The sequence below is a fragment of the Nocardia sp. CA-151230 genome, from assembly GCF_050942175.1.
In the GTDB taxonomy this organism is placed as follows: Bacteria; Actinomycetota; Actinomycetes; order Mycobacteriales; family Mycobacteriaceae; genus Nocardia.
On sequence record NZ_CP192061.1, the window covers coordinates 3,978,953 to 4,036,623 of the forward strand.

Consider the following 57,671-nt stretch of genomic DNA (forward strand, 5'->3'; position numbering starts at 1 on the left):
GCCGTACGCGCCATCCGTTCGCGATGTTCACCATGACCGTGTCGAGGTTGTCGTAGCTCGAACATCCTGGATCGATATCGGTGAGCAGATCGATGGCGGCGGCCAGGCGGGTGGCACGCCACAACTTCACCGCTGCCCACTCGAGTTCCCTTGTGGCATTTGTGTTTCCGCCGGCTGTCAGCTGTCGCAGCAGGTCGAAGCGACCCTGGCTGGACAGCCAGCCGGACACATTGGCGGACCGGTCCCGCTCAGGCAGCCGTTGCAGATGCGAAATGGCTTCTTCCACCCGCCCCTGCCCGGCGAGCAATCGAGCCAGCCGCCTGCTAGCGCTCGGATTTCCGCCCTCGGCCAGGACACGCATCTGGCCGATGGCCTCGTCGATTCGACCTTGGCGTACCAGCCAATCCGCTAGCGCCCGGCGGGCATACCGATCTCCATTGACCGCACGCGCTTCCACCTCGCCAACCTGGCCTGCCCGAACCAGACCGGCAGCCAACTGCCGACACCCTTGCGGGTCCCCAGCATCGGCCAGCCGTCGCAATTCCTCGAGATGGCCCGCCCTCGCCAGTCGGATAGCTGTCTGACGCAGACAAGGGACTGGGCCCGGCATAGGCGCCGACGAGTTCGAAACTGAAGAGTCCACCTCGAAGTCCTAGCATCCAACCTCGAATTCATCCTGCGCGCGTTCGTGAATGGGTTAGACCACGACGCTCACAACCGCCGAGGCGAGCTCGTAGACGTCGGGGTCGAGGCATAACAACAGCCCTCAGTCGCAAACGTTCTGTACTGCTGCTTCCCGCGCTGACCGAACCGGCAGCGTGACGCGGCGGAAGATCAACGGGCGGTGCCGATCCGAGCTCGGCCTGACGCACTGAAACACCGAGGTGCGAACCATTGTGCAAGGCGACATCGTCACGGACCGACGGTGGATGCGATCGCCTCAGTGACTGCCGCGATCGCGGGTGTCCCGGCACCGGGGAGCCGGGCCACGAGAACGCGGCGGATTTCGGGTGGCGCTCCCTGGACTCGCAAACCGATCACAGCGGGTGGGAAAACCGGCGACATACTTTCCGGAACTGTGGTCACACCGAGACCATTTGCGACCAGGTGCAGTTTCGTCAGCCAGTCGCGGGCACTGTGGACGATGCGCGCTCGCCCCGGCAAACCTGGCCAGACACCGAGCAGCGGCTCCGTGCTCGAGGACGGGGTCGCGATCCAGGACGCGTCGACGAGTTCGTCGACATGCACTGACGTGCGGCCGGCGAAAGTGCCGGTGGCCGAGGCCGCTACAAGAAGTTCGGTGTCCTGGACCGCGGTGATGTGCAGGCGTGGCGACTCGCCATCCGGTAGCCGGTGCGGTGGACGCGAGGACAGTACGGCGAGATCGATCGAGCCGGTGCGCAACGCACGAGTCAAGCTGGGCGTGGTTCCTTCGCGGGTGGTGACTCTGACCTGCGGCGCTGCCGCGGCGAGCCGAGCGAGCGCGACGGGCAGGATCACCGGTCCGGCGCTCTGGAACAACCCCAGCCGCACCACCTTTGTGCGGGGAGCCTCGCCGTGGAGGTCACGTTCTGCCGCGTCGACCGACTCCAGAATCGTTCGGGCATAGCGCAACAGTGTCAGTCCGGGCTGGGTGAGCTGTACTCCGTCGGGCCGCCGTTCGAACAGGGTGGCGCCTGCACTGCGTTCGAGGGCGACCGCCTGGCGCGAGACCGCCGACTGCGTGTAACCCAGCCGTTCGGCGGCCGCGGTGAAGCTGCCCGATTCGGCGATCTGGCAGAGCACCCGAAGATTCGCGCTCGACACGTCCATGCTGACTACGCATACCAGAGATGCCAGATCATCGCTTCCCGCATGGCCTCGTCCTGCCTAGCGTGATGGAAACGAAAACAGAAGGGCATTCCATGCGCGCAGCGACACTGACCGAGTTCGGTTCACCCCTCACGGTGCACGACGCGCCCGATCCGGAAACCGGCAGCGGTGAGGTACTGGTCGAGGTCCTGGCGACCTGTGTGCTTCCGTACGCGGCCGAGGTGTTCAGCGGCGAACGGCACTATCCACTCGAACCACCCGTCGTGCCGGGAGTCGGCGGCATCGGCCGAATAGTGCGCGTTGGTCCGGACGCCACCAAGCTGCGTGTGGGGGACCTGGTCTGGTGCGACTCGACGGTGCGAGCCCGTGACGACGCCCTGACACCGGACATTGCGATGCAGGGGTGGAGTTCTCGCGGTGCGGGCGGTGCACAACTGGCCCGATACCTGCACGACGGATCCTTCGCCGAGCTCATGCGGGTACCGACCGAGAACGTGTATCCGCTACCCGCGAGCGCGGCGGCCGATCCCGCGCGGTGGTCGGCTTTGGCCGTGTACGCCGTTCCCTACGGTGGCCTGCTGGCAGGCAGGCTCGAGGCCGGCGAGACGGTGTTGATCAGCGGGGCGACCGGCAATTTCGGCAGCAGCGCGGTAGCCGTCGCGCTCGCCATGGGCGCCGGGCAGGTGGTGGCCCCGGGACGCAACCGAGCCGTGCTCGACCTGCTCGCTGATCGGTTCGGCCCGCGGGTGAGCCCGGTCGAACTCACTGGACACGAGGAGACCGACCGTGCTGCGATGAGCTCGGCCGCCGACGGCCCGATCGACATCGTCCTCGATCTTCTACCGCCCCACGCGCCCAGCTCGACCGCACGAGCGGCGGCCATGACAGTGCGCGAATACGGGCGGGTCGTGCTGATGGGAGGCGTCGGCATGCTCGGCGGCGCCGACCTTGCCCTGCCCTACCCATGGATCATGCGCAACTCGGTGACCATCCGAGGACAGTGGCTGGGCCCACGGACGGCGAACGTGGGCATGATCCGGCTCATCGCCTCCGGTGCCCTCGACCTCACCCCCGAACACATCACCCGATTCGACCTCGACCAGGTCAATGATGCGGTCACGCACGCCGCAGCTCACGGCGGCCCCTTCGACCGCACCATCCTCACACCAAGCACCTGAAACCTTGCAGGCACCGCGCGACTCGGATGCAACCACCGAACAAACGCACGGAAATGCTGCATACCGCGCTGACCGATTCGGCCAGCGCGGGGCAGTCCGGATGGTGTGGGCGGCCGTCGGTTACGTGAGCCTGGTATCAGCGAAGACCACCATCGCGTCGTGGTAGTAGGTGGCCAGTCCCGCAGCGATCCGATCGAAACTTGCGGTGGCGGTGGGGTCGTCGAGGTAGGTCTGGGCAAGTTGCTTGAACATTTGCGCGTCCGGGTTCCAGGTGGCACTGACGAGTCGGTATGCGGCGTCGATTTCGGACTGCACGGCCGCATCGCTGACAGGCGTTCTCGATGCCATCAGCTCAGCCATGCGGATCATCGCCGCGGTCGTTTCCTTCTGCATTCGCGCGATCTCCTCGGCCGACAGCGAGTCGGTGTACGCCTTCGAGCGCTCGAACACCTCCGCCTGATCGGGCCAGCGTTTCAGCGCGTCCGCTTCGTACCGGCTCGGGTCGAATCCCTCGAAAAGGTTTTCCGGCCTGTTGATCTGGGGCATGCCCGTTGTTCCTTCCTGTGCCTGGAGTTCCTCGATGGTGCGCGCGACGGTGTGCACCACTCGATCGAGGCGGTCACGCTCACGCAGCAATCTCGCGTGGTGTTCCCGCAGCGCGACCAAACGATCGGTCTGCCGGTCGAGAATCGCTGCGATCTCGTCGAGCCCGAGATCCAGTTCCCGCAGCACCAGGATCTGCTGCAGGCGCAACAGTTGCGCCTGCTCGTAGAAGCGGTAGCCGTTGGTGCGGACGCCCGCCGGCGGCAGCAGGCCGATCTCGTCGTAGTGCCGAAGGGTCCGTGTTGTCACCCCGGACATTCGGGCAACTTCGGCAATCGACCAGGACACGACCCACTCCTCACCGCACCGGGACCCTGCCGGTCCATCCGGCATCTCGACGCTAAACATTCACCCAACGTGAACCTCAAGACCGCAACCAGCACGATCGGTACCACGGTTTCATCGTGGTCGCCGGATCGGCCCGCAGTTTCAGCTAGCCAATCGCCTTCAGCACATCCGCTATTGCCGCATGCCGCGCTGACTGAACCGGCCAGCGCGGGGTAGACAAAGATCAACTGACCGTGCCGATCCGAGGCGGCGGAACGTCCGCCATTGCCGAGTTGAGGGTGTTCCTTGATCGATCAGCTATCCGCGCTGCAGCGCAACTCTGTTCAGTGGCAGACACGTCGAGGATCCGACAGGGCTAGTTCCAATCCCGGGCGTCAAGCTCGCGCCCGGAGCTGGCGCCGCCGATCTCCTCGATGCCGCCGCCTACCGGAAACTCGTCGACTGACATCCATTCACGAAGGGCCGCTTCGGTTCTCGGCGCTCGTTGCCTAGGCCTTCGGCCGAGCCCTGCTCGGGTAGCCGCGACTGCGGACCTGACCGAGCGGACCGGTTCGATTGCGGGACTGCGACGTCGTGATCGAACCGGTGTCGGTCACATACCCGCGGAGCCGCTGAAGAGCGGAAGCAGGATCGAGGCGGAGCCGGATGTGGAGCCGGAGTCCAGGGAGCTGGCGATGAGGCTGCACGCGGATGCGACCGCGGATCCCGGCGACAATGAGAGATTCGGATAGCTCGACGGGTTCGGCGGGCAGATGCCCACCTTGACCGAGCGCGTGGAGGTGCCTTGGGTAACCGTGACCGTGTACGCGCCGACGGCGGGCGGGGTCCAGGTGATTTGCGCGAACCCGTTGAGCCCGTCCGAACTTGTGTACGGGGTGCCCTGGCCGACGACAGTGCCGTTGACCGACAAGGTCACCGGGCTGAGCCTGTCAGCCCCACTGGTCGTGATCGACACCTGGCAGGGCACCGAGGGTGTGCCGCACCCGACGGCGAAGGAGTCGATGGTGGCACCGGCGGACGGCGCCAGCAGCAATGGCAGGGCGAGTGCCGGTATGCAGAGTAGCCCGGCGGCAGCGACCCGGGATGAGTTGATCATGGCGGGATCGTATGCGGAATAGTGACATTTCACATGCGAAGTGCTGCCCATGATTCCGGGGGCCAGCATCGGCCGGCTACCCCGAAGCCGAAGTGGGTCAAGAGAAGTCGGCCAGGATGGAGAGCGGGAACGAGATCGGGAACGGGTCCGGGCCGCGAGGACATCAGATTCCTCGAGCAAGATGGGCTCGCCGTGGGCGATGCCGTTCAAGCGGCGGATCTGGATGCGCGGACGGGGGTCGAAATCGATCAGCCAATACTGCTCGATTCCGGTTGGCGCATACTCGATCACCGTGCGGCCGCGGTCTTCAACCAGCACGTCATACCGCTTCCGCACTATCCTGCCGCATACCGCGCTGACCGGAGCGGCCGGCGCGGGGCGGCGGTGGCCGGAACCTGGCGGGGTACAGAACGTCCGCTAGCCGAATGGTGCTCATCCACTGAATCTGCCGACTACGGCGGAAGCTGTTCCGATCGTCGGCTGTGGGGGTGGTCTCGTCACGCTGGCGTCTACGTTGTAGGCTTAGTCTACAACGTAGACGGGTGTGTTGGAGGTGTGTATGACACAGGGCCGGTCAGTGCATGCGGTCCAGTCGAATGGCGCTCGGTTGTATGTGGAGTCGAGGGGGTCGGGCCCGGAGCTGGTGCTGGTATCCGGGGGTGGCGGCGACGCGGCAATGTACGAGCATGTGGTTCCGTTGTTGGCCGACCACTTCACGGTGATCACCTTCGATCGGCGCGGCAATTCGCGTAGCGAATTCACCGAACCGGATGCCGACATCGCGATAGAGACGCAGGCCGAGGACGTCGTAGCGATTCTCGATGCCTACCGGATCGACCGGGCGTTGGTATTCGGCAACAGCAGCGGCGCGATCATCACCGTGGAACTGATCGCCCACCACGGCGAACGGGTGCGGGCGGCGATCGCACACGAACCGCCACTGGTGCAATTACTGGCGGCGAGTGATCCGGCGCGGCAGGAGATCATGCGTATCCATCAACTGGCCGTCGACAGCAGTCCGATGCGCGGGTTCGCGGCGTTCGGGGCAATGACCGCACCGAATCTACCTGCGGCGCTGCGGTCACGGGCCGGGCAGGCGGCGCTGGCTGCAGCAAGTTCCGCGGCGCTGGCCGTCGCGCCCGTCCTGCGTGCGGTCACCGGTAGGCCACCGTCGCCGATGATGCGGATGCTCGGCAACACCGATCTGCTGATGCGGCGGGAACTACCCGACTTCTTCGACTACCAGCCCGATCTTGCCGCGCTGCGAACGACTTCGGCGCCATGGCTCCCGGCCGTCGGCCACGCCAGCGTCGGCCGCCCATACTTCGTCGCCGCCGAGGCGCTCGCCACCGCGCTCGAAACCCACTGTGTCGAGTTCCCCGGCGGGCACACCGCCTATCAGACCCATCCCGGCGAGTTCGCGCAGCAGTTGGTGCAAACCTTCGCGGAGCTGACCCGATGACCGGCAAACGTGCCCCGCAGCGGACAGCGCGGGCCATGTTGAATCGCGATTACATTGCGGCGGTGGCCTTGTCGGTGCTCGACGAGACCGGCCTGGACGGTTTCTCGATGCGCAAACTGGCGACGGCGCTCGGCGCGGATCCGATGGCCGCCTACCGTCACGTCACCGATCAGCAGGACTTGTTCGATGCCGTCGCGGTCCGGTTGTTCGCCGAGATGGACCTCGAAACTCTTGGATGGCAGTCCGATTGGCGTGACCTGATGTCCGGCTACGCCGACCGGCTGCGCAAGACACTCCACGATCATCCGCACGCGGTACCGGTGTTCGCCACCCGCCCGGTCCGCGACACTGCCGCGATCGAGATCGGCGACCAAATGATCGCCCAACTGTGCGCGGCCGGATTCACCCCGGTGCTCGCCTTACAGCTGGCACGTTGCGTGCGCGAATACACCATAGGCCACGTCCTGGGCTGGGCGGCGGCGGTGACCGGGCGCAGTCGTAAGCCCGCACCCGATTCTCCCGACTACACCCCGCTCGCCGCCGCCGCGGACGCCACCGCCGACACCGACCACTTCGACATCGGCCTGGCCGCCATGCTCGACGGCTTCGCCCAGCGCCTGGGATCAGCACCCACAGAGATTTAGCCCACTTTTGTTGTGCTAGAAGGAGATTGCGAAGCGGCCAGTCTTGTTCGCCCGTCGCTGCGATGCCGTCCACGCCGTGACGGAAATCAAACAGCCCCAACGAAACCGGCTTCGCAAACCACGGCCCACGCCTTCGCAAACCACCGCAAGATCAGCCCACCGACCCGTGGAACCATCCTGCAGATGGCACCTACAGGAATGTAGGCGAGTCATTTGGCGAACTTCACGACAACGCACGGTAATGCCGCATACCGCGCTGACCGAACCGGCCATCGCGGGCCGGCTGGCGCCGTCCGGTCCGATGCGCCTGTGGAATCCCCACGGGCGCATCTTGTTTCAGTACTCACGCGGTGCGCCGAGCAGTAACCCGATGGTCAGCAGCGGGAAGATCATCAGTGGCCACGACCCGACCACGGTGGGTTGTAGACCTTCGTGGAAAGCGCCGCTGGGGATCGAGGCGACCGTTGCCGGAAGCAGCTGTGCCATCAGCGCCAGAATCGATCCCGTAATCACCAGTATTCGGCCGATGCGCAGGCGGAACAGCAGCAGAAAGACACCGCCGCCCAGGACCAGGGTCACCGCGCCGAGTGCGAGCGACATCAACTCGAAGGTGGTCTCGGCGCTGGAACCCAAGTAGTTGTCGTTCAGATCCCTTGGTTCCAGTGCATTCGCCAGCACTATCAGCGTTTGCGCGCCCCACGCGAGGAATCCGGCCGCGGCCAGCCACAAGGCGATCCATCGGCGCAATTCGCGCGTCGCGTGCCAGACCCCGTCCCGGTTTTGCGAATCCGGCTCACTCATGTGCGGCCTCGTGTGCGCCCGTCGTAGCTGCCGCCGCATCCGTGGTGTTTTCGAGCAGCAGCAGAATCGTCAGCAGCGGGAAGATCATCAGCGGCCGGTCGAACGCCAGGCTGGACGGCGGCTGGTAGAAGAAGGCGTCGATGGGGATCGCGGCCAGGGTAATGGAAAGAGCCTGGCCCAGCAGTACCAGTGCGCAGGCGGCGATCATCGTGAATCGGCCCATGCGCGAGCGGCGGGCCGGCAACACCACTCCGACAGTCAGCAGGATCGCCACCAGCGCGAAGGCGAGAGCCGCGAGTCGTAGCACTTCGTCGGCAGTCATCGAGCCGAGATAGGGCAGTCCGACGAACTTCGATTCCATCGAGCTCGCCCACGCGCCGAATGCCTCACCGGCCCAGGCGAAAACCCCGGCTGTCGCCAGGGCGATCGCGATCCTGCGCCGGATCTCCCGGGTCGCTGCCCAGCGCTCCGTCACGAACACCCCTCCCGTATCGGCCGTCCTCGTCGGCCACGGATACGAGGGTATCGGGGGAATTCGCAGAGTTACGGGAGCGATTGTGGAGATCTCGTGCGGGTCACACGTCGGGTATGCCGTACTCAGGTTGTGAATTCAGTTCCGGCTCACTGCGTCACGTGCACGGCGATGGTGCCGTCGGTGCGCGCCTCGACGCGGATCCCGGTCGGCACGTATGAGCCGTTGTCTCCGTTCATCGCTCGTGCTTCAGTTCGACGCACGGGAACTCCGACCGGTTCCACGCTCGATCCATCGATTCGTCCGCAGCGCGCCCGATAACCGTCCACGCCAGCCAACAGGACCGGCACTCAAAAGCCCTGGTCGCCTTTCGAATCAAACGGGATCAACAGACACCGAAAACGGGCAATACGGATCAGGGTCTCGTTCGCATCGAGAAGATCAGGGGTTCGATTCCCCTTTAGCTCCACAAGCCCCCATTGGGCGAGCACTCGACCACATAGCCCCGCAGCTCGTCGATCCGGCAGGGCTTGCGTCCTCATCTCCACCTCTGGAAAGACCACTGAGGGTCACCGACCGGGAAGCAAGTTTGGGTCCAGTTTCGTCCTGGCGTCGAGCACCTCGATCCCAATGATGCGTCCCTCTGCATCGAGATCGAGGTTGACCATGCCTGCCACGACGATCGGATCAACCGGAACTGTCCTGGCTACGCCGCCGGCCGGGATCTCGTGGGTCAGGTAGATGTACGCCGCGTTGGCTTCGGGGTCGTATGTGACTCTAGGAGCGATCATGCTGACATCCTGCGTCACAGCCATGGTCCCTGCGCACCCATCTGCTGCATACCGCGCTGACCGAACCGGCCAGCGCGGGGCGCCGGCGGCCGAAACCTGGTGCGGTGCAGAACGTCCGCTACTGCCGATTTCCGTGTGATGGGCCTGCTCGTGCACAAGCCCATGCTGGACGGCAGTTCTCGCTAATTTCATTGTGATAGTGCGATTAGGCCCACTGGCGAGACGAGCCCGCCAGCACGAACGACGCACCATGATGCCGCTCCGTTGATCTGTGACTGGGCGTCGAGGGGCCCCGCGAGAAACGTGAGCGGTACCGAGACAAGGTGAAGTCCTGTTTCCGGGCGTGATCGCCTGGTTTGAGGTCACTGTCATCGGCGCCGTCGGCAGTCAGCGTCGTTGCTGTTCTGCGACAACTGCCCAGTCGTCCGCCCCGTGACCGTCGGCGATGGCCTGGTCGAAGACAGCCCGCAGCAGCTGGCCGATCGGGAGCGGGATGTCGTGGTCGGTAGCTGCGTCGAGCGTGAGGTGGAGGTCCTTGCGGCCCAGGACTGTGGTGAATCCGGCTGGCTGGTAGCGCCGTTCGGCGATCATCGACCCGTAGCCTGCGTAGACGACTCCGGGGAAGAGCGTGGAGGTCAGCAGTTCGAGGAACTGTCCAGAGTCGACACCGGCGCTCTCTGCGAGGCTGACAGCCTCGCCCAGTGACTGGATTGCGCAGGCGATCAGATAGTTCCCGAGGATCTTCACCAGGTTGGCCTGCTCCGGATGATCGCCGAGTCGCCATGTCCGCGAGCCGATCACGTCGAAGAACGGCTGCACGCGATCGATCAGCCCGTCCTCACCGGCCGCGAGGATATTGAGTGCCCCGGCTTCGGCGACCGGAACACGGCCGAAAACCGGTGCCGCGACATACCCGACACCGGACTCTGCGTGTGCAGCGCCGACCCGGCGAGCCAGCCCGGCACTCACCGTGGCGACGTTGACGTGAACAGTCCCGGCCGGGATCTGGGAGAGGACCCCGGAGTCGATGAACGTCTCGGCGACGGCCCGGTCATCGGACAGGACCGAGAAGACCACCGGTGAGTGCATGGCCTCTGCGACCGAGGCGGCACGACGGGCGCCCGCTGCGACGAGTTGCTCCGCGTGTGCGTCGGAGCGGTTCCACACCACAACGTCGTGGCCAGCCTTCACGAGGTTGTGTGCGATGGGTCTGCCCATCGCTCCCAGACCGATGACCGCGATGCTGCTCATGCAGAGCACACTCCCTTCAATGAACCGTCTAAGGCGGTTCAAGAATGCCATGGAGTTACGATCACGTCGAACCGTCCAAGACGGTTCGAGGGACGTTGTTGCTCACCGCGGAGGTTGGAAGTGGCCGAGGATGTACGACGTGTGTTCCGGATGGACAACGAGGTCCTGGCGTTCCGATTCACTGCCACCGTCAGCGACAGAGCCGCCATGGAGCCGAGAGAGCGGCTGACAAGCTCCGCACGCCTGAAGATGTGGCTACAGGCCACAGGGCTCGACGTCACCAACGTGTCGCTGGCCGATCTGGAGGACGCCATCGGACTGCGTGAGTCGATCTACCGCATCGGTTCGGCGATCGCCGCAGGTGAACAGCCAGATGCAGAGAACGTCCGCGCCCTCAACGCGGTCGCTGCCGCTGGGCACGCGAAGGCTGCACTGGAACACGAACGCGCGGAATGGCAATTGACGGACACGACCCCTGTCGGTGACGCGCTCGGCGTCCTGGCCACCGATGCGATCCGCATCTTCGGGGGCCCCGATCGCTGCCGCATCAAGAACTGCGAAGGCCCCGGATGTGCGGGGCTCTATCTCGACACAAGCCGTGGAACCAACCGCCGTTGGTGCTCCATGAACACCTGCGGCAACAAGGTCAAGAAGTCACGGCTCGCCGCGAACTGACCCGGACGCACCCTGTCGAACGCACTCTATTGCCGCTGATCGCGCTGACCGAACCCGTCGGCGTGATCGCTTACGGGATGCAGTCGAAGCCGTTGACGTAGGCCGGAGCATTCGCGATGTTGCCGGAAATGGTGACGAGCTCGATGGGTTCGCCGTCGAGGCCAGTGATCGCTGGAGGTTGCTTTCCGCAGTTGTAAGTGATCGGTGTCGGGCTGCGTTGGGTGATCTGCCAGGGACCTCTCATCGTGTTGTCCGGTCCGACAGTGCCCTCAGTAGGTTGGCAGTTGCCTCGGCCGGTGATCACGACGGTGTCTCCGTCCTTGTATCCCAGCGGTGGCACGACGATGGCCTCATCGCATACGTACGTGGGGACGTGAGCGGGTCCGGGGTGGCTGTCGTCGGCTGGCGCGGTCGCGGTGGTGGTTGGTGCGCCAAACATGGCTGCGGTCGTGGTGGATATCGGGGCTGCTATCGGTGAGGTGCTGGGATGCGTCGAGCAGCCGGTGAGCGCGACCGCGAGTAGGCCGAGGGCGAGGTAGGCGGGTTTGGTCACGAGGTGGTCCCCTGTCGTTGAGTGCGAATGCCGGGCGATGCTAATCGAGTCCGTTACGACATCCCATGTCTGTCAGAAGGATTGCGGGTTCGGTGACCGATTCCGATTGTCCAGCTCTGCCGCCACGCCGATCACGGTTCATTTCGGTACCTGCCAGCCCTTGCCGGCACAAGCTTTGGCTGGCAGTAGCGTCCGCTCTATGCCGCATACCGCGCTGACCGAACCGGCCAGCGCGGTCCTGCGGAAGATCGAGGGCCCCCAGGCGACTCGGGCTGTTCCATTCTGGTGTATCGACGGCCCCCCAGGCGACTCGGGCTGTTCCATTCTGGTGTGCCGACAAGGTTCTCGTCCGCCCCGCGGTGGACGGCACCCTGCGGGTGCTGCGCGCGGCCGCCGGAAGCGGCGTCGAACGGGTCGTCGTCACCTCTTCGGGTCGCAGAAATAGACCGAGACGCCGGTTGCGAAGGGTGAACGCGGCGTGTTCGGCAATCTCGTAGCCTTGGCCCCGGTCAGAGTGCGGCACACCTAGATACCAGTGCGGGGCGCTACCGAGTCAGTCGACGACCGCGGTTGCAGCACTGACTAGCTGGTGGATCTACGTCGAAAGGCCGAGACTGGTTACTGCCTGTCCGCGCCATTGCGACCACACGGGTCGCCCCACCTCGGATCCGCCAGATCGGGCGACGTGCGTGAGTCTCGCCTATCGACACGAAGGAGGCTGGAAATGGATCACTCAGACTTGGACCCGACCTTCTATCGGAGCGCAGCGGAGGCGGCTGCCGCGCCACCGGAAAGGCTCGCCTACGTTGCTGCGTTCGACCGGGCGGCACAGCAGCCGGATGCGCTGTCGGTAGTCGATGTGGATCCGGGCTCGGCCACCTACGGCAGGGTGGTGGGCTGGACCGAGGTGCCCCACCTGGGCAACGAGCTGCACCATTTCGGCTGGAACGTCTGCAGCAGCGCGCTGAAGCACGAGGGCCACCGCATCGACGGGCTGGCTCGGCGCTACCTGATCGTGCCGGGTCTGCGCTCGTCGCACCTGTACGTGTTCGACACCCAGCCCGACCCATGTCGGCCCACCCTTTCCAAGATCGTGAACAGCTCCGAGCTCGCGGCCAAGGCCGGCTACTCCCGCCCGCACACGCTGCACTGCGGGCCGGACGGTGTTTTCATGACCTGCCTCGGTGGGGCAGACGGATCGGACGGGCCGGGCGGGATCGCGCTGCTCGATCACGGCACGTTCGATGTGTTGCGGCAATGGGAGACCGACCGCGGGCCGCAATACCTCGCGTACGACGCCTGGTGGCATCTCAACCAGAACACCCTGATCAGCAGCGAGTGGGGCACTCCGTCCATGATCGAGGACGGGTTGCAGCCAGAGTTGCTGCTGGCCAACAAGTACGGCCACGCGATCCACTTCTGGGACCTCACCGCCGGTCGGCACCAGCAGCGGGTCGATCTCGGGGAACAGAACCAGATGGCACTCGAGCTGCGCCCTTCGCACGATCCGGACGCCACCTGGGGTTTCGTCGGCGTGGTGATCTCGACTGAGGATTTGTCGGCCTCCGTGTGGCGTTGGCACCACGACGATGGTGTGTGGGCGGTCGACAAGGTGATCACCATCCCGGCCGAGCCGGCTGATCCCGACCTGCTGCCACCGGCACTGAAACCGTTCGGCGCGGTGCCGCCGCTGGTCACCGACATCGACCTGTCGGTTGATGACGCGTACCTCTACGTCTCGTGCTGGGGCACCGGGGAGCTCAAGCAGTTCGACGTGCGCGATCCGGCCAGCCCGAAACAGACCGCGTCCGTCCGGCTCGGCGGGATCGTGGGCCGCGCCGCCCACCCGGCCGCGCCGAACCAGCCGCTTGCGGGTGGCCCCCAGATGGTCGAGATCAGCCGTAACAGTCAGCGGGTCTACCTCACCAACTCGCTCTACAGCACGTGGGACGACCAGTTCTACCCGGATGGGGTCGGCGCCTGGATGGCCGTGCTGCACACCGATCCCGACGGCGGAATGACCATCGACGAGTCGTTCTTCCCACACGACGAGGACTTTCGAGGTCTGCGGGTGCACCAGGTGCGCCTCCAGGGCGGTGACGCCTCCTCCGATTCCTACTGCTACCGCTAGCTAGACCGCCCCGCCGACGACTCAACCCGATGTGGGCACGGCTCACTCGCCGCAGAGGTTTCCAGCGCGGGCCGCTTCAAAGCTGGATGTAGCGAGCAAGAGTGCGCGCTCATGCCGAGTTCCGTGTGTTTCGATGTCGCTCTCGGTCGAAAGTGAACTTGTCGGCGGGGTCTCCTACCCTTGCGCTTCGAGAACGTCTCGACACGGCAGACAGGGATGATCAGTTGCAATCCAGCTCCGAACGCGCTGAAGCCCTCGTTGTTGTTGCTGCGCTGTGGATGCCGGACAACCCAGAGATCCACGCCTGGTTTCGGGCGGTTCTGGATGCCATCTACGTCGCCATAGCCGAGGATCAGCCGTTCATCGTGCTCGATGGAGAAGTCTTCGACGAGTACACATTCGACGAACCGGACGACATCGCCCAGCCACTGCTGGACTGCCTCGTGTACAACGACCACCTCGCCAGGTTCGACTGGAAGGCCAGCCCGGAGGAGATACGCCGGCAGCTCGAGTCATTGCCGTCCTATCCCAGAGATCTGCCCTGGGACTGGTATCCGGTGTTCCTGCAGGCCAACGAAGGACTTCACTTGGGCGACCTCGCTGAGTGCTTTCTCCAGGCTCTCGGAGAAAACTGTCACAGCCACGGAACGGCATTACTGGCGGTCGACACCCAGTCCGACAGCTACGCAGTGACATTCATGCCCATCGAGCTCGCCGAACAGATCGCTGGCACCTCCTACGGATGGGCAAGCCCCGTGCGTTCGGCCTGAGACCTGACGCTCGGGTCTAGTGCAGAGACGTCCTGTCATGCCGCATACCGCGCTGACCGAAACGGGCAGCGCGGGGCGCCGGCGGCCGGAACCTGGTGCGGTGGAACGTCCGCTATTGCCGATTATGTGCCGTCATCGGACGCCCGCCATGCAGTCGACAAGCGGCCGCCTGGCTGTCGCCGGTCAACGAATCTTCTGCATCACCGGGGAAAGCCAGGTCAACCGCGCCGCGGCAGCATCAGCGCGGGTAGGACAGCGACAGCACCGATCACGAGTGCCCACCAGTAGGTTTGGGTGAACGCGTGGGTCAATGCCTGGTTGACTTCATCGGTTCGGACTGTTCTCGTGAACGCGTCGACACCGGGGGTCCGATGTTCGATGTCGCGTTGAATCAGCACCAGCAGCGCCGCGACGCCGAACGAGCTGCCAGCGCGGAGACCGACGTTGGTAGCGGTTGTGGCCGAAGGGATTTCGGAGTGTCGTAAGGTCTGGTAGCTGGTGCCCATCGCCGCGGGCATGATCGTGCCGTGTCCGAGGCCGATCACGAACAGCGTTGCCGCGACCAGGATGTCGCTGGTGCCGGGCCCGATCTGAGTGAGGCCGAGGATTCCCAGCAACACCACGGGCAGTCCGGTGAGGATCAGCAGTCGCGGGGAGTGCTTGTCGGCGAGTTTGCCGGTGATCAGCGTGGTCGCCATCGCGCCCAGCCCGAGGGGCGCGACCATCGCACCGGAGCGTAGCGGGCTGTCGCCGTTGACGGTCTGGAAATACAGCGGCAGCAGCGCCATCAGACCGGACAGGGTGCCGATGTAGACGAACATCATCGCGTTGACTGCGGCGAAGTTCCGATCCCGCAGCAACCGGACGTCGACCAGCGCTGCATCACCCCCGCGGTGCGCGTGCCGGACGTAGCAGCCGACCAGCACGACTCCGGTCAGCACGCCGGCGATGACACGGATATCGGTCGGGTGAGTCCCGCTGCCCGCCTGCGCGGTGCCGTACACCAGCGCGCCCAAACCGGGTGAGAGCAGCGCCAATCCGAGGATGTCGAGCCTGGCGTCGTGGTCGCGGACCGGATCGGTCGGCAGGAGCCGGATCGCGGCGATGACGGCGATCGTGCACAGGGGAACGTTGATGTAGAACATCCACCGCCACGACAGGTGGCCGAGGATCAGGCCACCGACAGTCGGGCCGAGGACCGGGGCGAGCATCGCGGGCACCGCGACAGCGCTCATGACGCGCCCCATCAGGGTGGGCCCGGCGGCGCGGGCCAGCATCGTCTGCCCGATCGGCAGGATCATGCCGGCGCCGAAGCCTTGTAGCAGCCGGAACATGATGAGCGCGGTGATGTTCCAGGCCATTCCGCACAGCATCGATCCGGTGATGAACAGCAGTAGCGAGACGATCCACATCGTCTTCGGGCCGAATCGCACGATCGCCCATCCCGAGAGCGGGATGCTGGCCGACAGCGCCAGGGTGTATCCGGTCAGTACCCATTGGATCGCTGTGAGCGACGTATGGAACTGAGCGCCGAGGGTGTTCACGGCCACGCTGGTGATCGTGGTGTCCAGGATCGTCATGATCGCGCCGAGGACCACCACGATCACCAGTTTGCGCAGGGCCGGGTCGAAGTCGGTCGATGCCGTCGGAGCCTGTGTCATTTGTCTTGTTCCCCACCATCGGCCGGCAACAGCCAGCCTCGGCGCGGACGGGCGTAGCGGGGTTTCAGCACGTAGTGGTAGAGGGTGCGAATCGGGGAGGGTAGGAAATCGAGCATCTTGGCCTGGGCCTCGGCGGGCGCGTCGTCGAGCGCCCACGGAAGATACTCGGTCACGGCGCGAAGTCCGTTTCGTTTGCGCATTTCCGCGCCGAATGCCGCCCACCCGGGTCCGCCGATGGTGCGGTCGATGAGCGGCAGGGCCAACTGTTCCTCGTGGGTGAAGTGCGTATCGAGCGCCGCAGCCAGTGCGTCCACATCGGACCGCAACCGCAGGCCGCCGCCGGAATTGGCGATTCCGGATTCCACCTTGGCCAGCAATTCCTCGATACCCTCGTGTTCGGCCTCCATATCGTCGAGGATCGCCAGGTCTGCCGGATCGTCGACTGCGGCGCGCACCAGTGGCCACAGGGCGGCGTCCTCTGTGCTGTGATGCCGGCCGAGCTGGCGTTGGAACGTCTCCCACCCGATCCGCACCGATGGCTCGGTGAGGCGACCCTCGGCGACGGCGGCCGTGAGGCGTATCAGGTCGCGCATGCAGGCGTCGTGGGCCAGATACATTCCGAAGAAATCGATTGTCGTGGTTGGTCTGTGGTTGTTCATGGTCACTGCAACCGTTCTCGTTGAGGGTGTTTGGGCAAACTGCATGTTCAAATCAGGGGCAAGCACTCACGGCATGACCGAGCCGCCCGCGATGTCGAGCGTGATGCCGGTGATCCACGACGACGCGGCGGAGGCGAGGAACAGCGCCGCGGAGGCGACGTCGTCGGGTGTGCCGAGCCGTCCCAGCGGGAATCCGCGCAGCAGGTGCTGCCGTTGTTCGTCGGACATGAAACGCCGCATCCGCTCGTGCTCGATCGTGGCGGGCGACACGCAGTTGACCCGAACCCCTAGAGGCGCAAGCTCTTTGGCCAGATGGCGAGTCATCCCCACCACCCCCGCCTTGGCTGCTGCATAGGCGGCCGAGGCAGGGGTGGCCTGCCGGGCCGACGATGACGCCATGGTGACGACGGTGCCGCGACGAGCGGTCAGGTCCGGCAGGAACGTCGAGATGGCCTGGAAGGTCGCCGTGAGGTCGGAATCCACCACATGCCGCCAATGGTCGGCGGTCTCCTCGATCGACGGCACCGGTTGGCCGTAGCCGCCGGCGAAGGCGATCACGATGTCGACCCCGCCGAATCGGTCCAGGACCAGGGCGCGTACCCGGTCCAGGTCAGGTTTCGAGGTGCAATCGCCCACGGCCGCCAGGGCCCGGCCGCCCGCGTCGGTGATCGCGGTCGCGACGCCGTCGAGCGCGGTGTGGTCGCGGCCCACCACGGCCACCGCGACACCGTTGCGGGCCAGCGCGGTGGCGGTGGCCGCGCCGATTCCGCGGGAGCCGCCTGTCACGACGGCGGTCTTGCCCGCCAGATCCGGGTGGTTGGCCATCACTACAAGGTCTGGAGTAGTCACGCCACTGTCCTTTCGTCCTCACGGTGCCCCGCGATCTCATTTAGTTAGACTGTCTGTATGAATGAATCAGGTTCACCAGGTACTGTCAAGGCCATGAGTCCACGTCAGTACAACCTGGGGAAGCGCACCGCGCAGATCGAACAGAGTCGCCGGCAGGTTCTCGATGCCGCCCGGGCAGTGCTGGGTGAGGCCGATAGCTACACCGGATTCACTCTGGATGCGGTAGCCAAGCGCGCGGACGTGGCCCGTGCAACGGTCTACTACCAGTTCGGGTCGAAAACAGGCCTGCTGGAAGCGGTCTGCGATGATCTCGGCGTGGCCGGCGGTCTGTCCGAACTGGTCAAGGCATTCACCAATCCCGAACCACTCACGGCGCTCGCCGAATTCATTGCCTGCTTCGCGCGATTCTGGCAGGCCGATCGCCCTGCCATGCGGCGACTGCGCGCGCTGGCCGCACTCGACGCCGACGTCCACGCGGTCATCAGCGCCCGCGACGAGCGGCGCCGCGAAGGCTTGGCGGTATTGGTGGCTCCCTTCGCCGACGGGAACCCGCCGGAGGAAGGCGCCGATCGGCAGGTGCGTATCCTGCTGGCCCTCACCAGCTTCGAGACGTTCGACACCATGGTCGGACCGGAAGGCGATCTGTTCGATGCCGTTCCGGTGATCGCCGGGATAGCAGCCACCGTGCTGGGAGCAGACGCATAGGTATGTTCGGTTCGCTCGGGCAGAGGCGAACGCCCCCCGCAGCAACACCCCACGCTGATGCCAGAGAGTCCTGAGGCCGCACCGCTGATCGCGCTGACCGGCCCCGCCCGTGCGACACCACGGAAGATCAACGGGCCGAAGGGCATCCGACGCAGCCGAACATACGCTATTGCCGAGTTGAGTGCGGTAGAGCAGGTGGCGCGGGAATCGTCCCGCGCCACCTCTATCTCATTGCATCGGGCTGCTGGTAGGCAGCAGATGTGCCAGAGCCTTGGAATTCACTGTCCGCGTGCAGCATTCGCGGCTTTGATGAATTCGATCTGGGCAGGTGACGGGCCGCGGAACTCTTGTGGATCCGGTCTGCGTTGTCGGCCTGCATTCGATACAGACTGTCGCGCAACCCCGCATCACCACCATGGAAGTCTTCCAACAGACCCATCCACCGCGCGGCCAGCTGCTGCGCCTGCGCTGATGCCGGGTCCGCCCCAGCCTCGATTGCCGCATCGACCTGCGGGATCAGCTCGCCCCATCCCGCTTCGACCTGCTGGACATGGGGCTCGCCGAATTCCTCCCGACGCTGAGCGAGCCGCGCCAATTGCTCCTGCGTGAAGTATTGCTTGACGGTGTCGTCGACCATGACAGTCCTCCTGACCAATCCCAGGAAGTGATTCGCAGAGATGTCGGGCCTGTTCTCCGCCGTTGCGGCCAGCGCCGCCACCAGGGCGTGCAGGTCCTGCGTCGCAACAACCTGAGCAGCCAGATAATCGCGATGCACGGCCAGCACCTGCGCCATTGCCACGTTGCCCGCGAGCACATTCGCGATCTGGTCCAATCCCAAGCCCAGCTGACGCAGGGCCAAAACCTGATATAGGCGCTGGACATCGGCTTCGGTGTAGAGCCGGTGGCCGGTACCGGTGCGCCCGGCCGGGCGCACCAGGCCGATGCGGTCGTAATGATGCAACGTCCGCACCGTCAATCCGGCCTCGGTCGCGAGCTCACCGACCTTCCACACCTGCTCGATTCCCGGCTCGTCCATCTGCTTCCATCTCACTTCCACCGACGCACCTTGCGCTGGTACCGCCGACACTAGGACCTGACGTTACGTCAGGAGCAAGCCGAAACCTCCTGCTGCATCTCGATCGATCATGTTCTGGTACCAGGATCATGGCTGGCCTGTCGGGAAGCTCAATCAGCGGTCACGGGCTGGTCGGACAGGCCCAGACGCATATGCTCGCTGTGGTTGCCAGGCCTCGTCGAGTAGCTGGGCGACATGATTGTCGTGGAGGCTGTAGACGATGCTGCGGCCGGTTCGGGTACCGACCACCAGGCTCAGATTGCCCGGCAGCCGCGGCTGATGAGAGACCGCGGACTCTAGCCGATTACGGGATGTCCACCGCCAGATCCAGGTGGGCAGAATCGGTCCGCCGGGTAGCTATTGCGACAGATCCACGTCGGTGTCGGCGAAGACGGGGGTGACATCGACACCGGCGGGCGGCCGCAGGCGCCGCAGGTTGCCGTCGACACCGACCACGTACAGGGCCCAGCCGTCGCCGTCGGGGGCAATACGCACAGATGTCGGGCCATTGGGCGGTATGGGGCTCGAGGTCTGCATCCCGGTGGCGATCGTGCACGTAGCACCAGTATTGGGGTCGATGTGATAGACACTGCCCGAATAGTCCCCGGTGATATACAGCTGACCGGACCGGGTGGCCTCCATGTCGTCGAGGAACGGGATGATCCCGTCATGGACGGTAGCGACGACAGTCGAGGTCGTAGGCGCGTCCAAGGGGATTCGCAACACCTGCGAGGTGAACTCGTTCTGGGTGTAGATCGCGTCGCGGTCGGGACTCAGCGCAATCCCGTTGGGGTAGGGCGTATTCGACCAGTGTGGGGTGAATTCGCCGGTGGACGGCCGATACCTGCTGATCCCCACCGGCACCGGAACCGACAGATGGGCGATCAGCAGATCACCATCGGGGAGTAGTAGCAGGCCGTCGGGCTGCACAAGCCCTGTCAGCGCTGTGGTCACCGTGCCGGCGGCCACGTTGTAGCGTTGCAGGGTGCCGGTCCCGGTGAGCGAGGTGCTGTTGCCGGTCAAGAAATACAGGTCGTTACCGACCAGGCGCAGTCCGGCGGGATGGTCCAGGTCGGTCAGTAACGTGGTCACCCGGTTGCTGGAATCAACGTGGTAGATAACACCGTTCACGATCCCGGATACGAAGAAGCCGCCATTCCCGTCCGGTTCGAGGTTCTCGAGATCACCCAGATTCGAGGCGAGCGTATCGACCTGCCACCCGTCCGCACACGAAGCAACATCGGTATTCGCTTGCGCTGCCGGGGCTGTCGACACGACCCCGACCGCAGCGATCGCACAAACACCCGACAATAGCTCGCGAACCCGATGATTCGCCCCCACCCCCAGCATGCCGCAGATCGTAACGATTGGACATACATCCGTCCAGTTAGCTGGTTCCACAACGAGTCTGGAGCGACCCCGCCAGACTCGAAATCCCAGCCGGGCCGACAACGCCTGACGCCAGCAGTCCGAGTAACGCACCCTATGCCGCTGAGCGAGCGATCCGGTCAGACGATTGTGGCTACGGTGATGCCGGCTGCAGGTCTGGAGTCCTGCGCAGGTTGACGGCCTGCACTGTGCGGGGTCGGGCAAGCTGGCGTGCCGTCGTACAGTGGCACGGTGCTCGGGCGATTCAATCCTCGGCGTCGCCAGGCTGAGCCGGCCGCCCCTGAGAAGGCCGATGCGGCAGGCGATGTCGACCTGATCGGCATTCGTCGCGGCCGTCACGGATGGTCACCTCTGGCGGGCTGCGTCCGGTTGACGCCGTGAAGCCGACCACCGGATCGATGACGAACGTCCGCTTCTGCTGCATACCGCGCTGACTGAACCGGACGGCGCGGGGCGCCGACGCCCGGAACCTGGTGCGGTGCAGGACATCCGCTATTGGCGGCCCTCTCGCGCCGCTGAGCGGGCGGCGGGAATCCGTCAGAGCGCCCGCTTCAGCCCGACGTGACTGTTGTCGTACCCGAGCCGCGCATAAAAGGCGTGAGCCCGCTTGCGGACCCGGTCTGTGGTGACCTGCGCGAGTGTCGCACCTCGGTGCCTGCCATGGTCGTGCGCCCACTCGAGCATCGCGGTTCCGATGCCGCGAGAGCGTTCCGAGGAAGCGACCCGAACTCCCTCGATCTGGAGGCGGGTGGCGCCGCCGCGGGACAGCCCCGGAATGATGGTGAGCTGCATGGTGCCGACGATCCTGTCGCCCTCGTCCCGGACCACGGCCAGATAGTGCGAGGGATCACTGGTGATGGCGTCGTACGCCTCGTCGTAGCGGGCAATTTCGGAACCTTCGCGGGTACGACCGATCTCGTCATCGGAGAGCAGCGCGACCAGCGCCGGCACGTCGGCACGCCCCGCCCGCTGCACACGATAGATCCGGTCGCCGAGTCGGAGCCGACCACCGACCGAAGCCCGTGCCCGGGACTGCAGCCGGGCGATCAGCGTGTCCAGCCAGGCGCCAACGTGCCGCCGGGCCTCGGGAGTGTCCGGGTACCGGCAGCGCAGGTGCAGCCCCGCCTCGTCGAGGACGAACCAGAGCATCACGCCGTCGGTCCGAATCGTCGCGCCGACGTATTGGGCCTCCAATCCGGTCGCGTCGACTCGCACCGGCAGCCGACGCAGGTCCAGCCACGAAATCGCGAACATCCCCGGCGCCTCGGGCATCCCGCCCCACGGACGCAGGATGTCCTCCAGTGGCCAGGACCCCATCCGGACGGCCTCCTTCACCGCCTCCGCACTGGCACGGGGATCGGAGTCGGCCGACTCGAGCACCGAGTTGGTGATGAACCACCCCACCGAGTCGTGCCAGGTGGTGTCATACCGACTGTGCACCGGAAACACCGCCCGCAGTGCGGTGCCGGCCAACTCACGGGTCACCTCGGTCATCGCCCCCACCACCAGCGCCAAGGTCGAGACGCCGTCGTCGCGGGCCTGCGCCGAGAACGCGGCGCTGTCGTCGACGTCGAGCACATCGCGCACCTCCACGCGCTCCTGCTGCAACGTCGCCTCACCCAGCGACAGCGGGAACCGTGGCATCACATCGCCGCTGCCCGCCAGCACCTCTGCCCAGCGGCGGTGCACCTCGGCGGGCGCCGGCGGGCGGTCCCGCAGCGCGCGGGTGTGCTCCGCGAAGGCGGGTACGGGCGGCAACGACGGTGAACGACCCTGCTGTACCGCGGCCAGCGCGGCGAGCAGGTCACGCGCGATCACCAGCATCGACCACATGTCGACGTGCGAGTGGTCGGCGGCGACCACCACGGTCGGCCCTACCGCGGTCTCGAGCACGCATAGCCGGTGCGACGGACGACCGTACGGTGAACAAGCACGGTCGAGCACGGCGCGGAGCGCATCGTTGACTGCCTGCCCCGGAGCGATCACATGCTCGACCCAGCCACCGGGGAGGATATCGACCTCGTGCAGCTGAGGCTCGCCGTCCTCGCCCGGCACGAAGACCGACCGCAGCGTGCCGTGCCGCTCGATCACCGCCAGCCAGGCGGTCGCGAGCTCATCGGGCGGTACCGGCGCGGAGAGCCTGAAGGACAACGCCATCCAGGATCCCGCTCGGTCGCCGGCGCCGACGTGGCGTCGCTGGTCGAAGGACACGGGAAGTGACCGGCCCACCCGCCCCACGGTGACGTCGAAGCCCAGCAGGCGGCCGAACGGCAGGCGCAGGTGCGCGACGTTGGTCAGCCGCATGACGGTATCCTAGGCTCCTTCCCGAGCGATCGCCGTCTCACCAGCACCCTGGAGCCACCGTGCCGACCTTCCGCGTTCCCGGCGCCGACCTCGACGTGGAACTGAGCGACGAGGGCGGCCACCCCGTCGTCCAACTCCACGGCCTCACCTCCAGCCGCCACCGCGACCGTCTGATGGACCTCGATCTCGGCCGCGGACTCAGCCGAACCCGATTGCTGCGGTACGACGCGCGCGGCCACGGCCACTCGACGGGTCGTACCGTCCCCGAGGACTATCGGTGGCCGGTTCTGGCCGATGACCTGCTGAACCTGCTCGACCACTGGTTCCCCGGTGAACAGGTGCACGGTGTCGGTCCTTCGATGGGCACCGGGACACTGCTGCACGCCGCTGTCCGCGATCCTGGCCGATTCGCCGGCCTCACCCTGCTGGTGCCCGCGACCGCTTGGCGAACCCGCGCCGCGAAGGCCGACATCTACAGGAAGAATGCCCGCTTGATCGAGGAGCAGGGACTCGAGGCCTTCCTCGGTGCCGATCTCACCGCGCCTCGCCCGCCGGCCACCGTCGGAACGCCGGAAACCGTGCCGGATGTCGCCGAGCACCTACTGCCCTCACTGTTCCGCGGGGCAGCGATGAGCGACCTGCCCGCCCCCGAGGCGATCGCCGCGATCGAGGTGCCGACCACGGTGTTGGCCTGGACAGGCGACCCCGACCATCCGGTGTCGACCGCCGAGGCGCTCGTGGACCTGCTGCCGAAGGCCACACTGCAGGTGGCGCACACACCGGCCGATCTCGCTCGCTGGCCGAGCATCCTGTGCGAGGACGTGGCACGACACGGGTAAGCACGACGCCCTAGCGATTCGTTCTGGAGCCAACCGCCCGGATTGAAAGCCGCTGTCGCGCAGCAGTTCACCGGTGCTGCCTGGCAGCGATGCCGGGTGCATTTCATGCGGAATCTGCAGGGCGCGGTCGGGTCGAAGCACGTGCCGGCGGTGATGGCCGCGATCAAGACGGTGTTCGTGCACACCGAGCCCGATGATGTTGCCGCGCAATGGGATCAGGTGACCGACACCCTGGCGGGGTCGTTTCCGAAAGCCGCGTCGATGATGCGCGACGCCAAGCCCGACGTGCTGGCGTTCACGCCGTTCCCGCACGCTCATTGGACCAAGATCTGGTCGAACAACCCGATCGAGCGGTTGAACAAGGAGATCAAACGCCGTGCTGATGTCGTGGAGATCTTCCCGAACCCGGCGTCGTTCCTGCGGCTGGCGACCGCGGTGGTGATCGAGCAGCACGACGAGTGGCAGGTCACGCGCCGCTACGTCTCCGATGTCAGCCTCGACGAGTTGCGGGCGGTGATCACGGTCAAACAGCAGGCCGGCAGCGACGCGGCCCCGGCACTGACCAGCACCGGAAACCGGCCAGCGAGGGGCATCGGAAGATCAATTGGCCGTTCCGATCCGAGGCCGGCGGAACGTCCGCAACTGCCGAGGAGCGGGAACTGGCTCGCCTATGCGGTGATGATGCCGAGTGAGTATCCCGCCGTTTCAGCGTCAGCTACGAGTGGCTCGCTCCGATTAGCCGTGGTGTATCACGACGTTGGTTCCACGATATCGATCTCGAGAACGAGCTGTTCAGGCCCGAGCGGTCGGCTGACAGGGACGATTCCGGATCGACGTTGGATTTTCGGCGAGTCCGGGACCCCCGGTCCCTCGGGGCCCGCAGGACCGGGAATTGGATAGGGGTGAGGACGTTCGTCGCTTCCTCGGCGAAGGTATCGTGACCTGACGCCGAATCACTGGGACACGACGTGGCCGCCGGTGCTGCCGGTCTGGAACCCGTTCAGGATCGCTTCGATCGGATTCGTGATGGCGGAACTTCCGCTGGAGTTCGGGGGGAGAAGTCCGGTCGATGAGCTTCCGGTGGTGCCGTTGTACCTGTAGTCGGTTGACTGCTGGCTGGTCGTGCCATCGGCGTTCTTCTGTGAGACGACGATGTGCTGGTCGCCGTCTACCAGGTTGAGTTGGACGGTGACACCGTAATTGGCGCCGTTGACACCGTTGCAACACGGTTTCAGTGCAAATGGACTGCCTCCCAGCGTGACTCCGTTGGCCACTATCGTCACCGGAGTCGAGGTCGTCGCCTGCACGGTGATATATGCCCCCCAGCACCCTCCGACGTCACTGACGTAGCAATGCGCCTGAGCGGAGACGATGTCGGCCGAGGCCGGGGCTGCTCCCACTGAGAGTCCGGCCGCAGCGGCGGACGCCATGGCGAGAGTGCTCAACCCCTTGCGGGACAGCGCTTTCACGTTCATCGGTGGTCGATCTCCTTGCCTGATTCCCCGGGGTTTGGTCACCGCCGTCCGGGGCAGCGTATCCACCGACCACATCAACTGAAACGTTAATACTTCAAATAGCCGGGCCCCCAATTATCGGGGCCGACATCGGGGAGGGCGGCAACCGGCATCAGCAGGTGGCCGGACTGCGCAAGGAACTGGCCGTCTTCGATCACACGGTGGCCGCCGCCCCCCGCCGGCACCACCGCACGATGCATCACGAGGTTGGTTCCACGATGTCGATCTCGAGAACAAGTTGTTGAGGCCCGAGCGGTCGGCTGACAGGGACGATCCCGGTGTCGGTGAGCCGGTAGGTGCGTAGCGGGACGCGGTTGATCGGGGACTGGTGGTCGATTCCGGCGTGTGGGCGGTCGTGGTTGTCTTGGTTGAGGAAGTCGACCAGCGCGGCCCGGCGTGCCTGCTCGAAGTCGTATTCGCGGATGTAGGCCCATTCCCGATATCCAGGCGACCCGAACGATACGCAGAATCTGGTGCGGTGGAACCGAACACACGCCAGCCGAGCCCCTGGCTTCCTGAAGAGCGGCGTCCTAGCGAACGCACGCTATTGCCGCATACCGCGCTGACCGAACCGGCCAGCGCGGGGCGCCGGTGGCCGAAACCTGGTGTGGTGCAGAACATCCGCTATTGCCGATTTCCGCGTTCTTGGAAAGATCTTGGGTGCCGGACCTGCGGGACCGAATGCCTGGGCTGTCCTTCAGTTCCACGTCAGCCACTCGTCGCGATAGGCCGTCCAGGGGCCGTGCGGATGCTCATCTGCTGCCCGCCATAGCTGCGGCTGCAGTTCGTCGAACTTGGGATGGCATCCGACATCGCCCGGGTATCGGTGAAACCGGTCCGGCCACACGCACTGCAGGACGGGCCATTCGACACCGCGGTAGTACCGAATTGCCGTGCCGAAGAACGCCCTACGCCATGAATCGGCGATCGGTCGCAGCGCGACCTGGTAGTCACCGGTCAACACATCATCGAGCCGCTGGTCGACCTCGAGTCGCGCACCTGCGGCGACCTGATCACCGACGAGGTTGAGCATGGCCATGGACCTCTCCGGCGATATCCCGAACATGGCCACCTCGGGCACCCGGTAGCTATGCCACAGGCCCACTGTGAACGCCCAACTGCCCGACACGTCGCTCTCGGGAATCGCGATCACACCCCAGCCACGCGTACCGACGTTCTCGACCAAACGTTGATCAGCGGAGTGCGTTTCGGCGCGGTCGCCGTAGTCATGACAGATCACACAACAACAATCCGAGCTACCCACGGCGGAGACCTTACTGCACAAAACGGACAATCATCGAAGTGTTCGGCACGAGCCCGAAAGCACCCTCATGCCGCATACCGCGCTGACCGAACCGGCCAGCGCGGGTGCGTGGAAGATCAACGGGCAGGGGTCATCTGAGCCCGCCGATCGGACGTCGCCAGTGCACGGTCATGCCGGTTCCAGAGAGTCGACCTGATCGGCGTTTGAGCTGTCCGAGCGGATCAGGTCATGGACAACGGGTCGAAGAAGTCGCGGAGCTTGCTGTAGCCCGCGCAATTCGAATTAGCCAGGGCAGCGCCGACATTCGACATTCTCGGCGAGTCGGCTTGCATGGTGCAGAGAAGTACTCGGACTCCCGGGTGGTCCGGGAGATGGAAACTGCGTTCCCGCGTCTCGATACCTGAGGTGCTGCTGGTGGAGCTCACGATCGCGATGCTGCCATTCTCGGGTGCGGTCGACCTGTTCCGGTCGGTTGCTCGACTCCGGGAGCTACCGGATTCCTGGACCCGCCCGGACTCCGGGACCGGGCGGGTGCGGGGATTCTCCAGTTGGTCACCGGAACCGGGGGTGACCGCAGGCCATCGTAGGGATCTGCGTCCCGACCTGGACTGCCGCCACGCCGATGTCCCCAGAACCTCCGTGTTCGGAAAACGATCTGCCGCACAGGTGGACGTGACGAGCGTGGCGTAGCCACCCCTGAGACGAGAGCCGTCCAGCGGTATCTGGCCGGCTCTCGCATGTACAGGCTCGCACAGGCAGCCCGGCCACCCAGCGGCTGGATTCCTTCGACAACTCGACAGTTGAACAGGCGAGCTCACCAGTCCGGAAGCCCGGAATCATGCGGTGAGGCGCGGGTTTCGGATGCTCGGCACCATCGTCGCGAGTTCGCGCCACGCAGGTAGCGGGAGGGCGGCTGGGTCGGCGCCGACAACCTGCAGGCAGACGTGATCGGCCCCGGCGGCGAGGTGACGGTCCACCCGTTGCCGAATCGCCTCGAGGCCGCCGTAGGCGACGATCGCGTCCACCAGCCGATCGCTGGGGCCCGCGATGTCGCCGTCATCGAAACCGAGCCGGCGTACGTTCGCTGTCTGGTGCGGAGCCTGCGAGACGTACGCGCCGACATAGGCGCGGGCCGTTTCGCGGGCGCGAGCGCGATCGGTGTCGAACACCACCGGCTGCTCCACACCGAGGAATGGCTTCGGCCCCAATATCTCTCGTGCCCGCTCGGTGTGCGCGACGGGAGCGAAGTAGGGGTGCGCTCCCCAGGTCCGCTCTCCCGCGAGAGCGAGCATCTTCGGCCCCAGCGCCGCGAGCACCCGGCGTGGCGCCGGATCGGGGACGGGGCCGTGCTGTGGTACCGCGTCCATCGCATCGAGATAACCTCGCATCAGAGCTAGGGGTTTACCGCCTGCGGGGATTGTGTAACCGCCCGCCTCGACCGCCCGTCCGCCCACTCGATGGCCGCCGAGCCCGAGCACATAGCGACCCGGAAATGCCTCCCCGAGGGCGCGTTCGGCGGTGGCCATCGTGATCGGATCACGCAGCGCGGCATTGGCGATGCCCGCGGCGACGACGATGCGTTCGGTGGCCGACAGCAGCAGCCATGCCTGGCCGATGGAATCTCGACCGAACCCTTCGCCGAACCACAGAGCCCCGAAACCGAGTTCCTCGATCTCCGCGGCCGCCTCCCGCACCAAATTGGCCGGTTGCCCGTCGAAGGCCCACGTCCAGAGGCCGACAGTGCCCACGTCTCGCTGTGTCATGTGTTGCTCCCACCATCAAATCGGAGAACCTCTCCGGTTTTCTGTGAGGTACGATACGGAGAACTTCTCCGGAATGCCAGAGGCGGAATGAGATCACACGCGCAACGCAACTACGACCGCGTAATCGCCGCCGCGAGTGCGGTATTCGCGGAGTCGGGTCCCGATGCGTCGCTCAACGAGATCGCCCGTCGCGCCGAGGTCGGCCCCGGCACGCTGTACCGCCACTTCCCGACCCGCCAGGATCTGCAAGCCGCCGTGCTGAAGGAACGCATCACCGCTCTCGCTCGACGCGGGGAAGAACTGTCATCGGCGACGGATTCCGTTGCCGCGCTTGTGGAATGGCTGCGTGCCCTGCTGGTTCACGCCAAGTCCGACCGGGGTCTCGGAGCGGCGATACTCACCAGCGCGGCCCACTCGCAGATCGACTGCCACACCATCATCCGCGAGACGGCCGTCGAACTCGTGGAGCGGGCCCAACGCGACGGCGCCGTCCGCGCCGATGTCTCCATCGACGACCTCATCCACCTGATCGCAGGAATCGGGCTGGCGGCCGGACACGCCTCCGATCCGGGCCAACCCGACCGGCTCCTCGACCTCGCCCTGACGGGCCTCACCACCGTCCCCGGGACGATTGCGATCGACGGGACCGGGTCCGGCGAGGATTCGGTTCCGGTGCCCGCAGGCCATGCTCACCGACGGAGGACCTGATGCGTTGGGAGACAGCGGTGCGCTGTTCACTCCCATCGATCGCCACGGTGACATCCGTCCGGCAGTCGACGACTCCGTCGGTCAGGGTCGCTGATGAGCCTGAAGGTGGAGCAACAGTGGAATCTCGTCTCGAGGGTCGTCCGCAGCTCCTGCTCGGTCACCGTGTCCACATGCTGGGTCTGGTGTGGTGCAGAGTATGTGGGCGCGGGCCCGGCAGGCCGGCATCCGCGCCGCCGGCGAGCGCAACTCGAACCATCGACTCCCGACGGCCGGCCACAGTATTGGGGCGAGTCGACAGTCCGCCGTGCGTGAGTTGTCGGTGACTCGAAAATCCTTGTTGCCCAATGTCATTGCCACGGATCGATAATGGGCACTCCGGCGGCCTCGAACGGCGCGGTGTCGCGGGTGGCGACGGTGAAGCCTGCGGCGGCCGCCGTGGCGGCAATCATGCCGTCGGCGGTGCCGATGGCCAGACCGGCAGCGCGGGCGCCGGACATGAGGCGCGCGTATTTCGCGGTGGCCTCGAGGTCGTAGGCGAGCACGCGCCCGACGAACAGCGGCAATATGCGGTCCTCGAGCTGCTCGGCGAGCACATCGCGACGGCGACCGTCGGGCATCGCGGCGACGCCATGGCGCAGCTCGCCGACGCTGACGGCTGCCAGGTACAGAGTCTCGATGTTCTGGGCGTCGATCCATTCGACTACACGAGGGTCGGGGGCCTTGCGCAGCGGTTCGCTGATGACGTTCGTGTCCAGGATGATCACTGGTCGAACTCCAGGGGCTCGGCCGGGCTGCGGTCACGGGCGGTGAGGGCAGCGTGCTCCTCGTCGGTCAGCTCGATGTCGCGGCCGATGTCGGCCAGCATCGAACCGAGCTTGATCCGCTCGGCCGGTTGCACGGCCTCGGTGAGGATGGCGCGTATCTCGGCCTCGGTGCTGCGGCCGTGGGCGGCCGCGCGCTGGCGAATGGCTCGGTGTACTTCGTCGCTCAGATTTCGGATCGTCACGTTCTTCACCCGATATCCTCTCCTCTCGATCGCTATCAATGCTATCAACTCTGGCCGACTGATATCACTTACCGTTTCTGATCCCTACGAGGACGCTTATAGGCGGCCGGTCATATGGGCACTAATTTCTGTATCGAAGTCTGTGATGGGGTGGCACCGCTGCGCGGTGCCACCCCATCTACATGTTTGGTGGAAGTTGTTGCCTGAGTTGGCATATGGGTGAGGTCTACACCCACTGTCACGACACCCACTGTCGCCCCCGGCCGACAAACACGAGCAGCCACCGCGAGGTGAGTACTGTGCGGATACTGCCGCCGTCCGGATCCCCTTGCCGCCGCGCAATCGTCAAGGCGTCCTCGAGGGTTTGCGAGAACGCCCGCCGGGCGCGGATAGCACCCGATCGGCCCGACGGAAGCGAGGTCAGTGCCATGATGGCAGTACTGCAACACGCCGTTCCGATCGCCACCCTGATCTTCGTGGTGTCGAGCATGGTTGCGATGGGTCTGGGGCTCACGATCAGCGAGATCACCGCCCCGCTACGCAATCTGCGCTTGGTGGCGATGTCGCTCCTCGCCAATTTCGTACTGATGCCCGCCGCTGCGGTGCTGCTGGCCAAGATCCTGCACCTCGACGAACCCTTCGGCGTGGGTCTGCTGCTGCTCGGCGCCGCCGCCGGTGCACCCTTCCTGCCCAAGCTGGCCCAGATCGCCAAGGGAGATCTCGCGTTCGCGGTGGCGTTGATGGTCGTGCTGATGGCCATCACCGTGGGCTACCTACCGCTGGTGCTGCCTCTGCTGCTGCCGGGAGTCTCGGTCGACCCCGGCCAGATCGCCCGCTCCCTGGTCGTGCTGATGCTCGTCCCGCTGGGCATCGCACTCGCGGTCAACGCCAAACTGCCCCGTGCTGCCGCGGCCGTCAAGCCCTGGTGCGACCGGCTGTCCAGTCTCGGCCTGGTGGCCGTGATGGTGCTGTTGGTGGTGGTCAACTTCCACAACGTGCTGTCGGTGTTCGGAACCCGCGCCATCTTGGCCGGACTGCTGTTCATCGCGATCGGCTATGGGTTGGGCTGGGTCCTGGGTGGCCCCGCCGCTGGCACTCGGCCGGTGCTCGGTTTGGGCACGGCCCAGCGCAACATCGCTGCAGCGCTGGTGGTCGGCGGCCAGAGCTTCACCGATCCCAGGGTGGTAGTCATGGTGGTCGTGGTGGCCATCGTCAGCCTGCTGATTCTGTTGCCGCTGTCGCGGCGGCTGGCCCGCACCGCCGCAGACGGCGGTGACACAGGCTAGGAGGGCTGTTCGGCAACGGTGTCGAGGTGCCCATCGAGCAGTTCAATGGCGATTTCTGCTGCGCCGCTGTGGTTTTGAGTTCGGTGCTCTCTTTGTCCCCGGCGTCGAGTTCGGTACGCAGCGCGGCCGATCGTCTGGTTCAAGTAGCGAGACCTTCAGATGAAGCACTGAAATGCCGCATGTCGCGTTGACCGCACCGGCCAGCACGGGGCGCCCGACTGCGAGACCGACTGCAGCCCATGAGCATCCGCTATCGCCGGCCAGGGTCACTGATCTCCGCCGCGTTCGGCCAATCGCGTTACGGCAGAGCTGAGCTCGGAAAGAAGCTCCTCGGATAGAGTCGGCCAATGCCAGGCAGCGGTGCTGTGGGGGACCGTGCGGTGGACCACCTCTTCGACCAAGTCTCCGGAACACGGGGTCGGTCGGGTCGAGCCCTGCACGCCGAATGCACCGGCTCCGTTCGTCGTTCATGTTTGAAGCTGTAGGCCGCCCCGGCAGCGTGACCGCCCCCGCGCTGCTGCACCTGGCTCTCAATGCCGGCGGGGCGCCGGCCCCTCGCCTCGCCCGTCGCAGCCGACCTCGCCCGTCGCCATGGGTCTCGCCGCGCTGACTTGTCGGTCCTCCGGGCTACGTTGCTTCCTGCTGCGGCAATACTGTTGCAATGCTTGATATTTCGACGCCCCGGACATCGGGGTAGATAGTGGGTGACTCTGTGGGATCACAGGGACGACGGCCGATGCACGCGGTCGTCAAGTGTGGAATCGCGGCCGCGGTGGCGGTCGCGACGGTGACGGTGGGCGGAACGATGGCGACGGCCGACGCCGACCAACCGGCCTCGGGCTGCACCTATGCCTCGGGGTCGAACCCGGCCAACCAACCCGCGGTGTCCAGCTCGACTCTGCAGGTGAATTCGACCTATACGGTCAGCGCCGCAGTACTGAATCCGAACACCACCATCGCCTTCAGTGACGTCGGTCCCGACGGGACGAGCGTGGCGATCGGCTCTCCGGTTGTGGTCGCCAATGGCGTCGGCACCTCCGCCAGCGTGCAGTGGACTCCCACGACGGCGGGCGCCCACCGGCTCTATGCCGCGGAATCCGGCCCCGGCTGGAACTTCACCTACGGCCCGACCACCTGCGCCGTCGCGGCAGCGTCCTCGGGAACCGGTTCCGCCAACGGTGTTCCGTTCCTCAGCGGGCTCTGAGCGCTCGCTGGCCGGGTAACGGGCCGCCGCTGCCCCCGGCTCAGGTGCGGGCGGCGGTGGCGGTCGTGGGGGAGTGGCTGCGGGACTACACCGAGGGGCCCGATGGCCCGCGCCTGGCTGCGACGGCGAGTTCGCTTCGGGCCCTGCCGATCTCGGGCATATACGGGGTACCCCGAAACGACCGCCCCACATGCGGTCGGGTTCGCGCTGGCCGGTTCGGTCAGCGCGGTCCGCGCCATGTCGGATCACTTTGTGTGTCAGCAGCGCCTGGTAGACGGCCTCCACCACTGCCGGGTCCAGATCGCCGCCCAACCGCACCCCGTCGATGCGCGCTCCGATGTGCAAACGGAGTTTGTGGACGGTCACTGCGCTCATGTACGACTCTCGGAATCGAATCCTCTGCTCATGGCATGACCCGGTCGGACCTATTGCGGCGTGAGGGGCGGACCGACCGGATCACCCCGCAAGGGTGCGGCAAAATAGCCGCGCGCCTGCCGCCTATCTCGGTGGCCGAGACCATTTGCCGGCCGCGCCCCGGCTCGGCGCCGTCGTGGCGACCGGATTCCAATCACCGATATCGCCGAACGGCGGCTTCGGGCGGCTCGCTACTTCGACGCTGGCACCATGGACCACCAGCGGATCGTGCGGCGGCGCGATCTGGCTCCGGAACTGCGGTTCGATCCGAACGATTGGCGACTGCTGGGCGGGCCTATCCACACCGTCGATGTGGAGGGCGCCGTCCGCACACTCGGAGGTCGAGGTGGTGTCCGACACCGGGTTCCTCCTCGGGGCTGGGCTATCACCGGTTCGAAGGCCGGTATCACGGTGAATGGCGTGGTCCGGGACTGCATCTCGACGGCGAGCGGATCGAGGATTGCTCCACCTACGAGAATGCGCGGCGGCTGCATCCGATTCGCGACACCATCGTGCGGATCACCGATCCGGTGGGCGGCGGTGTCGGCTACGGCAACTGCCAGCCGATCGTGGTGACGATGCGCTCGGGCCTCCCGTGGACAGCACCTTCATACAGGCAGGCAGGTGCGCCGCCTCCAGACTTGCAGATCCTGGGATCGTTTTCCGAAGACGAACTCCGGTGGTCGAGATTCGTAGATATCTGTCGGGGTTGCCTGACGCGGAGGTGACGGACCCCTGTAGAACGTGTTCTACTTTTTGCGTTTTCGTAGGAATCTCAGGGGATTGCGGGTGAGTGTGAGCAAGGGACCATTGGCGGGTGTGCGGATCGTCGAGCTGGCGAGCATCGGGCCCGGACCGCACGCGGGCATGATGCTGGCCGATCTGGGCGCGGACGTGGTGCGGGTGCAGCGGCCCGGCGACGGGTCCGCGGTCGGGCCCATGCGGGCACAGCTGCGCGGGCGGACCATCGTGGCGGCGAACTTCAAGGACCCCGACGACATTGCCGCGGTCCGGGACCTGATCGACAGGGCCGACGTGGTCATCGAGGGCTACCGGCCCGGCGTGATGGAACGGCTCGGGCTCGGACCCGAGCAGGCCCTGGAACGCAATCCGCGACTGATCTACGGCCGCATGACCGGATGGGGCCAGGACGGGCCGCGCGCCGATCGGGCCGGGCACGACATCAACTACATCGGGCTCACCGGCGCGCTCAACGGCATCGGGCGCAGAGGCGAACGGCCACTTCCGCCCATCAACCTGCTCGGCGACTACGGCGGCGGCTCGGTCTTCCTGGTGCTCGGCATCATCACCGCGCTCTATGAGCGCGAACGCTCGGGGCAGGGGCAGATCGTGGACGCGGCCATGGTGGACGGCGTGCTGACACTGGCGCACTCGATCTGGACCCTGCATCAGGGCGGCCGCTGGTCCGACGAGCGCGGCACCAACATGCTCGACACCGGAATGGCCTGGTACGACACCTATCAGACGGCCGATGGCAAGTTCGTGGCGGTCGGCGCGTACGAGCCGCAGTTCTACACCGAACTGCTGCGCGTGCTCGGTCTGGACTCCGAATCGCTGCCGCACCAAATGGATCCGGCCGGACAGAACGAGCTGCGCGAGGTCTTCACCGAGAAATTCGCCACCAGGACCCAAGCGGAATGGACCGCGCTCTTCGACGATGTCGACGCCTGCGTCACCCCCATCCGGACCTGGACCGAGGCCGCGCAGGACGAACACCTGCGCGCCCGCGGCTCGCTCATCGAGGTCGACGGCATGCTGCAACCCGCACCCGCGCCCCGGTTCTCGCGCACCCCGCCGCCGACACCGACCCCGGCTCCGGCGCAACTCACGCCCATCGGTGAGATCTGGGTGTAGCACAGGGGCGTGCTCCGTATCCGGGCTCACGCTGTTCACACTGGTCATGCTGGAAATGCGAGCGTTCTAGGGTCGCCGTCATAGCGGTCGAAAATCGGGCGGACAGTGCGTCACGAACGCAGAGAGGAGCCTTGATGCGTCGCACTGTCCAACTACTACATCGGCGCGACCCGGCGACATGGTCGACGGCGTGGATTCCTCAAAACTCGACAAAACTCGACGCGGCGTCCGCTCGAGCGAATTCCAGCTACGGCAGTTTCGACAACGAACCGCTTCGACTTCATCGGGGTCCCGGTAGTACACGTGCGAAAACAACGGCAATGGCTTGACCAGCGATGATGGCGGGCGCCCCGGTCCTGGGCCTTCTTATCGGGTATTGCAGCGAGACCGCGCAGTCGGTTGCGACCATTGTTCCTATGAGCACTGAGCCCAGCGCTCCCCAACCCTCGGGCGAGGAGCCCGAGACTGACGAGGCGCAACCTCCATCACCAGCCTCTGCCGAACCGCCACAGCCGCCGACTGCCGATGAGCCGCGCGGCGCAACCTCTTCCACTCCGAGTGAACCTCAAACCCGCGGTGCAGACCGTAGCGGACGGTATGCATTCGTCACCGCGCTGAGTGCGGCACTGCTGTCAGGAGTCGTATCGGCCGGTGTCGCGGTCTACGTCAGCGCGAACCAGTTGGACCGCACCGCGCAGCTGACCGCGGAGACGACACTGCGAGCGGACCGGCAGAAGGCATACGCCGACTACCTCAGCAGTCTCGGCGACATTGGAAAAGCGATGGGCGGGCTGAAAGGAGTGCTGATGACATATCCACACGACCGCCATCTCGTGGACCAAGCAGTAGAAGAATTCGTCGGCGCCTTCAACGCCGCTGCCAAAGCCGAAAACGTCGTGGCCGTCGCCGGGACCGACGGCATGCAGACCGTCATCGCCGACTACAAGAACACCCTCGCGGTGCCTCTCGTGAACGAAGTCGCCGCCTACACGCTGCGCTACATCACACCCGGAGGGGCAGGTGAGAACGACGACGCAGGAATGGACCGAGAGTCCGCCGCGCTCGTCACCACGATCAACGGCGACGTGGACAAGCTGTACAAGCTTCTCGAACGATTCGTCGACCAGGCCCGCGAGGACCTCCACACCTCGTAGACAACACAGGACGTCGTCGAACCGACCAATCGTTGCGGACCGAGTAGTCGGCACGATCGGTCAGGGCCGCGCCCCATGTCGTCAGCGTCCGGGCCTGCCGCAGAACCGAATACCTGCCAGCTCCATCACTCAGGGGGTCGATGCGCCTGCCCGCGCCCATCCGTCGGACACCGCAATCCGGACATGCGTGCAGGCGCATCGCAACATTGTCATCTACTACACCGGCAGCCCAACGTCGCTGCTGGTACAGCGATTGTCGTTGTTTCCGCGCGATTCCCACCGGAACCTCTCACCGGACACGCAACGCCATTCGACTGGCACGGTGCCGAATACTGTGCCGTTCAGGGCCTCTGAGAGGCAGGCGAAGGCGAGAGCAATCGTATGCGATCCGAAGCGGCTGCCGGCCACGCCCTGGCGGGTCTCGCATTGGCCGGCATGGCGAGCAAGGTGGCGGTGGGGGTTCGTGTCTCGGCGTGGCGGGGGACCGGTACACGGTCGTGGGCCCCGATGTCCGCGATCCGCACCATGGTGCAGTGCCGTCAGGGCTGTCCCGACGGACTGACGTGTCAGTACTCCCGATCCGGCCGGGTCACGTCCGGGCGGCGGGTGCGGTGGACCGGGGAGCGCAGAGGTCGAACTGGCCTGCCAGGCTGGTTGCTTCCAATACTCGTGTGACGCAGTATGCCGCATACCGCGCTGACCGAACCGGCCTAGCGAGGCCCCTCGGAAGAGCAACGGGCCGAAGGCATCCAGCGCCGGCCGAACGTCCGCTCTTGCCGAATGCATAGCGTTCCAATCGCCTACCGTGTCGATCGAGCTGTCAGTCGGGGTCCGCACCGAGTTGCTCATTGTGCGTGCGGTCAGGGCGGGCCCCCAGAACGCTGTGCTGCGTCACCTGTTGGCTGACGTCAGTGGCGCCCGAGCGCGATTCCGCAATGGCGGCGGCAAATGCGGCCCGTAGCTCGAGGGCGGGTTCGCCGAGAACGACGCCGCTGATGATCAGCTCGATCATCACGCGGTCATAGTCGTCGCTCGTCCGCCGGTACCGTTGGGATCCGTCTCAACGGCAGCCGAGGTGATTGCTCGGCCGCTGGCGGCTAGCGGGGAGAACGACACCTCGTATATCCCGTGACCGGTCCAACTGCGGTGCATGAAGACAATGTCGTCTTCGGCGAAGATGTTCCACTTCTCGTCCATGCTCCGCGACCGGTAGCCCCTCCGGATGCGGTCCCACTCGGCCACAGTCCAGACACGATCGGGCAGCTGTGAAAGCGGCTGGGGCGTGACGATCGGATGCAGTGTGCGGAAGGAACTTCTGGTCAGAGGTGCGTCACGGTCCATGGCCCGATCGTAAGTCCACGGCAAGCCGAGGCGGGTTGTCCATGGTCACCACAGGGTCCACTTGGCGGCGCCGGACGATCGAGATCGACTGCAGCGCAAGGCATCGCAATTGCAGCGTATATGCCAGGGTCAAGTACTGGGTGCATTACGGTCCACGCGCGCATCCGAACTCGCCATGATGCCGCATACCGCGCTGACCGAACCGGCCAGAGCGGGTGCGTGGAAGATCAACGGGCAGAGGTCATCTGAGCCCCCGACCGAACCTCATCAGTGCACAGCAATGTCGACTTGAGTGTGGTTGGGCTGATCCGTCGTAGAGATACTCGGCGACCGGTCAGGGCTATGGCAACGACGCCGCCGAGACGGCGGGCACGCCGGAACCGCGCGTATTACGCCCTGTAGTAGGAGGCGGTTACTATGGCCGACGTGCTGGACAAGCGGAGTGGAACAGTCCTGGCCGTGGTGTCGCTGGGCGTACTGACGATGGTGGCGTTCGGGTGGCGTGCGTGGAGCCATGGACCGGCCTGGGACTCGATCGACAACAACATCGGATACCTGCTGTTGTGGCCGTTGTTCGTCGGGTTTCTGGCGTGGGGGTGGGTCCGATTCCGGCAGCTGGAACGAGATTCCGCTACTGCGGTGCGGAATCGGTTCCAGGACAAAGTGACTCGCGAAATCACGAGCGAACTGCTGCCGCTGCGTTCGAACGGCCCTGATGACCCCGATCCCGCGATGGACGCATACAACCGCTATCTGGCCGACCTCAATGCTCGCGAACTGCGCCGTCATCTTCGTGCGGCCGGCCTGGATATCTCCGACTCGCCGCGCTGATATGTAGGCTCCCGCCGGCGACTCGACCCGAGGTGGGCACGGCTCACGCGCCGCGGAGGTTTCCAGCGCGGGCCGGTTCAAGGCTGGCTGTAGTGGCGTTAGATGATGTCTACCGGTGGGGCAGTACCAGTACGGCCGTGTGCGGTTCTACCGCTCGGCCAGACTCGTTCTGTCTCTGGCCGCGCACTGGCTATACCGAGTTCTGGAGATATATGCATTTATTGATTTGTTCGGACTCTGGGCTCTGCGAGTCGGTGTCGGCCACCGGCCGAGGGTGCCGCTGCGGTGAGGAGTACGTCTGTGGGCGTGTCCAGCAGAACGCGCAGGCGCGCAATGAAGATGTCGGGTCGGCATGATCGGTGGAATCGCCGGATAGCTGAGGGCTCGTCGACACGGTGGTCGTCAGCGCGGTGTTGGTGTCTGGTCACCGGAACCGTTTGAGGTAGTCCTGCCAGTTCCAGGTCGACAGGAAGGTGAGCGCGGCCTGGTAGCCGTTGCTGTAGAGCGCCCGGGTTTCGGCCGGGGTGATCTCGAAGTCGACGACGCCGACCTTGGTCGAGTCGACCCGGATAACGCGGGCAGCGACCCAGGGCTGGTTGAGGTAGGTCTGATCCCGGCCGACCAGGATGGTGGAGATCATCTGCTCCAGTAGGTGCAGTGCCCCCGGTTGCGGCAACCGCAGCAGCGGTATGACCTTGTCGTCACCGGCGGGCAGGTTGGGCAGCAGCGTGACGCCGAAGGTGGGCCAGCGCGGGGGCTTTCCGTCGGTGCGGTCGAGCGAGTCGATCGGGAAGTTCGACAGCAGTCCGCCGTCCAGCAGCGTCGAGGCCACCTTCGTCGTGGTGTTTTCCAGCGGGACCGGTCGGAAGAAGAAGGGGATGGACATCGACGCGCGGACTGCGTCTGCCACCGACTGCTCGTCGGGGTCCAGGCCGTAGACGGATCGGTAGTCCCAGGGCAGCCGCACCAGCTGGCCCAGCGTGACGTCGGAAACGGTGACGACCAGCTTGTATCGGCGCTCGGGCGGCAGGTCCTCATCGTTGATCTTCAGGTCACCGAAGGTGTGGACGTTCAGGTCGGCCAGCTGACTGCGGACCCAGTCGTGGGCGTAGTCGCCCTTGAAGATGCCGTTGCCCAGTTGAAGTGCCAGGGCCGGTCCGGCGAATGGGATCCGCCCCAGCGGCGTCGGGTCGAGGAACTTTCGGTAGTCCAGGCTCAGCGCGACGTCTTTCAGCGCCTGGCCGGTCAGCCCGGCGGCAACGATCGATCCGACGACCGCGCCGGCTGAGGTGCCCGACACCCTGTGCGGGGTGTATCCGGCTTCGGTCAGCGCCACGGCAGCCCCGACGAGTCCGACGCCCTTGACGCCGCCACCCTCGAGGACAAGGTCGGCCCGCAGCACCTGATCGGCCTCGGTCACGGCGCATTCCTGCCGTCTCGATCGGTGTCGCACAGTGGCTCGAGGTGAGCGACGCGATTGCGCAGACTGTGCAGCCTGTAGACCCAGTACATGATCACCGGAGGGTCGCAGTGGTACGGGAACGCTTTGCTGACGCGTCATCCAGACGGAGCATCTGCGTGTCGCCGCTGGCGCCGTTGGTCCCGCCGAGTGTCCGGTCGTCCAGTCCGAACATCTCAGTCACGATGCCGTCGAGTACAGCCGCCAGGTGCACCTGCCCTTCGAAGCCGCGGTGCTGCTGCACTCGGTGCACGCGCACCGGCCCGGGGTGCCCGGACCCGGCGGACAGGTGGCGATCGCGGTTGGACCGAGGTGGCATTACCGAACCTCCCTACGAAAGCCAACAGTCCATCGTGCGCAAACACATCGCCATCGACGCCCTATCCAAGCCTCGCAACGACCTTCCCATCGCCTTCTGCATCCTGCTGCTCTGCCTCGGTGGGTGGGTCGGTCTGGTCGACGATAGCGAGGATCTTGTCGATGGGGGCGCATTGAACGGTCACGATTTGAGGTTGCGGTAGCTTTCACGGAGAAACCAACGAAGTGGGCCTGACCTGCGAGTTCAACACTCGGATGCGGACAGGGTCGGGCACGGCTCATGCTGCGGTCCCAGGCGCTGATTGCATCAGCTGAAACGTGCATACGATGCAATCGCCTCTGTGCTGGTGTTCCGCGACCTGCGGTGACGGTGTCGGCGCGCAGGTAGCTGTATCGGTTTCGCGGCAGATGCCGAATTCCTTGGCCGGCAACGACTTCGACTCACCTGCCGTGGCACGCTTGCGTAGCCGCCCGGCCTGGGCGTCGGTCAGGGCGGGCTTGCGGCCGGTGTAGGCGCCGCGGACCTTGGCCGCGGCGATGCCCTCACGCTGGCGTTCGAGGATCAGCGCGCGTTCGAACTCGGCGAAAGCACCCATCACGACAGCAACAGGGTCGCGATCGGCGAGTCCTCGCAGGTGAAGGTCAGGTTCTGTATCACGAACTCCACTCGCACGCCCGTTCCGCTGAGCAACCGGACCAGGCGGCGCAGGTCGTCGAGGTTGCGGGCGAGTCGGTCCATCGAGTGCACGAGGACGGTGTCGCCGTCGCGGACGAAGGCCAGCGTCTCGTCGAGCTGCTGCCGTGTGGTGTCCTTGCCCGACGCCTTGTCGGTGAAGGTGCGTTCGACCTCGATCCCGTCGAGCTGGCGCACGATGCTCTGATCGACCGAACTCACCCGGATTTAGCCGACCTGCAGTACCGGCCGTGTCTCACGCCCAAACTGTCAAGCTGAACTTCGAGGGCCTATCGCACATGTGTCAGGAAATTCGGGAACCGACTTCTGTGACTCGCAGCGGTAGATGGCGGTGTTCTCGCAGCGTCAGGTGGCACCGATGACGAGGGGTGCTGCGGGCGGTTTCGACGACGTCGGTGGTGATGGTGTCAGTTCGGTCGACCCGGCCGCGGTCACGCCTCCATTTCCGCTGCGCCGGACCACGTCAGCTATCGGCGGTCCCTACTTGGTGCTCCAGTCGTGTCCGCAGGCCTATCGGCGCAGGTAGCATGGGCTGCGCCCTCGCGTGTGATGTGCAGTTCGCACGATGTCGCGCTGCGGGGTGTCTGCTGCAAGTTCGGTTCTTCCGGATCTTCCCGACCACGTGGCCGCACGGCCTGGACACAGGGAGGTATTCACATGAAGGCGATCGTGGTGACGGACCAGGCCGCCGGAACGGGCGGGATGACGTTGGTGGAGCGGCCCGAGCCGGATGCGGCGAGGTTCGCTAGCCTCTCGGGCGCGAGCTACGGCGATGTCGTCGTCGAGGTTCATGCGTCGGGATTCACTGGGGATGAGTTGGAGTGGCCCTCGACCTGGATCGATCGGCTCGGCCGGGACCGGACACCGTCGATCCCCGGGCATGAGCTGGCCGGAGTGGTCAGCGCTCTCGGCTACGGCACAACCGGCCTGTCGGTGGGACAACGGGTATTCGGGCTCACCGACTGGACTCGCGACGGCACGCTGGCGGAGTACGTAGTCGTCGAAGCGCGTAATCTCGCGCCGCTGCCGGGCGACATCGACTTCACGGTGGGCGCGGGCGTCACGATGGCGGGCTTGACCGCCTGGCAGGGGCTGTTCGAGCACGGCCGTCTTCAGGCGGGGCAGAGCGTCCTCGTGCACGGTGCGGCCGGCGTAGTCGGGTCGATGGCAACCCAGCTCGCACGTGAGGCCGGCGCCTACGTTATCGGCACCGGGCGCGCGGCCAGCCGGCAGACCGCGCTCGACTTCGGGGCGCACGAGTTCGTCGACCTTCAGAACGACTCTCTGGAAGACATCGGCGGAGTCGATCTGGTCTTCGATGTCATCGGCGGAGACACCCAGAAGCGGTCCGCGGATCTCGTTCGATCCGGAGGAACGCTGGTGACCGTCACCGGGCCGCCCGAGGCTCGGCCCGCCCACGGACTGGCGATCGACTTCGTCGTCGTATCCGACCGCACCCAACTCGGTGAGATCGCCCAGCGGGTGCGCGACGGACGAGTGCGGACGAACATCGGCACAGTCGCGACCCTCGACGACGCCGTCGCCGCCTTCAACCCGACCAAGCGACGCAAGGGGAAGACGGTCATCCGCGTTCGTCCGTGAGGAACGCGATCTAGGGTTGTGGGCTGAAGGCTGGATCAGGGCGTCAGCTCACCGGCAGGTCCCGACCGAGCAACCTACGGTGGGCGAGGAACGTGTCACGTAGGTTGCCCCATCATCGGGCAGCCGCCCATCAGGCTGCACATCCATTGACACAACATCTGCATAGGGGAGTTCATGTCGCCGATTCCTTCGTCGTCGAGTTATCCGGCCGCGGGCGTCGATCCGCAGCTGGTAGCACCCGAAACGGGTACCGACCCGCGATCTGTATGCCGGCTCGCTCATGTCAGCATCCCTGCTCACCCACAAGATTGCACGGACTCACGGTCGTTTGCCGTTGATCAACGCTAAACCGCCCAGACCGATCCCCGAAACCCGCAAGCTTCAACAGGCCACCGAGCTGAGCAAATGTGACCACAGACCTCCGCCTCGAGACCGTTCCGGCCATCGGAGCGATGTCTTGCAGTCAACCGCCCTGGGGTAGGTAATTGAGTCGTCCCGGCCGGGTAAAGCACCCGAGCCCGCTGAGGTCGTGCCGGAGATCAACTGCGCCGAGCCGGGGTTTGGTCCACGGAACGTGGTGACGCTCATCCCGATCGGCGTCATCGTGTCGATTCAGGTGGGCAAGAAGACCAACGGCCGCAAACGCCCGGATAGGCGATGCGCCGCGCCCAGGTGTTACCGCCGCACGCCGCGAACCCTCAGGCCCCGCATCTGCAACGATCCAGCAAACATCGCCTCCGTGTGGACGCGTCCGGAGGCGAAAACTGCCAGGATGTCGTACGACCAGGCTGATACCGTGCGGACTTGTGACGTCTGGAGGGACATGTTCACAAAACTCGTCAAGGTGGGTCGGGTAGCCTGCGCCGGCGCCCTGGGCGCGGCGTTGCTCGGGACTGGCGCGGGGGTCGTGCAGGCCGATCCCGGTCCGCCGGTGATTGGGGGCGGTTCCGGAATCATCATCGACAACACGGAAATCTGCACCGTCACCACCGTCGGCCATGATGCGGCCGGACGACTGGTCGGCCTGACCGCCGGGCATTGTGGCGAGCAGGGCTCCCAGGTGTGGGCCGAGCAGGACCGCGGCGCCGGCGTGATCGGGCATTTCGTCTACTCCGACACCGACGCGGCCCTGGACTATGCGGTCATCCAGTTCGATGAGGGCAGCATCATTCCGGTCAACCGGATCGGCAACACGACGATCACCGGGATCGGCGCGCCCGCGACGTTCCCGATGACCAGCTGTAAGCAAGGCCGCACAACCGGCAACACCTGCGGAATCACCTGGGGCGACTTCCAGACCGGCAATACCTATACCCAGATATGCGTTGCCGAGGGCGACTCCGGTGGGCCCGTGGTGGTCGGTACGACGCTGGTCGCCATGGTGCGCGCCTACCTGGTCGCGGCCTGCTTCGGTCCCGAAGTCGGCCCCAACATGTCGGCGATCGTCAACGATATGAATGCGCGCGCCGGGGTTGGCGCGGGGTACTACCCGATCTGATGCCCGAGCGTGTTCGCCTGAAAGTGGTTGTGCGGGGCGGTGATTCGAGTGCGAAAAACTCAAGTCACCGCCCCGATCCGTGTTCGGGGGCGTTCGGCTGCACGGCCGGACCGGTCACGGCGCAATGCGGCAGGCCGGCCCTGGCCGGAGACCGGATCGACGTTCGCAGCAACCCGTCTGGGTATGGTGGGGGCGACGGCTCGAAGGGCACTCGGCCGTGGCCTCGACTTTCGCGGTGCGCGCTCGGAGGTGCTCCTGGTAGCCGCCGCAGGCGGGGGATCGCCTATTGGAACTGTCCGAGAGTGTCGGCAACCTGACAAAGGACACAACCGTCACGGCTACCATCCCCGTCGGCAACGGGTCGATCTATCTGGCGGTGGACCCGGGCACGCACACCGTCTACACCGTCAACAGGGACGACAATTCGGTGTCGGTGATCGTCGCTTCCGCCCACACGGTACCGCCACCATCCCGGACGGCAAGGGGCCAGAGGGTGTGGCAGTCGACCCCGGCACCCACACCGTATATGAGGTGCCGGAAGTTCTTCGGACAGTGAGATAAACCCGCCTGTCGGAAAGCAGGACTGCAGTAGCGCGGTTACGAGATGACGCCACGCGACGCTACTCATTGGACGTCGACGCACGCACCAGGAACCGCACACGGGACACGGTCCCTGCCACGCCGGCGCCACCAACGACGATCGCCATAAACCCCCACTCGGGGATCACTCCGAGAACCTCTAACACCACCCCACAAGCCACGATGGGGACATAGACGAGCAACATCAGGCCGAGTACTTGTCGCCTCCAACCCCGCCGCTGTGGCAATCTCCCTAGCGTCGCTTCGAAGACATTGACGCGGCCCAACCGGGACCGCCCTCCCGACCGGACACGAGCGACCGAGACCGCGATCCAGACCATCAGCCAGAAGACCACCGTGATGGCTATCCCTAAAAGCAGTCCGCCTGCGTAATCCCAAAACGTGTTCAAGCCTGCACTCCTCGCCGTCGAACACCGAGCCCAGTCAGGCGGCCGCTGCCGCATCCCCTTCCTGACCCGACGCTAGAGGGTCCCGCGCGCCCGCACCCGCTGACGCGCCGACACGCTGGTTCGCCGGTCGAACAGGACCCTGCATGCAGACAGGACGCCCGCGAAAGTACTGCAGCTCGGCCTGTAGGCGGGCGGCCTTCCATCTGCGCAAGCGGCGTCAGTCCAGAATTGAGTTGCTACACGGCCTCTCGGTCTACTGCCAGCCTCGGGTAGCCCTAACCTTGAGTGCGCGGGACGGCAGTCGTACCCGCCCACTTCCGTCAGCGGCGGATCCTCCCCGGCACCGAGTTGGTTTCGGCCCGCGCCGATCTCGGGGACGCTCTTGTAGATCGTGGACCGTGAGACCCCGAGCCGCCGGCCGATTCAGGACACCGATTCATCAGGCCGGGTCGATAGGGCGAGGTTGTGGCGGTCGACCCCGGCACCCACACCGTCTACGCCTCCAACATGGACGCGCTGATACAGCTGGAATCGCGCGGGCTGGTCATCGCGACCTATCGCCGGCGACGATGGCGCATCAGCGAGCGCGGACGAGCCGTCGCCACGTCGAAGAGGCGGCAGCTAACGTGAACGGCTCGAACCTCTTTGGGTGGCGGTCACCACGGGTCTGCCTTTCGCCGTGTGTGTCTGCGCGGTGCGCTGGCCCGCGGCATCGGCCAACCGATCCCACCGACAGCGGGGAGGCAATGAGCATGAGCGAGTCATTCGACCCCGCGCCGGAGGGGTCCGCGAACGACAACTGGAATGAGCACATCAACCGGAGACAGCGGGACGGCTGAGCGCCACCATGAAGATAGGCACGATGAACGCCCGAGCTTGCGATCGGTTCGGGCGTTTTGCGTTGTCGAGATCATCTGCTGCCCAGCGAAATACGACGTACTCATGGGACGGCAGTAGGAAGACAGAGGCGGGCGTTGCGGATCGTGTGTCGCGAACCGCTTACGCCACGGCGCCAGCCAACACCTTCGACAAGCCCCTGACCAGGCCGACCCGCTCAGCGTTGCGCAACATCAGCACCGCCCCCGGCCTGCGACACGATCACCGTCCACCGTCAACACCGGATACGGCGTTACACTTCCCGACCAGAAGGGTGCTCCTCACTCACGAAGTTTCCGTCTTCAGCAAACATTGTCGCAAGTCGGCGTACGGATCCCTCTTCGTTGGCTATGGCACGATGGGAATCCTCTGCAGCATTTGGCATGTGCCGCTCAAAATCCAGATGCAAACCGACATATGAAAAGATCAAGGGCGGTGAATCATGAACGATGAAAGTATTGCTCAGAGTGAGATCGGCCGAATTCTCGGCCCGGGCGAGAATATGCTGTGGACCGGACGGCCGAGGCGAGGGCTGGCGCTTCATGCATGGGATGCGTTCATGTTTCCGTTCGGTCTCGTCTTTTGTGGCTTGGCGGTGTTCTTCGTAATCAGTGACGTGGCCGAGGGTGCATCTCCCTTATCCCTGCTGTGGGAAGGTGTGTTCGTCATAGCCGGTCTCTATCTCCTGTTGGGGCGTTTTATTGTCGACGCCCAGCGTCGGGCGCGCACCTTCTACGGTGTGTCGAACAGGCGGATAATAATCATTTCACGCCTTTTCGGATACAAGGTGCAGACGTTCAATCCGCGCACCCTCGAACATTTGTCTATCACAGAACGTTCCGGAGGTGACGGCACCATTTCGTTCGCTGCGATCAGCTTCTTCGATCCTCGGTGGTCCACCGTCTTGTGGATAGGCGCAAGCCCGCTTCCGGCGTTCGAGATGATCGAACACGCAAGAAGTGTTTACGAGCTCATCGAGAGGACTTGGACTCCGCAAGACTAGTGTCATGCGTCTGAAATTGCGCCTGTAAGTTGGCATTTTGTTCTTGTGGCTCATCGTGGACCGTCTGCTGTGGTGATCGTGTTGTCCGACGCTGAGCGTGCCGAGTTGCTGTGCAGGTCCGGGTGGCCGGACGTGCGTGCGTCGGAGCGGGCTCGGATCGTGCTGGCCTGCGCGGACGGCGAGTCGAACGCCGGTGCGGCAAGGACTTTGGGTGTCGCGGTGGCAACGGTGGCGAAATGGCGGCGGAAGTTCGCCGCGGACCGCCTCGACGGGCTCGAGGATGCGGGCCGTAGCGGGCGGCCGAAAGCCGATCTGGTGTTGAGCGAAGCCGAACGCGCTCAGCTGGTGTCGTGGGCGCGGCGGGCGAAAATCGCGCAGTACCTGGCGATGCGAGCCAAGATCGTGCTGCGTTGCGCCGAGGGCGGCACGAACAAGCAGGCTGCGGCCGATCTCGGGGTCGACGAATCGACTGTGGACCGGTGGCGGGTTCGGTTCATCGCCGGCCGCCTGGACGGCCTGCAGGACGAGCTGCGGCCCGGCCGGCCGCCGTCGATCCTGCTCGACCAGGTCGAGGACGTGATCGTGGCAACGCTGGAATCGGCCCCGGGCAAGGACACTCACTGGTCGCGCGCGTCGATGGCGGAGCGGACCGGACTGTCGAAGTCGACGATCGGCCGGATCTGGCGCAAGTTCGATCTGAAACCGCACTTGCAGGACTCGTTCGAACTGTCCACCGATCCACTGTTCGTGGAGAAAGTGGTGGATGTCGTTGGCCTGTACGACAATCCGCCCGAGAAGGCGATCGTGCTGTGCGTCGACGAGGAGAGCCGGATCCAGGCACTGGACCGGTCCCAGCCGGTGCTGCCCGGCATGCCCGAACGCCGCACCCACGACTACCTGCGGCACGGCATCACCAGCCTGTTCGCCGCGTTCAACATCGCCGACGGTACCGTCATCAGCGCACTACACCGGCGCCACCGCGCCGCTGAGTTCAAGAAATTCCTGGTCACGATCGACAAAGCGGTGCCCCGAGAACTCGACGTGCACCTGGTGTGCGACAACTACGCCACCCCACAACACCGCCGAGGTCGAAGCATGGCTGGCCCGGCATCCCCGCTTCCGCATCCACTTCACCCCGACCGGATCATCGTGAATGAACCAGGTCGAACGCTGGTTCGGCCTGCTCACCGACAAACTCATCCGACGCGGCGTCCACACCTCGGTCGAGGGCCTCGAAGACGACATCACCGCCTGGATCCAGACCTGGAACGTCAACCCGCGACCGTTCACCTGGACCAAAACCGCCGACGAGATCCTTCAATCCCTCGCCGACTACCTCGCCAAGATCAACCCGAAAACAACCAATCATCAAGATACAGGGGCAATTTCAGACGCAGGACACTAGCTGCGCGGTAGAACTGCCGTCGGCGTATGCCTGGATCAGTTCGTCGACCGTCGTGGAGGTGAGCCGCCGCTCAATTCGGCGCGGTTCGCGAGGCTTCGTGGCGGAGCGCTTCTTCCGTTGGCGAGGGAGTGTCGAGGGCCGTCCGGTATCGATTTTGGCGCGGGCGGATTCGAGTTTCTGCAGGTCAGTGCGTTTGGAATAACGTCCAGCCAGGTCCACCCACTCGAACCTGCCGACCCGGCTGTGCGCGATCGTGCTGATCGGCGGCCCCATGGTCCTGGTGATCGGCGCCTTCGCCCCAGCGAAAGCGCGAAAATCCTTCGGGCCCAAGGAGAAGTCCGAACGCGCCGTGGCCAACGACGAAACCGAGCTCGGTTCGAACAGTGGAAGCTGCAGCATTCGTCGGCGGTCGAGTTTAGTGGGTCGCGCTCACGGGTAGCTGGCGCCGTTTCATCCTGGAGATGGCGGGTACGCCCGGTCTGTGAGGTGACTGCATCATGAGCGAGAACAGGCAACTACCCTCTCCGGCTGCATCCAAGCCTGCGTCGTCGGGTTGAGCGATGGTTCAAGGTCTGCTGATCAGGCTGCCCGCGGTGGGGTTCGACCTCGCGCTGGCGGCGTCGACCGGAATGTTGCGCCGGGTTGTGCCGACGGCATCTGCCCCGATCCGAGTGGCCGCCGGTGCGGTGAATATCGGCGTGGGCACCGCTGTGCGCGCAGAGGCTGCGGTGTGGGGGACAGCTGTGCGTGTGGGCCGGGTCGGATTGAACGCGGCGACGCCGGGTCGGGGGTATTGGCAGGCCGGATCACGGGTGCAGCTGCCGTTGCGGCCGGCTGCGGGCACGACAGTACGGAGCATGGAGACGGCGGCCAGACGGGTGGCCGCCGGCCTGACCAAACGCCCGGACGTCCTCGCCGCGTACTGGGACGGCGGGCTGGCCCGGCTGGTCGTACAGATGACACAGGACGCGGTCACCGAGCGGGTGGTCGATCGCGCGACCGAGCTGGCGGCCGGGCAGAAACTGGAACGTCCGGACGAGGATGTTCTCGAGCCCGCCCATCCCGGCCACACCGGAGGTATCCGCTCCGGGGCGCTCGCGTTGGCCTGCGACGCGGTGGGCGTCACCACCGCGCTGGCCGCCCGGACGGTGCGGCTGGGGAGCGCGCCGCCTCTGGTCACGGCCGGGGCGACGCTGCTACGCGAGGATCCGCGCATACGGAGAATGCTGCGTCGCCGTCTGGGACGCTCCGCGACCGATCTGCTGTTGGCCGCGGTCAATGCCGCAGCACTGGCCATCGGGCAGTCGCCCATCGCCTTGGCCCTGGACGCCGCGCTGCGGGCGAGCCAGTTGGCCGAAGCCGTTGCCCGCGCTGCTGCCTTCGACGCTGCGCACGACACGGTCTGTGCGCCGGGGCGACTGAGCCTGGCCGCCGGGCAGAACGCCCGCCCGCCGCTGCGGCGGTACCCGGGCGAACGGTTCCGGGAGCAGGCGGTCACCGCGGCTGCGTTCGGTGCGGCCGGAACGCTGCTGTTCACCGGCGATGTGCAGGAGGCGGCGGAGGCGCTGCTGGCCGGGAACCCGAAGGCTGCTCGTTACGGCCCGGCGGTCTTCGCCGCCACGTTGTGCACCGAACTGGCCCGCGAAGGCGTCCTGGTGCGCAACCTCGACCGGCTCAGGCAGCTGGAGTTGGTCGATACGGTGGTGCTGCACCCGCAGGCTCTGCGAACCACCCGCCGGACGGTGCTCGATGTCAACACGAACGTGTCGGACTGGAGTCATGACCGGCTGTGGCAGACCGCGACGGCGGCGCTGATCTCGGGTGGGGAACTGGACCTGCGACCGGTACCCGACCAGAGCCCCGCCGCCGAGACCGGGCTGATGATCGCGTCCGAGCGGGGCAGAAACATCGGCTCGGTCCTGGTCGGCTGGGAGATCGACCCGCTGGCCGAGGCCGCGCTGGACGCGGCCCGCCGGGCCGGACTGCACGTCGTGGTTCAGGACGACGGCAGCCTCGGCGACTTCGGCGCGCTGGCCGACGAACTCGTGGGCGCCGAACGGCCGTTGGCCGAGGTGGTGGGGGAGCTGCAGCGCAGGGGGCGGGTAGTTCTGACGGTGGCCAATGTGCCCGCCGGCGAGGCGGTGAGCGAACAGCAACTGGGCTCGGAGGGCCGCGATGTGCTGGCAGGGTTGATGCGCAGCGACATCGCCGTCTCGCTCACCGATGAGCACAGCGCGGTCGTGTGGGGTGCCGACGTCCTGCTGCTGCACGGCCTCACCGGGGCGTGGCGCATCCTGGCGGCGATCCCCGCCGCGCGCAGGGTCGGAAACCACACCCGGATCTTCGCCGAGGCGGGCGCCGCGCTCGCGGGGCTGATGGTCGTGACCCGGGGTATCCGCTCCGAACGCATCACCTTCCCGCTCGGCGTTCGGCTCGGTCCGATCAACGCTGCCGCTGCCGCTTCCCTGGTCTCGGGTTGGCGCTCGGCCCTACAGGTCAGTACCGACCGCGCACCGCACCCGCCGCCGCGGATACCGTGGCACTCGCTGCAGCCGCAGGAGGCGCTGGCCCGGTTGCGAGTCGTCCGTACCACCGAGTCCGACGCGCTGGCTGACGCACGCAACATTGCCCGCTTGGTCGTGCGTCTGCCGGTCTTCACTCCGGCGCGCCTGACCATCGGCCTGGTCAGCGCGATCCGGTCCGAACTGAACGATCCGCTCACACCGTTGCTGCTCGTCGGCGCGGCGGCCTCGGCCATGTTGGGGTCCACTGTGGACGCGCTGATGGTGCTCGGCGCTGTGGGGGTGACCGCCCTGGTCGGCGGGGTGCAGCGGTTCCGGGTCGAGCGGGCGCTGTCCGGGCTGAAGCGCGAGCAGCGTCGACAAGCTCGCAGAGTGGCCGACTTCGGCCAGGGCGAAACCAGCACGGTCGAAGCTGCGAAGTTGGCTCTCGGTGAGGTGATCGAGCTCTACACCGGCGACGTGGTACCGGCCGATGCCCGACTGCTGGCGGCGGAGGAGTTGGAGGTCGACGAGTCCTCGCTGACCGGGGAGTCGCTGCCCACTCCCAAGCAGGTGGACGCCACACCGCAGGTACCGGTGGCCGACCGCCACTGCATGGCGTATCAGGGCACCACGGTGGTCGCCGGCCACGGCCGCGCGGTCGTGGTGGGAACCGGCGCCGACACCGAGACCGGCAGGGCGGCGCATCTGGCCTCCCACACCCCACCGGCGCCCGGTGTGCAGGCCCGGCTGCACGAGCTGACCACCGCCATGCTTCCGTTCACCCTGCTCGGCGGCGCAGCCGTGACCGGCTTGTCGCTGCTGCGCGGTCGGCCGGTTCGAGAAGCCGTCCGCGGCGGGCTGGCCGTCGCGGTGGCGGCCGTCCCCGAGGGCCTGCCGCTGGTCGCGACCGTCGCGCAACTGGCCGCGACCCGACGCCTCAGCCGGATCGGCATCCTGGTCCGCACCCCGCGCGCCCTCGAGGCGCTCGGCCGGATGGACACCATCTGCTTCGACAAGACCGGCACTCTCACCGAGAACCGCCTGCACGTGGTGCGCCTGGCCACCCCGGACGGGATCGAGCACCCAGCCGACTCCGCGGACGCGGCCCCGCTGCTCCACGCCGCCGCGCTGTCGTGCCGCACCCCCGACCACGAGGCGGGCATCCACGCCCATTCCACCGACGAGGCGATCCTCGCCGCAACCCCGCCCGGATCACCATGGACGCCCGTGGAGGTCCAGCCCTTCGAAGCCAGCCGGGGATACGCCGCCGCCGTCGCGACCGATGCGACGGGCACCCGGATGCTGCTGGCGAAGGGCGCGCCCGAGGTCATCCTGCCCGCCTGTACAGAGACCACCGGCGACGCGGAAGCACAGTCCCTGGCCGGCAGCGGCCTGCGGGTGCTGGCTGTCGCCGGCCGCCGGCTGGCTCGCGACAACGAGGCCGACGATGTGCTCGCACGACCACTGGCCGAGCTGGACCTGCTCGGCTTCCTCGCCCTGGCCGACACCCCGCGCTCCAGCTCCGCACCGCTGGTGACCGACCTGCGCCGGGGCGGCATCCGGCCCGTCATGCTGACCGGCGACCACCCGCAGACGGCTCGCGCTGTCGCGGTCCAGCTCGGCTGGCCCGACGATGTCACGGTGGTCACCGGCGACGAGCTGGCTGCCCAGGACCGGGCCGGCCGGGCGTGTCTGCTGCGCAACAGCGACGTGGTGGCCCGCGTCGCACCCGAGCAGAAGGTCCACGTGATCGAGGGCCTGCGGGCAGCCGGGCGCGTGGTGGCCATGGTCGGCGACGGCGCCAACGACGCCGCCGCCATCCGCACCGCCGACATCGGAGTCGGCATCGCCGTCCACGGCTCGGCGGCGGCGCGCAACGCGGCCGACCTGGTGATCGCCGGCGATGAGCTGACCGTGCTGATCGACGCCGTCGCCGAGGGACGAGCACTGTGGCGCAGCGTCGCGGACGCGATCAGCGTGCTGATCGGCGGCAACGCCGGCGAGATCGGCTTCTCCGTGCTGGGCACACTGCTGTCCGGCGCGTCGCCGCTGTCCACCCGCCAGATCCTGCTGGTCAACCTGCTGACCGACATGTTCCCGGCCATGGCCCTCTCGGTGACCCCGCGGGACGAGACAACCCAGGAGAACCACACCGTCGACAGCGGCCGCATCGGCGTCGCGGAGCTCGGCGACCCCCTGACCCGTCAAATCCGCCGCCGCGGCATCACCACGACACTCGCCGCGACCACGGCCTGGCTGATCGGAACCCTCACCCCGGGCACTGCGCGGCGCACCAGCACGATGGCCCTGTGCGGGGTCGTCGGCGCCCAGCTCATCCAGACCGTGGCCGGACGACGGCACAGCCCGCTCGTCCTGATCACCGTCATCGGCTCGGCCGCCGTCCTGGTCGCACTGATCGAGACACCGCTGGTCAGCCAGTTCTTCGGCTGCACCCCGCTCGGCCCGCTCGCCTGGGCCGGCGTCGCCACCGCAATGGGCGTTGCCGCACTCGGACCACGCCTGAACCCGATGCTGGAATCGCGACCGGTAGTTGACCCGCTGGATCCGCCGTCGGCGTGATCGGCAAACCATCCAATCGGATATGAGTCGGTCGAGGTCGTGGCGGTGCCGTACGGATGTGGCCGACGGTGCTGTGGCGGATGCTGCCGCCGTCGTTCGTGGTCACCGTGCCCACCGCGCATCGCCGCTTCACCGACTGGACCGAGGCGGGGCTGTGGCGGCGTCTACGTTGTGCGGTGCTCGACGAGCTGGGCAGCCATGGGTTGATCGACTGGTCGCGACCGGCGATCGGCCCCCCGGCCCGCTGTCCGGTGGCGCGGTTGAGCAGATGTTGTCTCTACCGGCCAGCAGCTCGCCAGGTCCGCGGGTCTGGCGTCGTGTTCACGGTGGTGCGCCGAATTGAGCTGTGCAGCAACGGGATTCCGCAGCGGCGCAGGCGGACGGTGATGCGCGAACACGACCTGTTCGTATGACATGTCTCCGGCAACTCCGGCCGCGCCTCGTCGCAGCAATGACCTGTGTGCCAGGTGCTCGGTTGTGCCGATCGAATCCGGTTGTGGCGCACAGGACTTGGGGCGACATGTGCGGTCGCGGCAATTCCGGCAGGTGAGTGTGGGGGAACCGGTTCTCCGTTGTCATGGATAGGCATTGGCGATGGCCGTGACGGCGCGCACTGCGCCGCGCGCCGCACCACAAGGATCTCGCGCAACCCACCTCCGCAGTCGAATCGGGGGTTATGCGGCGGCGACGACGCGGCCGCCGTGCAGCACCCAGAGTCGTTCCGGGTGCGAGGCGACGGCCTCGGGGACTCCGGTCGCGGCCACGACCACCAGGTCGGCGCGGCTGCCCAGGTGCAGGCCGTAGTCGGTGAGTCCGAGTGCAGTGGCGGCGGAGTCGGTGATCATGGCGGCGGCGAGGGTGAGGTCGTCGTCGGACATCAGGCCGCCGTTGAGGCCGATGATGGTGGCCCGTTCGAGCATGTCGCCGGTGCCGTAGGGCCACCAGGCGTCGCGGATGTTGTCCGATCCGGCGAACACGCTCACTCCATGGTCGCGCAGTGGCAGCACGGGCGGCATGGTTCCGGCCGGACCGTTGGTCATGATCGCGACTCCTGCTGTGGCGAGCGCGGCCGCGGTTCGGTCGAGTTCGCCGCCGTCGACCTGGCCCAGCGCGTAGGCGTGGCTGACGGTGACCTTTCCGCCCAGGCCCAGCGCCCGGGTGCGGTCGGCGATGGCGCGCAACTGGCTGGTGCCGAGCGTGCCACCGTCGTGCAGGTGGATGTCGATTCCGGCGCCGTGCCGGTCGGCCAGGCCGAAGACGACGTCGAGGTGGCCGTCGACGTCCGCGTCGAATCCGGCCGGGTCCAGGCCGCCGATCAGGTCGGCTCCGTCGGCGAGCGCGGCGTCGAGCAGGTCGGCCACCCCGGGCGCGGTGAGGATCCCGCTCTGCGGGAAGGCGACCAACTGGATGCCGATCCGATCACGCAGGGCCGCACGGACTTCCAGCAGCGCGTGTAATCCGGACAGCTTCGTCTCGGGGTCGATATCGACGTGGGAGCGGGCGTAGCCGGTACCGAGGGACACCATGCGCTCGGCCAGCGCGGTGGCCCGCTCGGCGACCGGCACGCCGATCTGCTCACGCAACACCTTCTCGTGGGCGATGCGCTCCCGCAGCGATCCGGCCGAGAGATGCGGCTGCCACGGTGCGCCGAGGAAGGTCTTGTCGAGATGACAATGGCCCTCGACCAACGCGGGTAGTACCAGCGCACCGCCGCATCGGATCACGGTGTCGCCGTGCGCATCCGCGTCGGACCGATGCGGCTCGACGGCGGCGATCCGCCCGTCGCGCAGGACCATATCGACCCTGCGTCCGTCGGGCAGGCGCGCGTCGACCAACCGGTCGGGGGTTGTGGGGTGTGCGCTGACCATGGGATCTCTCCTCGAAGTCTCGTGATGAAATGCGAAAGCTCTGGCCGCAGCATCACCATGCCTCCAACGACCGGGGGCCTTTCGGGTTCTGGTGCTCGCAGGATCTACACGACGAGAGATTGACCGCGTCGCTGTGCGTTGTCGAGTGCGGTACGGCCGGATCCATTCCGGATCGACGGGTCCGCGCCCGAGGTGGCGAGAACGACTGCGCTGAACGCGGCGGCGGTGAACGCCTGTCAACGGCATTGGTGGGATCCGGATCCGGAGGGCGGCCGTGGCGGCTGTTCGGCATAGGCTCGAGAAGGTGACCACTCGAATTCGGTGCCACGCCCCGGGTCGATGCGTCGACAGGCCGGCGACCTGCCGACGGCTCGGGTTCTATCTGGTCGGTTCCGGATGCGTCGTGGGCGTGTGGATGATGTCGTAGTACACGGCCTTGTTGGCGGCATCGGCGTACACGCGGTAGGTGAATTCCTTGTCGGTGAGGGTGACGATGTCGACGTCCCGGCGGAATTGTTCTTGTCCGGCATCGTTTTTCGGGACGATGGTGCGAGTCTTGCCGTCGGGCGAGACCGACCAGTCACCGTGCATCTTCGGCGTGTTGTCGAGGTTGACCATGGTGAAGGTGCCGTCGGTCTCGAAGTAGGCGAAGCCGACGTAGTTCTTGACGTTGCCATCGGTGAGCGGCACCGATATGCCCTGGGCGTCCTTCGCGGACGTGGTCTCCCACGCAGTGGAGGCCAGCACCGCCGACGGCGAACCCGGGGCCACCGCCGCCGAGGTCGCGGCGATCATCGAGGACGTCGGGGCGGATGTCGAGTCCACCGCAGAGCTCGAGTTGTCGTTGCTGCTGCACGCGGCCAGCACGCCGACCGCGGCCAGCGCTGCGACGAGGGAGGTGACTTTCTTCATGTGTTTTGTCCTATCGGTCACGGGATGTTGGTCACGGGATGTGTGTTCGGGGAACGTCGGGAGAATTCCGGTGCCGGAGGCGCGCCGCTCGCGGCAAGCGTGCTGCCGCGGTGAGGTGCCGATCAGTGCGCGGTGGGTGCGCCGGCCACGCGCCTTTCGCCGTTGTTGCGCTGTTGCCAGAGGCGGTAGACGTCGACGGCGTCGCTGCGGGATTCGTGACGCATGGGCAGGCGGCGCTGGTCCCACGGCTTGCCGAACTCGTCGTAGAAGGTGTTGAACTCGAAGTACTTTCGATCGTCGACGTAGTGCGGCTCGTACGCTTCGCGCGTGGTCAGGAAGACGACCTCGTCGGGCGAGCAGTAGTAGAGCGCACCCAGACACATCGGGCAGGGCAGCGCCAGGATGTAGATGGTGGTCCCGGTCAGATGTTCGGTGCCCAGCGCGGTGCAGGCCTCGCGGATGGCGAGGATTTCGGCGTGGGCGGTGGGATCGTTGGTCTGGGCGACCCGGTTGGGGCTCTCGGCCAGGATCTTGCCGTCTTTGACGATGACCGTGGCGAAGGGGCGCCCGCCTTCTTCGACGTTGCGGCGCGCCAGATCGATGGTGTGCTGTGCGAAGTCCATTGCGGTCCTTCCGAATTGACCTCACCGTCGGAACGGTTCGGTGAGGCGGTACTTGCCCTGATCCCAGGGTGCACCAGCTCCAGCTATAGAGTCCAATACTTGCTTTCCATGGAAGCGATAGACAGGAGCAATGGTTATTGGTGGACATCGGCGACCGTGTGGACGATTCCGGCGAACGCGCGGGCTGCGTCGGACGGGTAGCGGTGCTGCGCCGCAACAACGCCACGATTCGTCCGGGCAGCGGTGGGCACAGCGGCACCGGATGCAGAACCGGTCTCGACGCGGCCGACTCCCAACCCGTCTACAGCGGCTCGGGCCCTGAACTGTGTGCGGGTCGGCTCTGTTCGGCGACCCAGGCGGCAATCTGGACGCGCGAGGTGAATCCGAGTTTGGTCAGGATGTGTTCGACGTGTGCGGCAGCGGTGCGCTGGGAGATGTGCAGGCGGGTGGCGATGGCCCTGTTGGTCAGGCCCTCGGCGACGAGGGTGGCGACCTGCTGCTCCCGGCGGGTCAGCTCCGCCGAAGGGCCCCGACCGGGAGCTGTGGCCGTTGGTTGCTCTCCGAGGGCGAAGTCGATCGCGGCGTCGAGATCCAGCGTGGCGCCTTCGCGGTAGGCGGTCTCGAAGGGTCCCCGGCCGAGCGTGCGACGCGCGGCTCGCTCGCAGTTCTCGTGGTAGGCCACCAGGTCCGGAAAGATCATCGCGGAAGCGCTGATCGCTCGAGACAGAGCCTTCGCGGCGCCCAGCAACACCGCGGCGCGCCGCGCGCCGCCCTGCGCTTGCGCGATCCATGCCAGTGTTTCCATGGTCTGCGCGACCATGAACAGGTCTTTCTGGTGCCTGGTCATCTGCATCGATTGCCGCAGCAGCAGCAGCGCCCGCTCGCTATCGCCCTGCTGCCACGCGGCAACCGCTGCTCCCCACAGGGCAGCCGACCGATGAAACGATTCGCCGTGGGATTCGGTGATCGCGA

48 protein-coding genes and 6 pseudogenes (2 of these 54 running past the window's edge) are annotated in these 57,671 nt (G+C 66.1%); 22 read left to right on the top strand and 32 right to left on the bottom strand.

Translation table 11 applies throughout. The annotated features are described in order from the left end of the window. A protein-coding gene (locus ACQP1O_RS18615; protein ID WP_433567014.1) for a tetratricopeptide repeat protein crosses the window boundary here: on the bottom strand, positions 1 to 541 show its 5' portion. The gene continues 1,175 nt to the left of window position 1, outside the view; 541 of the gene's 1,716 nt are visible here — the first part of the coding sequence; it begins with the start codon at positions 539 to 541; its stop codon lies beyond the left edge, outside the window. Between the two features lie 371 nt (positions 542 to 912). Continuing rightward, positions 913 to 1,812: a LysR family transcriptional regulator gene (locus tag ACQP1O_RS18620; RefSeq protein ID WP_433567015.1), complete on the bottom strand. Its 900-nt coding sequence runs from the start codon at positions 1,810 to 1,812 to the stop codon at positions 913 to 915. Between the two features lie 92 nt (positions 1,813 to 1,904). Between ACQP1O_RS18620 and ACQP1O_RS18625 the strand changes: the two genes are divergently transcribed. Continuing rightward, positions 1,905 to 2,990 (top strand): alcohol dehydrogenase catalytic domain-containing protein, encoded by a 1,086-nt coding sequence (locus ACQP1O_RS18625; RefSeq protein WP_433567016.1) that lies wholly within the window; start codon positions 1,905 to 1,907, stop codon positions 2,988 to 2,990. 120 nt (positions 2,991 to 3,110) lie between these two features. Here the strand turns inward: ACQP1O_RS18625 and ACQP1O_RS18630 are convergent, their stop codons facing one another. After that, a complete protein-coding gene (locus tag ACQP1O_RS18630; RefSeq protein ID WP_433567017.1) occupies positions 3,111 to 3,941 on the bottom strand; it encodes a MerR family transcriptional regulator in 831 nt (276 codons plus the stop codon). Positions 3,942 to 4,473: 532 nt separating this feature from the next. Continuing rightward, positions 4,474 to 4,977, bottom strand: a complete 504-nt coding sequence (locus ACQP1O_RS18635; RefSeq protein ID WP_433567018.1) for a hypothetical protein — start codon at positions 4,975 to 4,977, stop codon at positions 4,474 to 4,476. Between the two features lie 643 nt (positions 4,978 to 5,620). On the opposite strand from ACQP1O_RS18635, the gene ACQP1O_RS18640 reads away from it, so the two are divergent. Both ACQP1O_RS18640 and ACQP1O_RS18645 read left to right on the top strand, forming a co-directional pair. Next, on the top strand, positions 5,621 to 6,439 hold the full coding sequence (locus ACQP1O_RS18640; RefSeq protein ID WP_433567019.1) for an alpha/beta fold hydrolase: 819 nt from the start codon (positions 5,621 to 5,623) through the stop codon (positions 6,437 to 6,439). Next, positions 6,436 to 7,083 carry a TetR/AcrR family transcriptional regulator C-terminal domain-containing protein gene (locus ACQP1O_RS18645; RefSeq protein ID WP_433567020.1) on the top strand — a complete coding sequence of 216 codons (648 nt, stop codon included), beginning with the start codon at positions 6,436 to 6,438 and terminating at the stop codon, positions 7,081 to 7,083. The genes ACQP1O_RS18640 and ACQP1O_RS18645 overlap by 4 nt, the downstream gene beginning before the upstream one ends. 336 nt (positions 7,084 to 7,419) lie before the next feature. Here ACQP1O_RS18645 and ACQP1O_RS18650 read toward each other — a convergent pair whose 3' ends face one another. From ACQP1O_RS18650 to ACQP1O_RS18665, 4 genes are all read right to left on the bottom strand, one after another. Beyond that, the gene (locus ACQP1O_RS18650; protein WP_433567021.1) at positions 7,420 to 7,884 is read right to left on the bottom strand and encodes a hypothetical protein; all 465 of its coding nucleotides are present in this window, start codon (positions 7,882 to 7,884) and stop codon (positions 7,420 to 7,422) included. Beyond that, positions 7,877 to 8,359, bottom strand: coding sequence for a hypothetical protein (locus ACQP1O_RS18655; protein WP_433567022.1), 483 nt, complete (start codon positions 8,357 to 8,359; stop codon positions 7,877 to 7,879). Before ACQP1O_RS18655 ends, ACQP1O_RS18650 begins: the two co-directional genes overlap by 8 nt. A 566-nt stretch (positions 8,360 to 8,925) precedes the next feature. Continuing rightward, positions 8,926 to 9,165 carry a DUF2283 domain-containing protein gene (locus tag ACQP1O_RS18660; protein ID WP_433567023.1) on the bottom strand — a complete coding sequence of 80 codons (240 nt, stop codon included), beginning with the start codon at positions 9,163 to 9,165 and terminating at the stop codon, positions 8,926 to 8,928. Between the two features lie 369 nt (positions 9,166 to 9,534). Next, positions 9,535 to 10,449 carry an NAD(P)-dependent oxidoreductase gene (locus tag ACQP1O_RS18665; protein ID WP_433567024.1) on the bottom strand — a complete coding sequence of 305 codons (915 nt, stop codon included), beginning with the start codon at positions 10,447 to 10,449 and terminating at the stop codon, positions 9,535 to 9,537. 69 nt (positions 10,450 to 10,518) lie between these two features. Between ACQP1O_RS18665 and ACQP1O_RS18670 the strand changes: the two genes are divergently transcribed. Then, complete coding sequence (locus tag ACQP1O_RS18670; protein ID WP_433567025.1) at positions 10,519 to 11,073, top strand: CGNR zinc finger domain-containing protein; 555 nt, start codon at positions 10,519 to 10,521, stop codon at positions 11,071 to 11,073. Positions 11,074 to 11,143: 70 nt separating this feature from the next. On the opposite strand, the gene ACQP1O_RS18675 is transcribed toward ACQP1O_RS18670, so the two are convergent. Further along, complete coding sequence (locus ACQP1O_RS18675) at positions 11,144 to 11,626, bottom strand: hypothetical protein (protein ID WP_433567026.1); 483 nt, start codon at positions 11,624 to 11,626, stop codon at positions 11,144 to 11,146. 724 nt (positions 11,627 to 12,350) lie between these two features. Here ACQP1O_RS18675 and ACQP1O_RS18680 point away from each other — a divergent pair. Together ACQP1O_RS18680 and ACQP1O_RS18685 are read left to right on the top strand one after the other, a co-directional pair. Next, positions 12,351 to 13,757 (top strand): selenium-binding protein SBP56-related protein, encoded by a 1,407-nt coding sequence (locus ACQP1O_RS18680; RefSeq protein ID WP_433567027.1) that lies wholly within the window; start codon positions 12,351 to 12,353, stop codon positions 13,755 to 13,757. Between the two features lie 224 nt (positions 13,758 to 13,981). After that, complete coding sequence (locus ACQP1O_RS18685; RefSeq protein ID WP_433567028.1) at positions 13,982 to 14,527, top strand: DUF6630 family protein; 546 nt, start codon at positions 13,982 to 13,984, stop codon at positions 14,525 to 14,527. Between the two features lie 218 nt (positions 14,528 to 14,745). Here the strand turns inward: ACQP1O_RS18685 and ACQP1O_RS18690 are convergent, their stop codons facing one another. The 3 genes from ACQP1O_RS18690 to ACQP1O_RS18700 form a co-directional block, all read right to left on the bottom strand. Beyond that, the gene (locus tag ACQP1O_RS18690) at positions 14,746 to 16,188 is read right to left on the bottom strand and encodes an MDR family MFS transporter (protein ID WP_433567029.1); all 1,443 of its coding nucleotides are present in this window, start codon (positions 16,186 to 16,188) and stop codon (positions 14,746 to 14,748) included. Beyond that, positions 16,185 to 16,781, bottom strand: a complete 597-nt coding sequence (locus ACQP1O_RS18695; RefSeq protein WP_433567030.1) for a hemerythrin domain-containing protein — start codon at positions 16,779 to 16,781, stop codon at positions 16,185 to 16,187. The genes ACQP1O_RS18690 and ACQP1O_RS18695 overlap by 4 nt, the downstream gene beginning before the upstream one ends. Positions 16,782 to 16,913: 132 nt before the next feature. Then, entirely contained in the window at positions 16,914 to 17,696 is a 783-nt protein-coding gene (locus tag ACQP1O_RS18700) for an SDR family NAD(P)-dependent oxidoreductase (protein WP_433567031.1), read from the bottom strand. A 93-nt stretch (positions 17,697 to 17,789) separates the two neighbouring features. Between ACQP1O_RS18700 and ACQP1O_RS18705 the strand changes: the two genes are divergently transcribed. Further along, entirely contained in the window at positions 17,790 to 18,401 is a 612-nt protein-coding gene (locus tag ACQP1O_RS18705) for a TetR/AcrR family transcriptional regulator (protein ID WP_433567032.1), read from the top strand. Between the two features lie 223 nt (positions 18,402 to 18,624). Here the strand turns inward: ACQP1O_RS18705 and ACQP1O_RS18710 are convergent, their stop codons facing one another. The 4 genes and pseudogenes from ACQP1O_RS18710 to ACQP1O_RS18725 form a co-directional block, all read right to left on the bottom strand. Continuing rightward, a complete protein-coding gene (locus ACQP1O_RS18710) occupies positions 18,625 to 19,458 on the bottom strand; it encodes a MerR family transcriptional regulator (protein WP_433567033.1) in 834 nt (277 codons plus the stop codon). A gap of 128 nt (positions 19,459 to 19,586) precedes the next feature. Beyond that, a pseudogene (locus ACQP1O_RS18715) lies at positions 19,587 to 19,773 on the bottom strand (transcriptional regulator); the annotation flags it as partial. Between the two features lie 60 nt (positions 19,774 to 19,833). Further along, positions 19,834 to 21,204 (bottom strand): hypothetical protein, encoded by a 1,371-nt coding sequence (locus tag ACQP1O_RS18720; protein ID WP_433567034.1) that lies wholly within the window; start codon positions 21,202 to 21,204, stop codon positions 19,834 to 19,836. Between the two features lie 198 nt (positions 21,205 to 21,402). Continuing rightward, positions 21,403 to 23,169 carry a GNAT family N-acetyltransferase gene (locus tag ACQP1O_RS18725; RefSeq protein WP_433567035.1) on the bottom strand — a complete coding sequence of 589 codons (1,767 nt, stop codon included), beginning with the start codon at positions 23,167 to 23,169 and terminating at the stop codon, positions 21,403 to 21,405. A 59-nt stretch (positions 23,170 to 23,228) separates the two neighbouring features. Between ACQP1O_RS18725 and ACQP1O_RS18730 the strand changes: the two genes are divergently transcribed. Then, the gene (locus ACQP1O_RS18730) at positions 23,229 to 24,008 is read left to right on the top strand and encodes an alpha/beta fold hydrolase (RefSeq protein ID WP_433567036.1); all 780 of its coding nucleotides are present in this window, start codon (positions 23,229 to 23,231) and stop codon (positions 24,006 to 24,008) included. Between the two features lie 39 nt (positions 24,009 to 24,047). Continuing rightward, a pseudogene (locus ACQP1O_RS18735) lies at positions 24,048 to 24,578 on the top strand (transposase); the annotation flags it as partial. A 383-nt stretch (positions 24,579 to 24,961) separates the two neighbouring features. Here ACQP1O_RS18735 and ACQP1O_RS18740 read toward each other — a convergent pair. From ACQP1O_RS18740 to ACQP1O_RS18755, 4 genes are all read right to left on the bottom strand, one after another. Beyond that, a complete protein-coding gene (locus ACQP1O_RS18740; RefSeq protein ID WP_433567037.1) occupies positions 24,962 to 25,483 on the bottom strand; it encodes a hypothetical protein in 522 nt (173 codons plus the stop codon). A gap of 736 nt (positions 25,484 to 26,219) precedes the next feature. Continuing rightward, positions 26,220 to 26,762, bottom strand: coding sequence for a DUF4262 domain-containing protein (locus ACQP1O_RS18745; RefSeq protein ID WP_433567038.1), 543 nt, complete (start codon positions 26,760 to 26,762; stop codon positions 26,220 to 26,222). A gap of 245 nt (positions 26,763 to 27,007) precedes the next feature. Further along, positions 27,008 to 27,211, bottom strand: a complete 204-nt coding sequence (locus tag ACQP1O_RS18750) for a hypothetical protein (RefSeq protein ID WP_433567039.1) — start codon at positions 27,209 to 27,211, stop codon at positions 27,008 to 27,010. A gap of 411 nt (positions 27,212 to 27,622) precedes the next feature. Continuing rightward, positions 27,623 to 28,549, bottom strand: a complete 927-nt coding sequence (locus ACQP1O_RS18755) for a TIGR03620 family F420-dependent LLM class oxidoreductase (RefSeq protein WP_433567040.1) — start codon at positions 28,547 to 28,549, stop codon at positions 27,623 to 27,625. A gap of 87 nt (positions 28,550 to 28,636) precedes the next feature. On the opposite strand from ACQP1O_RS18755, the gene ACQP1O_RS18760 reads away from it, so the two are divergent. Beyond that, complete coding sequence (locus ACQP1O_RS18760) at positions 28,637 to 29,257, top strand: TetR/AcrR family transcriptional regulator (RefSeq protein ID WP_433567041.1); 621 nt, start codon at positions 28,637 to 28,639, stop codon at positions 29,255 to 29,257. A gap of 347 nt (positions 29,258 to 29,604) precedes the next feature. Here ACQP1O_RS18760 and ACQP1O_RS18765 read toward each other — a convergent pair whose 3' ends face one another. Then, positions 29,605 to 30,021, bottom strand: a complete 417-nt coding sequence (locus ACQP1O_RS18765; protein WP_433567042.1) for a type II toxin-antitoxin system VapC family toxin — start codon at positions 30,019 to 30,021, stop codon at positions 29,605 to 29,607. After that, positions 30,018 to 30,272, bottom strand: a complete 255-nt coding sequence (locus tag ACQP1O_RS18770) for a FitA-like ribbon-helix-helix domain-containing protein (protein ID WP_433567043.1) — start codon at positions 30,270 to 30,272, stop codon at positions 30,018 to 30,020. The genes ACQP1O_RS18765 and ACQP1O_RS18770 overlap by 4 nt, the downstream gene beginning before the upstream one ends. A 419-nt stretch (positions 30,273 to 30,691) precedes the next feature. Here ACQP1O_RS18770 and ACQP1O_RS18775 point away from each other — a divergent pair, with 419 nt between their 5' ends. Beyond that, complete coding sequence (locus ACQP1O_RS18775) at positions 30,692 to 31,549, top strand: bile acid:sodium symporter family protein (RefSeq protein WP_433567044.1); 858 nt, start codon at positions 30,692 to 30,694, stop codon at positions 31,547 to 31,549. Positions 31,550 to 32,285: 736 nt separating this feature from the next. Continuing rightward, positions 32,286 to 32,753: a hypothetical protein gene (locus tag ACQP1O_RS18780; protein ID WP_433568031.1), complete on the top strand. Its 468-nt coding sequence runs from the start codon at positions 32,286 to 32,288 to the stop codon at positions 32,751 to 32,753. A 243-nt stretch (positions 32,754 to 32,996) separates the two neighbouring features. On the opposite strand, the pseudogene ACQP1O_RS18785 reads toward ACQP1O_RS18780, so the two are convergent. Next, a pseudogene (locus ACQP1O_RS18785) lies at positions 32,997 to 33,128 on the bottom strand (taurine catabolism dioxygenase); the annotation flags it as partial. An 828-nt stretch (positions 33,129 to 33,956) separates the two neighbouring features. Between ACQP1O_RS18785 and ACQP1O_RS18790 the strand changes: the two are divergent. After that, the gene (locus tag ACQP1O_RS18790; protein ID WP_433567045.1) at positions 33,957 to 35,042 is read left to right on the top strand and encodes a CaiB/BaiF CoA transferase family protein; all 1,086 of its coding nucleotides are present in this window, start codon (positions 33,957 to 33,959) and stop codon (positions 35,040 to 35,042) included. 416 nt (positions 35,043 to 35,458) lie between these two features. After that, positions 35,459 to 36,196: a hypothetical protein gene (locus ACQP1O_RS18795; protein ID WP_433567046.1), complete on the top strand. Its 738-nt coding sequence runs from the start codon at positions 35,459 to 35,461 to the stop codon at positions 36,194 to 36,196. Positions 36,197 to 37,016: 820 nt separating this feature from the next. Here the strand turns inward: ACQP1O_RS18795 and ACQP1O_RS18800 are convergent. Then, the gene (locus ACQP1O_RS18800; protein WP_433567047.1) at positions 37,017 to 37,211 is read right to left on the bottom strand and encodes a hypothetical protein; all 195 of its coding nucleotides are present in this window, start codon (positions 37,209 to 37,211) and stop codon (positions 37,017 to 37,019) included. Beyond that, complete coding sequence (locus ACQP1O_RS18805; RefSeq protein ID WP_433567048.1) at positions 37,208 to 37,537, bottom strand: hypothetical protein; 330 nt, start codon at positions 37,535 to 37,537, stop codon at positions 37,208 to 37,210. The genes ACQP1O_RS18800 and ACQP1O_RS18805 overlap by 4 nt, the downstream gene beginning before the upstream one ends. 417 nt (positions 37,538 to 37,954) lie before the next feature. On the opposite strand from ACQP1O_RS18805, the gene ACQP1O_RS18810 reads away from it, so the two are divergent. Continuing rightward, complete coding sequence (locus tag ACQP1O_RS18810) at positions 37,955 to 38,368, top strand: hypothetical protein (protein WP_433567049.1); 414 nt, start codon at positions 37,955 to 37,957, stop codon at positions 38,366 to 38,368. A 424-nt stretch (positions 38,369 to 38,792) separates the two neighbouring features. Here the strand turns inward: ACQP1O_RS18810 and ACQP1O_RS18815 are convergent, their stop codons facing one another. Together ACQP1O_RS18815 and ACQP1O_RS18820 are read right to left on the bottom strand one after the other, a co-directional pair. After that, a complete protein-coding gene (locus ACQP1O_RS18815; RefSeq protein ID WP_433567050.1) occupies positions 38,793 to 39,788 on the bottom strand; it encodes a patatin-like phospholipase family protein in 996 nt (331 codons plus the stop codon). A 635-nt stretch (positions 39,789 to 40,423) separates the two neighbouring features. Further along, positions 40,424 to 41,046: pseudogene (locus ACQP1O_RS18820) on the bottom strand (recombinase family protein). 450 nt (positions 41,047 to 41,496) lie between these two features. On the opposite strand from ACQP1O_RS18820, the gene ACQP1O_RS18825 reads away from it, so the two are divergent. From ACQP1O_RS18825 to ACQP1O_RS18845, 5 genes and pseudogenes are all read left to right on the top strand, one after another. Next, positions 41,497 to 42,441 (top strand): NADP-dependent oxidoreductase, encoded by a 945-nt coding sequence (locus tag ACQP1O_RS18825; RefSeq protein ID WP_433567051.1) that lies wholly within the window; start codon positions 41,497 to 41,499, stop codon positions 42,439 to 42,441. An 823-nt stretch (positions 42,442 to 43,264) separates the two neighbouring features. Then, entirely contained in the window at positions 43,265 to 43,939 is a 675-nt protein-coding gene (locus tag ACQP1O_RS18830) for a trypsin-like peptidase domain-containing protein (RefSeq protein WP_433567723.1), read from the top strand. Between the two features lie 1,454 nt (positions 43,940 to 45,393). Then, positions 45,394 to 45,558, top strand: coding sequence for a hypothetical protein (locus tag ACQP1O_RS18835; protein WP_433567052.1), 165 nt, complete (start codon positions 45,394 to 45,396; stop codon positions 45,556 to 45,558). Positions 45,559 to 46,246: 688 nt separating this feature from the next. Next, positions 46,247 to 46,807, top strand: a complete 561-nt coding sequence (locus ACQP1O_RS18840; RefSeq protein ID WP_433567053.1) for a hypothetical protein — start codon at positions 46,247 to 46,249, stop codon at positions 46,805 to 46,807. A gap of 15 nt (positions 46,808 to 46,822) precedes the next feature. Beyond that, positions 46,823 to 48,212 (top strand): annotated as a pseudogene (locus ACQP1O_RS18845) (IS630 family transposase). On the opposite strand, the gene ACQP1O_RS18850 reads toward ACQP1O_RS18845, so the two are convergent. Beyond that, positions 48,195 to 48,611: a hypothetical protein gene (locus ACQP1O_RS18850; protein WP_433567054.1), complete on the bottom strand. Its 417-nt coding sequence runs from the start codon at positions 48,609 to 48,611 to the stop codon at positions 48,195 to 48,197. The pseudogene ACQP1O_RS18845 and the gene ACQP1O_RS18850 sit on opposite strands and share 18 nt — an antisense overlap. A gap of 161 nt (positions 48,612 to 48,772) precedes the next feature. Between ACQP1O_RS18850 and ACQP1O_RS18855 the strand changes: the two genes are divergently transcribed. Then, on the top strand, positions 48,773 to 53,296 hold the full coding sequence (locus tag ACQP1O_RS18855; RefSeq protein WP_433567055.1) for an HAD-IC family P-type ATPase: 4,524 nt from the start codon (positions 48,773 to 48,775) through the stop codon (positions 53,294 to 53,296). 74 nt (positions 53,297 to 53,370) lie between these two features. Then, positions 53,371 to 53,514, top strand: a pseudogene (locus ACQP1O_RS18860) (IS5/IS1182 family transposase); the annotation flags it as partial. Positions 53,515 to 53,970: 456 nt separating this feature from the next. Here the strand turns inward: ACQP1O_RS18860 and ACQP1O_RS18865 are convergent. From ACQP1O_RS18865 to ACQP1O_RS18880, 4 genes are all read right to left on the bottom strand, one after another. Further along, positions 53,971 to 55,164, bottom strand: a complete 1,194-nt coding sequence (locus ACQP1O_RS18865) for an amidohydrolase family protein (RefSeq protein WP_433567056.1) — start codon at positions 55,162 to 55,164, stop codon at positions 53,971 to 53,973. 378 nt (positions 55,165 to 55,542) lie between these two features. Beyond that, on the bottom strand, positions 55,543 to 56,076 hold the full coding sequence (locus tag ACQP1O_RS18870; RefSeq protein ID WP_433567057.1) for a DUF4822 domain-containing protein: 534 nt from the start codon (positions 56,074 to 56,076) through the stop codon (positions 55,543 to 55,545). A 122-nt stretch (positions 56,077 to 56,198) separates the two neighbouring features. Continuing rightward, the gene (locus ACQP1O_RS18875) at positions 56,199 to 56,699 is read right to left on the bottom strand and encodes a nucleoside deaminase (protein WP_433567058.1); all 501 of its coding nucleotides are present in this window, start codon (positions 56,697 to 56,699) and stop codon (positions 56,199 to 56,201) included. Positions 56,700 to 57,000: 301 nt separating this feature from the next. After that, positions 57,001 to 57,671, bottom strand: partial view of a protein kinase domain-containing protein gene (locus ACQP1O_RS18880; RefSeq protein WP_433567059.1) — the final stretch only. Its footprint extends 2,647 nt past the window's final position; only the last 671 of its 3,318 coding nucleotides appear in the window; its start codon lies beyond the right edge, outside the window — the gene reads right to left on this strand; it ends in the stop codon at positions 57,001 to 57,003.

Coding starts and splice junctions, on each gene's coding strand:
- ACQP1O_RS18740 (WP_433567037.1), bottom strand. CDS start 25,483: ATGAACGTGAAAGCGCTGTCCCGCAAGGGGTTGAGCACTCTCGCCATG.
- ACQP1O_RS18635 (WP_433567018.1), bottom strand. CDS start 4,977: ATGATCAACTCATCCCGGGTCGCTGCCGCCGGGCTACTCTGCATACCG.
- ACQP1O_RS18690 (WP_433567029.1), bottom strand. CDS start 16,188: ATGACACAGGCTCCGACGGCATCGACCGACTTCGACCCGGCCCTGCGC.
- ACQP1O_RS18755 (WP_433567040.1), bottom strand. CDS start 28,549: ATGACACAGCGAGACGTGGGCACTGTCGGCCTCTGGACGTGGGCCTTC.
- ACQP1O_RS18875 (WP_433567058.1), bottom strand. CDS start 56,699: ATGGACTTCGCACAGCACACCATCGATCTGGCGCGCCGCAACGTCGAA.
- ACQP1O_RS18645 (WP_433567020.1), top strand. CDS start 6,436: ATGACCGGCAAACGTGCCCCGCAGCGGACAGCGCGGGCCATGTTGAAT.
- ACQP1O_RS18705 (WP_433567032.1), top strand. CDS start 17,790: ATGAGTCCACGTCAGTACAACCTGGGGAAGCGCACCGCGCAGATCGAA.
- ACQP1O_RS18865 (WP_433567056.1), bottom strand. CDS start 55,164: ATGGTCAGCGCACACCCCACAACCCCCGACCGGTTGGTCGACGCGCGC.
- ACQP1O_RS18695 (WP_433567030.1), bottom strand. CDS start 16,781: ATGCGCGACCTGATACGCCTCACGGCCGCCGTCGCCGAGGGTCGCCTC.
- ACQP1O_RS18850 (WP_433567054.1), bottom strand. CDS start 48,611: ATGCTGCAGCTTCCACTGTTCGAACCGAGCTCGGTTTCGTCGTTGGCC.
- ACQP1O_RS18870 (WP_433567057.1), bottom strand. CDS start 56,076: ATGAAGAAAGTCACCTCCCTCGTCGCAGCGCTGGCCGCGGTCGGCGTG.
- ACQP1O_RS18830 (WP_433567723.1), top strand. CDS start 43,265: ATGTTCACAAAACTCGTCAAGGTGGGTCGGGTAGCCTGCGCCGGCGCC.
- ACQP1O_RS18650 (WP_433567021.1), bottom strand. CDS start 7,884: ATGAGTGAGCCGGATTCGCAAAACCGGGACGGGGTCTGGCACGCGACG.
- ACQP1O_RS18810 (WP_433567049.1), top strand. CDS start 37,955: ATGGCCGACGTGCTGGACAAGCGGAGTGGAACAGTCCTGGCCGTGGTG.
- ACQP1O_RS18620 (WP_433567015.1), bottom strand. CDS start 1,812: ATGGACGTGTCGAGCGCGAATCTTCGGGTGCTCTGCCAGATCGCCGAA.
- ACQP1O_RS18825 (WP_433567051.1), top strand. CDS start 41,497: ATGAAGGCGATCGTGGTGACGGACCAGGCCGCCGGAACGGGCGGGATG.
- ACQP1O_RS18625 (WP_433567016.1), top strand. CDS start 1,905: ATGCGCGCAGCGACACTGACCGAGTTCGGTTCACCCCTCACGGTGCAC.
- ACQP1O_RS18665 (WP_433567024.1), bottom strand. CDS start 10,449: ATGGCATTCTTGAACCGCCTTAGACGGTTCATTGAAGGGAGTGTGCTC.
- ACQP1O_RS18775 (WP_433567044.1), top strand. CDS start 30,692: ATGATGGCAGTACTGCAACACGCCGTTCCGATCGCCACCCTGATCTTC.
- ACQP1O_RS18855 (WP_433567055.1), top strand. CDS start 48,773: ATGGTTCAAGGTCTGCTGATCAGGCTGCCCGCGGTGGGGTTCGACCTC.
- ACQP1O_RS18805 (WP_433567048.1), bottom strand. CDS start 37,537: ATGGACCGTGACGCACCTCTGACCAGAAGTTCCTTCCGCACACTGCAT.
- ACQP1O_RS18780 (WP_433568031.1), top strand. CDS start 32,286: ATGCACGCGGTCGTCAAGTGTGGAATCGCGGCCGCGGTGGCGGTCGCG.
- ACQP1O_RS18630 (WP_433567017.1), bottom strand. CDS start 3,941: ATGTTTAGCGTCGAGATGCCGGATGGACCGGCAGGGTCCCGGTGCGGT.
- ACQP1O_RS18795 (WP_433567046.1), top strand. CDS start 35,459: ATGAGCACTGAGCCCAGCGCTCCCCAACCCTCGGGCGAGGAGCCCGAG.
- ACQP1O_RS18725 (WP_433567035.1), bottom strand. CDS start 23,169: ATGCGGCTGACCAACGTCGCGCACCTGCGCCTGCCGTTCGGCCGCCTG.
- ACQP1O_RS18760 (WP_433567041.1), top strand. CDS start 28,637: ATGAGATCACACGCGCAACGCAACTACGACCGCGTAATCGCCGCCGCG.
- ACQP1O_RS18680 (WP_433567027.1), top strand. CDS start 12,351: ATGGATCACTCAGACTTGGACCCGACCTTCTATCGGAGCGCAGCGGAG.
- ACQP1O_RS18840 (WP_433567053.1), top strand. CDS start 46,247: ATGAACGATGAAAGTATTGCTCAGAGTGAGATCGGCCGAATTCTCGGC.